The sequence below is a fragment of the Psychrobacter sp. CX16 genome, from assembly GCF_057396245.1.
In genome coordinates this window covers 115,344-166,918 of sequence record NZ_JBXYJF010000003.1, presented here as the reverse complement: position 1 = coordinate 166,918, position 51,575 = coordinate 115,344, and the positions used below count along the sequence as shown (strand labels likewise).

The following is a 51,575-nucleotide window of genomic DNA, read 5'->3' as shown; positions in this document are numbered from 1 at the left end:
TGCTAAAATCGCCCCAGACGTTGTTGCAAACCTAGTCAAGGTCTAGACATTAACTACGGTTTACGCCTAGTCTGAAACAATTTTAGCTATCAGCAGTGCTAATTTGCGAATGTTCCACACGCCCTAACCTTTAAATCATTAATAGTCATCAATAACTGAGATGCCATTAAGTTCGTCATCAAATTTAATACCGATTGGGCGATCTTGTTTTAACAAAATACTCACTGCCTTTTGCTGCCAATCTTCACCGTTATGGGCGAAGACCACATTAGGTATCACCCCAACGCCATCAATAGGCTCACCTTGAGCACTTCGATATTCGGCCACTGTCAGCTTTATTGCACCGCCTGATTTAAGCGGAATCACCTCTTGAACAGTGCCCTTACCAAAGCTTTTCTCACCGAGTACCTTCGCACGATTATTACTCTTGAGGCTTGTCGCAAGCACTTCTGCTGCTGATGCAGAATAGCGATTTTGCAATATCACTACCGGTAGATCTGATAAATAAGGGGTGCCATTAGGGTTAATCACTTGACTGCTATTGGTTCGGTTTCTAACCTGAATAAGTCCTTTATCGGCAATAAACAAACTGGCGATATCAATGGCTGAAGACAGCACACCACCAGGATTGTTTCTAACATCAAGAACAACACCGGTAATCGGTTCACCAGTTTCTTTCAGCGCCTTAATTAGCTGATCTTTTGAGCCATTTTGGAACACTGGTAGCCGTACAATAGCGATGCTGTTTTGTACCTGAACATCCAGCTTATTATTAGTCGATAGATTTCGCTGCAACATCACATTACGCTTAAGACCACGTCGAGTTGCGACGGTTACTTGCACTTGTGAACCTGCAATGCCCGATAACAGTTGCTCGATATCTTGAGGCTGCATATCAGGAGTCAGCTCAGCACGCTTAATACGTAGCAGACGTTCACCGACTTTAATACCCGCCTTATTAGCAGAAGATTGGGGTGCCACGCTATCCACTACCCACTCATCTATCGAATTATCAAAGTCAACCGTGATGCCAACTTGACCAATCTCCCCATCCGTAAAACTACGTAAGTTTTCATAGTTCTCTGGCGTGAGGTATTCTGCATGACTGTCTAGCTTTTCGAGCATGCCGGTGATAGCGTTCTGAAATAAAGCCTCATCATTGACAGGTCGCACAAAGTCGTGACGAACCACATCAATGACTTCGACAAAAGTCTCAATCGTTTCAGGAGAAATAGCGTTTAAAGGAACATGTCTGATATCCAGATTGCCTGAGCTGTTATCAAGGTCGCTGTCATCTATTTCATTATCAATGTTATCAATATTGGTATCGCTACTCTCAAGGATGGCACCCTCGTCAATCTCTTCAATAGCATCTTCATTAGCGACGGCATCGATATCATCACAATCATCAACACATTCTGGCACATGACTATCAAAACTACCTGCTATCAGTCCCGAACGAGGATTGGAGGATGAAAGATTGCTATTCGCCATTGTTTGTTTGATATTCATTGACACCGGCAAGGCGGCTTGCGAAATGCTAGACAATCCCACTAGGCATACTAAGCCTAATGCTTTATTAAAACGAGCCAGACCGGTAATAGACGTTGGCTGACTTGTAGCCATGTAAGAGATCAACGCCTTATTTTCAGACGCAGTAGAGCCCTTGTTTCCAGACACCAGACTATGAAGAGAATGATAACGACTCATGATGGACTCTACCTAGATTGAAATAATTTAAGATTAAAGCGATAGTTACTGAGCTTGCAGCAAGTCAACACCCGTCATCTCTTTAGGTACAGGAAGACCCATTAAGCTAAGAATGGTCGGTGCAACATCACTTAACTTACCGCCCTCACGTACCGATACTTTCTTATCGCCAACATAGATAAGCGGCACCTGCTCAGTGGTATGCTGAGTATGTACTTGGCCGCTATCATAGTCTTGCATCTGCTCACAGTTACCATGATCCGCTGTAATCAGCATATGACCACCTGCTTTAATAACCGCGTCAGCGACTTCACCAACCGCGGTATCTAATACCTCAACCGCTTTAACTGCCGCATCAAAATTACCGGTGTGACCGACCATATCACCGTTAGCATAGTTTACGATTAGCACATCATACTTGCCAGAACCAATCGCCTCGACCAAGTTTTTGGTCACTTCAGGTGCGCTCATCTCCGGCTTTAAATCATAGGTGTCAACATCAGGAGATGGAATCAAGATACGAGATTCACCTTTGTATTCATCTTCCCGACCACCGCTAAAGAAGAAGGTCACATGTGCAAACTTCTCTGTCTCTGCAATTCTAAGCTGAGTTTTATCATTGTTTTGCAGATACTCGCCCAACGTATTTTGCAAAGCAGTCGGCGCATAGGCCACAAATGTTTTAGGGTTAGCCGCTAACTCATCAGAATAATGAGTCATCATTACAAAGGCCGATAATAATGGCTGCTTTTTGCGAGCAAAGCCTGAGAACTCATGATCTGGCAGAATAAACGCTTGGCTAAGCTCACGCGCTCTGTCTGCACGGAAATTCATAAAGATAACGGCATCATTGTCATCAATGGTAATAGGCGTCTCACCATGTTCAATGACCGTGGTTGGGTTCACAAACTCATCGGTCTCACGAGATTTATAAGCAGCTTGTACTGCACCATCTGCACGGGTTGCCATACGCTCTGCTTTACCTAAGGTCATTAGGTCATAAGCTTTTTGAACACGGTCCCAACGATTGTCTCTATCCATCGCATAGTAGCGACCAATGATGCTAACAATCTGTACTTTGGTTTCGTAGTGAGCGTTTAAGTTATTTAGATAATCACGCAGACGTTTGATATATTTATCTGCAGATTTGGGCGGTGTATCACGGCCATCTAAGAAGCAATGCACATAGACGTTTTTCGCACCGTGAACCACTGCGGCATGACACATGGCTTCGATATGGTCTTGATGCGCATGTACGCCGCCGTCAGACAATAAGCCCATAATATGCACATTACCGCCCGCCTCTTTCGCTGCATTTAAGGCATCAACGATGGCAAGGTTCTTATAAAAATCACGGTTTTTGATATCACGTGAAATACGTGTTGAATCTTGAAAAAGCACACGGCCAGCGCCAAGGTTCATGTGACCCACTTCTGAGTTACCGAACTGACCATCTGGTAAACCCACGTCTTCACCTGAACCAGACACTAGACCATGTGGATACATTTTATTAATACGGTCTAAATTTGGCGTATTGGCAGCAGCGACTGCGTTATCGCGTTCATCCTCACGATACCCAAAACCATCTAGAATCATTAGCACGTGTGGAATCTTTTTGTTCGTATCTACTGCTACCATTTATTCTCTCTCCAGTTATTTTGCTAAATTGCTTAATACTCTTCGTAAATAACGATGCTTAAACTGGGCATCGCTCACTTAAAATTTATTTGCCTAATTGTACCACACAAGCCCATTTATCTTTAATTTAAGATTTGTTTGAGTATAAAACCTATCTATTGAGCACACTTCGACAGATGATTTAATAAAGGTCTGTTGAACATTCAAATGTGGAACTGGCGGAGGCTGTTTTTTAGGCAACATGTAGGAGAATTTTTGACGAAGAGTCTTCTAAGTTAGACCAGCTTTTAAAATATTGGGCAATATATTGACAATTTTATTGCTTCAAATTTGTATTAACAGCTCACCGATATTTACTTAGCATTACAAAGTCGCCACTATTAGGTTTGCATCTGTCTTTTATTTTATATAGAATATTTAGACTCTGAAGTGTTCGCCAGTAGATGTTATTCCCTGAGCCGATAATGCACTAAATGGATGTGCTATCTACTGTTTTATTGTGTATGCCTGCACTGCTTGCAGTGACTCAGGAAACCTTAAGAGACAGTGACGCATCCGCCCTGAACTTCACGGTTCATGGGTCCCCATCTTACAGCGGCACTTCGGTTCTTATTTTAGTAATCTATAATCGTAAATCATACTGGCCTGATGGCATAAAACGATATCGTTGTAAAACTAGGCAGTTTTTATGTGATTACTTACCCCCCAATAAAAAGCTCTTTTACTAATGTAGTAAAAGAGCTTTTTTGTGCCAATTGTTTGACTTGTATCTTATTCGTCATTGGCCGGCTTTTTAAGCTTCTTAACGTCTTTTATTACAGGCTTAGCTGACCCATCAACCGTGGTGTTTTGTTTAAACACATTACCAAATGGATTACCGCTGTCTGAACCTGGTTTGCCGCCAAATGGACTTCGAGAGCCGAACGGATTGTTACCACCAAACGGGTTTTGCCCGCCAGCGCCGCCCATACCCCCAAATGGACTTTGACCGCCCATTTGTTTAGACATCATCTCCATCATTTTCTGCTGATTATTCATCACATAGTCATTGGCTAGAGATTTTAGCTTCTTTTGTACCGGAGGTAATATGACCAACAAAGCTAATAAATCAGACAGCAGACCAGGAATTAATAGCAATAAGCCACCCACTGCCATACCAATCGTTTTAATAATTTGATTCTCAGGTGGACGCATCGCTGGATTCATCATCCCACCGGCTTTCATCTGTTGAGCCATAGGATTAAGCGTTGTCATACCACGGCGTATCAAGGTGAGACCGATGACAGCAGCGGCGATAAACCAGAAAAATACCCACCAACCGCTGATAAACTGGGCAACTAAATACCACAGCAACATCTCAATAATAAACCATACGATGGCAATGCCAACTATTTGACCCATAATGTGTCATCCTATTTTGATTTGATAATAAATTTAATAATAAAGTGTTAAATTCGATTTGTATTATGTATATGGGGATGGCTTGCTATACTATCAAATCTTAAACCAACTTTGTAATTGATTCAGACCCGCAGCCAAATTTAGCGCTATTATAAGCGAAACCACAGATTCTACCTACCGTAAATATATAGACTTTTTAAAGAGGCTCAAAGCGGTATAGACAGACAGATTGATTGACTGACTACTAGAAATTTATAAATAAGGCAACACAGAGCACTATGGCAATAATTATTGGTATCGATCCCGGCTCAAGAATGACAGGTTATGGCATTATTCATCAAAAAGGTGACACCTTACGCTATCTCGATGCAGGCACCATACGTACAGAAACCAAAGAGATGCCGGAACGTTTAAAGCGCATCTTTAATGGCATCACTCGTATTACGCAGTATCATCTAAAATATGCAGAAGAACCCATTTACGCCGGTGTTGAACAGGTATTTATGGCAGAAAATCCCGATTCTGCATTAAAGCTCGGTCAAGCGCGAGGCGCCGCCATTGCCGCTTTAGTTGCTCTAGATTTGGAAGTATCAGAATATACAGCTAGGCAAATCAAACAGGCCGTTTGTGGCTATGGTGCCGCGGATAAAAACCAGGTTCAAGAAATGGTTTGCCGAATTCTAAAACTCGATGTGATGCCACAACAAGATGCTGCGGATGGTCTAGCCTGTGCTATCTGTCATGCGCATTCTAGTCATTCTATGAACAAACTGGTGATGAATAGTGCCTTACGTGGCCGCGGCACATCAAAGAAAAAAGGACGTTGGCGTCTTAGCGAAGAGGACTTAAACAATTTAAAATAGTTTCGATTCACAATTAGCGTAGCGTTAAACAGAAATTTTAAAAAAAGGCAGGTGCCTATCTACGCGCTCTGCCTTTTTAAGCTCTACCTTTTTAAATAGTTAAGAGAGTCTCATTGGACTTCAATAGACTTAACCTTCGAGATTACTTATCTTCAACCACACCGCTTTCTACTGCCATATCAAATACATATACGAACTGCTTACCTTTGACATCAGCAGGGTCAACAACAAAGCGTTTAAGGCGTACTATCTGCTCTAAGCGACTGTCATGAGTATATCCTTCAATCTCACCAACGAATAACTCCCAATCACCGAAACCCTTTTTAATGCCTTTGCCATCATAATAAACAGGGCGTACTCTTAGGCAAGTTTGAGCGCTGCCGTCTGGGCACATCTGCTGTTCATTATCAATCTCCCAATAAACGGTATCGCCTCTTTGCCCATATCGTGCTTCAGGCGTTTGTACACCCTGCCATACCAAGGTATTGCCGTTTTCATTAACTTGTTTAAGAATCGGCTTATCACCAACTGTGTGGCTAAGGGTACTAATACCGCTCATAGAATTCACTAACTGATTTTCTGCATCACTTAACTCTTCATCTAGGCATAGCATTGCGGTACTCATGATTTGCCCCACTTTCATCACATTTGAATCCAGTGTGTATCCTGCACCCATTGAGTTACAACCCGCACTAAAGCTAATTGCATTCCCCTCTTTTTGCGTGCTAAATTTGATGTAAACATCATCTTTAAAGCTATTTAATGATTTAATAGGTTTATTCTGTTTATCTGTCGCTTGCATCAATTGCCAATTATAATCAGATAGCTGAGATTGTTTAATATTTATCACCGTTTTTGCACCACGCTGCACAGAAGGTTGTGTTGACTTGGCTTCGGTATGAGTTTGCGTACTTTGACAGCCTGTCATCACAAGAGTCGTTGCAAGGGCTGCTAAAGACAAAGGTTTAAACATATTTCCTCCTAAAATGACCGTTAGTGGGCCTAAAGACTAACTTACCCGCTAACAGTGATTATTATAAATAACATCAAATTATTGATAATAATTTTATTTTCTAGCGTCTTTGCTGTTTATTTCTTTTTGAAACCAAATTGCTCGTCCATCTGTTTATAGAAGCGTGCAATACCCTTACCATGCGAGGTCGGATCAAATTTTAATAAACGACCAAAATCTAGTCCAATATATAGCACAATATCAGCATAGGTCAGCTGATCGCCTAACAAGTATTCTTTTTGCTGCAAAATATTGTCGAAATACGGCAACGCTTTAATCGCACGCTGTACAGACTTTGCTCCCATTTCCGGCACTTGGTCAATGCGGTGCGCTTTGGACGGATGAGTGTGCTGAAAGGCCAACATAAAGTTATATAACACTTCAAATTCAGCTGTACGGCGCAAAGATGCAACTTGCGCACGCTGCACCACATCATTGCCCATAATTGAGCGCTCTCCATAGACGCGGTCCAGATACTCACAAATAGCCTGTGAATCATTTAATACAGTGCCATCATCTAATACCAAAACAGGCAGCAACTGTAATGGGTTTATCTTGGTAAACGCTTCGGTTAGATGCTCACCTTTTGCCATATCAATATCAATGACATCAATATCATCGATGTCGTCAATATTAATGCCTTTCACCTGCATCAATAGCACTACTTTACGAGGGTTTGGCGCCTTTCGTGTTAGGTATAATTTTTTCATTACAAGCTCCTTTTGATCTATTTACCGCTTTCCACTTTGTTATTACCTATAATTATCGCTTATTTTAGTTAACCACTACTGCTAATTTTTATAACACTATATTGCTATATTACCACTTGTTAGAACGCGCACAAAAAAGCCTCACAGTAATCATACAGTGAGACTTTTTGCATCAAACCAATCAATTAGCATGCGGCGTCAATTCTAAATTAGACACAGCGCTGAGGCATTATTTGTTTGGTGCAGGCGTGGTGCGTAAGTAAGGTTTAATTTCAGTAAAGCCTTTTGGATAATCTTTTTCTGAGATATCTTCTGTCTTAATACTTGGTGGAATGATAACATCATCGCCCTCTTTCCAGTCAACAGGCGTTGCAACGTTATACTCATCTGTTAACTGTAGAGCATCAATTGCACGAAGGATTTCATCAAAGTTACGACCCACGCTTGCAGGATACGTTAGAATCAAACGAACTTTCTTTTTTGGATCGATAATAAATACGCTACGTACTGTGTGCGTTGTTGCCGCATTTGGGTGAATCATATCGTAGAGTTCAGCGACTTTTTTGTTTTCATCACCAATAATTGGAAAGTTCATTGGCGTGCCTTGCGTCTCACCGATGTCGTTTGACCATGCTTTGTGATCTTCGACATTATCAACAGAGATACAAATTGGCTTCACACCGCGCTTTTGAAACTCACCGTTTAATGCGGCTGCACGGCCAAGCTCAGTGGTACATACTGGTGTAAAGTCAGCTGGATGTGAAAAGAAAACAACCCAATTGTCGCCTGCCCAATCGTAAAAATTAATATCACCTTCTGTGGTTGGTGCATCAAAGTTCGGTGCATCATCACCTAGACGTAAATGTGCCATCTGTTCATCCTTATTTTTGTTTATTTATTAATATCAATCATACCACACGCAATCTTAAATGATGCGCTTGTCATAATAGTAACAAAACAAATGGGGTAAAACTAGAGCACCACCAAACTCACACAAAAAACGTCCTTATACCCAATTATCGAGTATAAGAACGCTTTTCTTTTACGACTTATGATTGACTGTCTCTTTAGCTTACATATCTAAATTCAATGCTTTTGAATAACCAATCCTAAGAAATAAGCTTTTAGAAAACATCTCCTTAGAAAACACCTTCGATTGGGTTACCAAAGTCATTCAAGGTTGTGGCTCTAGAGTCAACATATAAGTCATTATAGTAGCTCTCATCCCCAGCCACACGGCCAACCTGAGAGACTTTGATGTAGTTCTCAATTCTACCAAGTTTGGTTAAGCCATCATTAAAGCTAAAAGCAGCGACAGTAACATCATCACCAACGTTAATTGGGTTTGATAAAGTTACCAAGAACGAGCGGGTTGAGCTTTCTTTGTCAAAACCTAAATCTTGTACATAAGCACCCTTAAACCATGACGGGGTGATAACGCGGTCTACCCCTTCAGGACCACTGGCGGTTTTAACCTCAACTAAGAAGCTAACCACAGGGAATTCACCATAATAATCTTTTAAACCCACGTTTTTGACATGTAGCGCAGTAGAACCTGCAAAACCTTTTGCTTTCATGCCAGATACAGTCATATAAGGCTGTAAGTCTAGCTCCTGTGCCAATAATGGTGCGTTCATATCCACATTTTCGGCAGGCTTAGGCGTGGGTGCCACAAAGCTCCAATCTGGCGCGGAGGTGTCCACTGAGTCAGCTGGGTTGCTATACATGCTGACACGCACTTCATTTTTGATAGGTACAAAGGCGCGCCATGCAGTTGGCGTCGACCAAGTGCCGTTTAACAGACAATGCTGCTGTGTACCTGTCATATTCACTGCACGGAAACCGTAACTCGCTTCACCGGTATAACCGGCTGGCACGTTATAAGGACCGATATTTTGACCCACATTCCAAGACAGGGAATAAGAAGCTTGCCCGCCTATTTGACGCGCCAACGAATACGCAATCCCCGTGCTACCAGTACCGGTCGTACCATTCGAACCACCAGAAATATTACCACCTAAATTAATACTGGTTGTTTCTGTTTGGCTGCCATTAACAGAGATATTAATCGTCTGTGTTTTTGCTGTGGTCTGTGTGAGCGGAATGTCGCCGTTGGTTTGATTGTAAGTAGACACGGTGCCCACAGGTAGCCAGTTATCAGTCACTCGGTAAACCACCGTACGGCGATCTTCTAACGCATTACACACAGGGTTTGGATTAAGCACATTGGCTTTAAGATGGTCTGAGCCGTGCGTCACTTTAATAATAGGCAGCTTAGGATTTAGCTTTGGTGTTTGTGGATAAGTCTCGATTTTGGTGCCCGAGTTTGGCATTACAGCATAAGCCGCTACCGGCCCGACGGTGTTGTTATTTTTTGTCAGTAAAATGGAATTATTTGCAGGGTTGTTAAAGTCTGTTTCTAAAATCTTAGAAGGCGTTACCATACCTTCTAAATAATTGCCATGGGTGAGACGCTCAAGTTTATTAGCCTCTGTAGATGTCGCAGCAAGCGCTGATACCGAAAGGCTCAGGCTTAAAATACCTAAGCTAACCGTAACTTGCCGAGCGCTCTTAATACTCTGCTTAACCAACGTCCCTTGCCCTTGCGTCTCTTTTGTTGCTACTTTTTGAATCGTATTCATAATAAGCTCACCCCTTAAGTTATAAACGTGGTCTATAAATATGAAGGCTATAGCGTAATGATGATTCAATAATAGAGATGTTATGCTATATGGCTCACGGCTTGCTATTTACTTTCATGGCTTGCTATTTACTTAAAGTCCACCGTTATGAATATCATTACCCTAGAACTTTGCCCTTATTCACCTTGGTTACATAGTGAAAGATTCTAAAAACCCATGTAACCATTTGATTAGGTTAGATAATTTTTATTACAAACTGGTTAAAATTAACAATATAGTTACAAAAAATAGCGTAAGACAAACAAATTCTGAAAATAAAAAAAGCCCCTATTAACCTCTTCTAACTTAAGGCTAATAGGGGCTTTTGTTGTCTAAACTTAGTACTTAAAACTAGTTTAGCTAAGCACTATTCGACAATAGTAATTTATTGGTCAACCCACTGACGAATCTTTTCACGCTCTTGAGGTGATGCTTGTAACCAAAGCTGCATAAAATTGTCTAACGTATTGGCGTTGGCTGGCGCATTATTGCTATTGCTACGGGCGGGGTTAGATACGGCAGCAACAGGTGCTGAAACAGTGCGGTTATTACTGACAGTCGTAGTTGATGGCTGTGAGTTAATCGCTGCAATCGCTCTTTGATTATCAGCCTGAGCATCACCTCCACCGAAGATTGAGGTAATACCTGAGAATAAACCACCACTGCTATCTGAACCCTGAGCTTCAGCGATAACATTCGAGCCTTTTACAACCGCTAATGTTGGTGCTTTAGCATACTCCTTAGCCTCTTCATACTTCTCAGGTTGCCCTGGCATGGTCAAACGATAGGTTTGATTGTCCTGCATGTCTGCTGTTACAGTGACATTCGCTGAGTGAAGATAGTCATGCTCATCATGGCGCAGATCATATAACCGATCATATTTAGCCGTTATGACATGTTTACCAGGCTGCAATGTAAAGTCCTTTTTAAAGGCTTGAAACGGGCTTGAATTAAAAGTTTGGCCATTTATAGCGGTAACTTTAATATTTTCGTCCACTTTCAAACTAACTTCAGCATGCGCTACAGCGGCCGTTAGCAAGCTAATACTACAAAATACTGTTAATTGTCTAAATATACTTTTGTTTGAGTGGTTTATCATAATCAAAGACCTTAGGTTCCAATAATATTTGAGTAATTCGTTTATATGGCGTGGTTAAATAACTTACTTATTAATAAATTTTGGATTAAATTTAAATTATATAGATAAATCAAAAGTTAGTCTAAAATGAATAAGGTATGCATTGAAGAACAATATTAAAAGTTAAAACTCATATTATCGCGATACGTCCCATTCTCCTCGGACTTCGATAAATAATCTTTCTGCGCTTCTTGATGAATGTCTTCAAGCTCCGCCATTAATGTGTGTTCATCAATCATAGCAATGGCTTCACTAATAATCGCTTTTGACACATGAGCGCGATTAAGATTAGAGAATAGCGGCTGAATTGCCTGTAGCACATCTAACATACCGCCAATACGGTGCGGCCCTTCATTAAGTAAATGCTCAGTAATTCGAGAGTCAAACTGCCACCCTCTACGGCGCATCACCGATTCAAGCATGGCCTTTCTATCGGCAATATCATGACCTTCTGGTACTCGAAATGCAGGCGACTGAATCAAGCGAGTTAATAAATCTGGCAGCTCAAAAGGCAGATTTGCCGCCGGTGTTTTGGCGGCAAAAATAAGCTGCCCCTGTCCTTCACGGCTACGATTAATTAGATGGAAAATAGCTTCTTGCCAGTCGCGTCTATTACGAATAGCTTCCAAATCATCAATGGCTACCAAATCAAAGCTTTCTAATGAGGCAAGCACCCCGACATCAGTGCTAATCAGTTCTTTTAAAGACAAACAAATGGCCGTTTTACCCATCTCCATATACGATTCGCATATGGCAGATAAAAGATGGGTTTTTCCAGTTGCTGCACTACCGTAGATATACATTTGACCAATTAAGCCAATATGTAGTTGACGTACAGCATCGATTAAAGTCGACCAGCCTGGCCCCGAAAAATCGCTCAGGCTAGCATCTCTCTTAACTTCCAGATTTAAACTTAATTGATTTGTCATCAGGCTAGTATCTCGGCTCGATATATCTCTTCATAACGCATATTTATACCACAATTTTGATAACAATAATATGTCATTAGTGGGCAATGCTTTATTAAGTCAAGCATGTTATCAATAAAATAACGCATTAAACGCTGTCGTTAGTTTGGCTATTGCCCAGTCTTAAATGTCATTTTAATGAATGGCTACCCTCGTGGTAGCCATAGTGGTTATTGCGATACGCTGTCATAAACCTTTTATTAAAAAGATGCTTATCTAAATAAACGGTACTGTTTTCTGCCTTTATAAAACTCTGTCTTTTTATAGGCTTCAAAAGCGTGGTGGAACAGCACATTCAAAATAGCGGATACCGGCAGAGCAATTAACATACCCACAAAGCCCATTAAGGCGGCACCTGCCAACACAGAGAAGATAACCCACAATGGGGATAAACCAATCTTATCGCCAAGCAATAATGGCTGAAGAACATATCCTTCAACAGCCTGACCAACCAAAAAGGCACCGACGATTAAGCCTAACTGTAGCCAATCAAGGCCAAATTGGAATAGACCCGCAATAATGGCAGCAATAAAGCCAATACCGAAGCCTAGATAAGGTACAAAGCTTGCAACACCTGCGACCATACCGATAATCAAGCCAAGCTCTAAGCCAATAAGCTGTAGCTGTACCGCATACACCACACCAAGCAAGATCATCACAAGTAGCTGTCCTTTGATAAACGCCATAAGCGCTTCATCACAGTCATGAGCAATCTCAACAATCTTATCTGCACTGGCTGCAGGTAGTGCTTGACGCCACGTTCTTAAGCGCTCATCCCAATTGAATAAGAAGTAGAAGGTCAAAATAGGCACCAATACCACAAGCCCTGCATTATTAATAACTGTCATGCCTGAGCTTAGCACCTGAACGGCTAGAGATTGTGCATCCTCGACATTGTAGTTCTCATTTAAGTACTCAATGAATGTATTAGAGACGATTTGGCTATCAAGTGGTGGTAAATTAAAGCGGCTAAACTGATTGATCCAAGTACGTACTTCCTCATTGTACCACTGCACCATTCTAGGCGCATACTCCCAGCCTGCTTGCAGCTGAAGCCAAAGCATTGGAATAAGCCACCATAATAAGACACCCAATCCCACACAAATCACAGCGTAAACAACAATAATCGACAGCCAGCGCGGAACATATCGCGACATTCTAGTGACAAGTGGATTGAATAAATATGCCAAAATAAAAGCACAAACAAACGGGATAATGACGGGAATTAATAAATAAATTAAATATAAAAACACCACCATGGCTACCACGATAGCCAGTCGTTTGAAGAAAGGATCTATATTTGCAACCTGCATATTTATTCTCTTTATTGAAGTCACAACGAAACACTTTTCGTTATGCAATGAATCATTAACAAACGCCCTCTACACTCTAGATACATTATCGCTAAATATATAGCTTGATATTGATATTGATATAGATAAGATGGGCCACCGAGCTAATAGTAAACTGTTTAATAGATCTAGTGACTTGTTCGTTATCCAGTTTAATAACGGTTCAAGTCAACGGTCGTTTAAATCAGACTCAAATTAACGATTAATTAAACTCTAATCATTAATGACTGTTGAATTTAATAGTTACTTAAATTTATCTCATAGTTGTAACTATGATACGGTTTATTAGAGTAAAGCTTAACTAAATTTTAGTCATTTTTTGTTTTTAAGCATAATAAATCCACGTTTCATTTTGCGCACTATGTGTTTTTGCGTATAATGCCAACACACAATTTTTGTTCGCTAAGATGCTATAATTACCCGCCATACTTAGCAACATTTTTTGGCAGCTTTATTTTAGTAATCATGTAGAGGCTAAAATCCTTTAACTCGCTGGTTATTAATCTTAAGTTTGCCGCTATCGTTATTTAAATACTCCAATGTGTCATACCCCACACATTTGCTTATAAGGTCTGCTGCTACCATGAGCCATCCAAATTCTAATGCTTCTACTAATTCAACCACCAAAGCCAATACCACGTCTTTGAGCTACAAAGATGCGGGCGTCGATATCGATGCAGGTGATGCCCTAGTACAGCGCATTAAATCCGTTGCCAAAGCCACTACCCGCTCTGAAGTTGTTGGCGGTCTTGGCGGCTTCGGTGCCCTATGCCGTATCCCGAAAGGCTATGAGTCACCACTATTGGTATCAGGTACTGACGGCGTAGGTACTAAGCTGAAGCTTGCCCTACAATTAAATCGTCATGACACCATTGGTATCGACTTAGTCGCTATGTGTGTGAACGATCTGCTTGTGTGCGGTGCAGAGCCTTTATTCTTCCTAGATTACTATGCCACAGGTAAGCTTGATGTCGATACCGCAGCAGATGTGGTCACTGGTATTGGTGAAGGTTGCAAACAATCAAACTGTGCGCTAATCGGCGGTGAGACTGCTGAGATGCCTGGTATGTATCAAGATGACGACTATGATTTAGCGGGCTTCTGCGTGGGCGTGGTTGAAGAAGCAGAAGTTATCACGGGTGAAAACGTTGCTGAGGGTGATGTACTGATAGGTATTACTTCAAGTGGCGCGCACTCAAATGGCTACTCACTTATTCGTAAAGTTATCGAAGTCAGCGGCGTTGATATTGCTAACTCTGATGAAACCTTAGATGGCAAGCCTATTGCTGATGCGCTAATGGCACCGACTAAGATTTATGTAAAAGCCATTCAAGCGCTACAAAAACAGATTGGTAATGGCAAACTACACGCCATGTCACATATCACTGGCGGCGGCTTCACTGAAAACTTACCACGCGTATTACCAGAAACACTTGCAGCAAAAATTGACACTAATAGCTGGGAGATGCCAGAGCTATTTAACTGGTTACAAAAGCACGGTAATATCGAGCAATCAGAGATGTACCGTACCTTTAACTGCGGTGTTGGCTTTGTGGTCGTTGTACCAGCAGACGTAGCGGAACAAGCTGTGGATATCTTAAATGATGCGGGTGAAACAGCCTTTAAACTAGGCAAAATCATCACTCGTGCTGATACTGCTGTGGTGTACGCTTAATATGTTATTAGACTCATCTACCAAAGCTTTGAAAGTCGCGGTCTTGGTCTCTGGCAGTGGCAGCAATCTGCAAGTCTTGATTGATGCCATGCAGGCTGGTAGCTTGCCAATTGAGATTGTGGGCATTATTAGCAATGTCAAAGAAGCCTATGCGGTAACGCGTGCACAGCAAGCGGATATTAATACAGCAGTGTTCTCTCACATTACTGAGGGCGAGAATGCTGGCAAGCGTATGGGGATAAAGACGTTTGAACGTCATGCCAGCGCTCAGCTAAATGAATGGCAGCCTGATTTAATCGTACTTGCCGGCTTTATGCGTGTGCTTAGTGCTGATTTTATCAATGCTGCTCCTGCACCTATGATTAATTTGCATCCATCTTTGTTGCCTAAGTACAAAGGCCTCGATACACATCAGCGTGTATTAGAGTCAGATGACTGTCATCATGGCTGTAGTGTGCATGTGGTAACCGCAGAGCTTGATGCCGGTCAAGTATTGACACAGGCTATGCTAAGTGTTGATAAAAACGAATCTGCGACCGACCTGCAAAAGCGCGTACAAAAGCTTGAGCATCAAATCTTGCCTTGGACTATCTTGTTAATTGCCAAAGGGGTGTTAGTTATCGAAGCCATTAATACGCAAGTAGAACCTGTCCCCTACTTGCCGACGTTGCCTTTGAAGCTTTGGCTAGACAGCTAATTTGTTCTCTCTGTCTGTCTTATTACAAACAAGAAAGCCCAAGTCTAAGACTTGGGCTTTCTTGTTTATATTAGCCAATTTAAGGCTTGGCTGTCATTAATTTAAAGCCCAAGCCAATAAACACTATACCGCTGATTTTGTTAAGCAACGTTTCGATGGCTGGATTGGCTCTAAGCTTACTGCTAAAGACAGAGGCCATTAGTAAGACACTGAGACACCAAATCAAACTAGTGGCCGCAAATGTCAGTCCCAACATCAAAAACGATACCATACCATTCGCGTAAGTTGAATCAATAAACTGCGGAAAAAAGGCAAGAAAAAACAGAGCGACTTTTGGGTTAAACACATTGGTCAACACCCCTTGCTTATAAATTTGCACAGAGCTTAACGCTTTATTACGCGCTGTAGGGCTAATATTAGCATCCAAACTCTCTGCCACAAGTGCGGTTTGCTTGGTTATTAGCATTTTAATACCCAGATAACATAAATACAGTGCACCGATGTATTTTACAGTCATAAACGCCAGAGGATAATTGGATAACAGCACAGATAATCCTAAAGCAGCCAGCACCGTATGTACCAAAATCCCTGAAATAATCCCTAAAGCAGAAAGTAGTCCTGCTTCCCTACCTTGCGCAATACTGCGCATAATAATGTATAACGTGTCTGTACCAGGTTTTAGATTTAACAGCACGCAGGCAGCAATAAATCCCCAGTAGTTTTCAACCCCAAACATGACTGCTTCCTTAGAATGAGTTATACATAAGTCGCTTAGGCCTGAATCGCTACCAATATCTGCTTCTTTAACGCCAAATACTCTTGGCTGTCCAAAAAGCCCTCTGTTTTGGGAATCGCAAACTTCTCAGTAAATTGAGCGGGTGCACCTTTTAAGACATATAGATAATCAGATAAATAGATTGCCTCGTCAATATCATGAGTAATAATCAGACAAGTCAGCTCTAAGCGTTTTTGCAGTTTACTAAACCAATGATACATCTCGTCTTTGGTCACAAAATCTAACGCAGAAAATGGCTCATCCAACAGCATAATCGGGTTGTCACTTAGATAAGTACGCAACAAGGCTGCTCTTTGACGCTGCCCGCCTGATAAGGTTTGCGGGTATTGATGTTCTAGTCCTTCTAAACCAAAGTACACCAGTTGCGGATTGACAATATTTGCAATCTTCGCTTTACTGTATCCCTTTAGAGTCAAGGGCAATGCAATGTTATCAAAAACGGTTTTAAACGGCAGCAGTAAGTCTTTTTGTAGCATATAGCCAACCGTGCCTGCCTGCCCCGTGGTCTCTTTGCCGTTGATAAATACTTTGCCGCTACTGGGCACAAGCAGACCGGCAGCGATATTAAACAAGGTGGTCTTACCCACTCCGCTCGCACCCACGATACTAACGACGTCATTTTTGGCGACGGTCATTTTCAAGTCTTCAAATATCGGCTTTTGTTCAAAGGCATGGGTAATGCCTTCTAATACCAATACATTTTCCATAATCAACGCAGCTCTTTAATAGGGCGAATAAGCTTTATATGAGTGTACTTATAGATAGTCATTACTCACACCTGCCTGCGGTTCTAGCGGCTTATCAATCAGCCCATTTTGATATACCCAATCAAAGAATCTGTCCCAGCGGTCATAATCAAATTTACCCCACTCTCCATCATCATCTAAGTAGTACGAAGAAACATATTTTTGGCTGGCTATTGCAAGCTCTTTATTGGTCTCAGGGGCATATTTAACTAAGATTTCTGCACTTTCTTCTGGGTGCTTAGCGGCATAGGTATAGCCTTGTTTGATAGCAGCCAATGCCTTTTTGGCCAACTCTGGTTTATTGGCTAACAGATCATTATTGGCAATAATCACTGGCGAATAGTAATCAAAAGCGGGCTCGTAATCTTTCAGATAGAAAAAATCGGTGTCCACCCCTTGAAGGTCAGCATGTATGCCATCCCAACCATAAAAGGCCAAAATGTAATCAAACTGATTCATACGTAGTGCTACGCTCGCATCGGTGGCTTCGCCTGGGATTTTCACCAAGTCATTACCCACAATATGCGCTACTGTCGCATCATCGATTGGGTCTTCCCATGTTGAATAACGCTTACCATTTAAGTCCTTAGGTGACTGCGCCCCTAACGATTTTAATGCTAACAATCCTGATGTATTGTGTTGAAGAATTGCGGCCACTGCAGTTATAGGAACATCCTTTTCGAGACGCTTCACCATATTTGGCTGAAAATATATCCCGAAATCAGCACGCTTATTAGCCACTAACGTTGATGCACTGTCTTCGCTTGGCTGGACAATTTTCACATCCAGACCCTGTTCTGTAAAATAACCTTTATCTTGTGCCACATACAGACCGGTGTGATTGGTATTGGGCACCCAATCTAGTGAAATAACAAACTCCGTAAGCGGCTCGCCATTTTTTGCGGTTTTAGTGTCTGATTTGGGCTGACAGGCACTAAGGGCAAGCAGTGCAATAACAGCCAGTAACACAGCCATACCTATATAAGTACGACTTTGCTTTTGCCGATTAAAAGAATTAAAAGAGATAAATGACACAGTAAACCACCTTAATAAATGAAGAAAAAACAGAAAAATCTATAAAAAGTTATGCTTAAGTACCCGTTTCTCAAGCCATTTTACTAGGCCAATGAGAAGCACAGTCAAAAAGCTAATCAGAAAAATGACCGCAAACATACTGTCCAAATCATAGGACTTACGAACTCGAGTCATATAGACCCCTAGCCCATGATAGCCGCCTAACCATTCTGCAATCACGGCGGAAATAAGCGCATAAGACAATGCTACTTTCAGTCCGGTAAAAAAAGAGCCCATCGCAGAGGGAATCTTAAGATGGCGATACAACTGATACTTAGAAGCTTGCATCGATTTGAACAGATTAAGATGTTCACGACTGACCGATTGATAACCATCAATCAAGGCAATAGTAATCGGAAAGAAGACCGCTAATATCACCAGCACAACTTTGGGCGTTATACCGTAGCCAAGCCAAATAATAAGCAGCGGTGCAATCGCAATGGTTGGAATGGTTTGATTAAGCAGAATAACCGGATAAACCAGCTCTTTTACCGTTTTAAATAAATCCATACAAATCGACAAAACAAAGCTAATAATTAGACCGATTGTGGTGCCGATAAAGGCCGTTGCCAATGTATATTTGGCATGCTCCATCAACAATGGAAAGTCTTCTACAAACGCCCATGCAATCTGCAAGGGCGAAGGTAATAGATAGTCTGGAATGAGCTCAAACTGCACACAAAGCTGCCATCCTAACAATATTAGAATCACTAAAATATAATTTCGCAGGGTACTGAGTAAATTACGACTCACATAAGCTGTTTTTTTGATTAGATTACTCATTACCGCTATTCTCAGTTTGGCTAATAATCATTCTTTATAATGCGTTAAATGATGGTTGTTAAGATTCTAGCAAAATTAGGGCTAGGAGTTGAACTTAATTCGCTGATGCCAACTCTAAGGAAGGGGAAATCATTCCTACTTACACTGAGCGATAGACAAGAGATAAGGGCCTGTATAGAATTCATTTATTAGGACTGCCGATAGCTACCAATTTATCAAAGCAGCTTTCTAGATTAGGCGTCAATCGACGATAATGTCTAGACCTTAGCTAGATTTACAACGACATCTAGGGCGATTTTAGCATCAGCCTTGCAGGACAGGACTATTTTCTGCCCTCTCTTAGCCTAAAATAGACGCTTAGAACAACTGAGCTTACTATTTTATGCGTCGAGATGACTAAAAAGTAGTCTATGTCAGTTCCGTAAATGAATTCTATACAGGCCCTAATATATCGCATAAAAAAGCCCCCGATAACGTGTATCGAGGGCTTTACCGTCAAGAATATAAATCTATTAAAAATCTATAAAGCTAGACCGAATGATTAAACAGGTGCTTTGTTAATCACAAACAATGTTTTCTCATTCACAAACTCTTTCATACCAGAGCCGCCATGCTCACGACCATAACCAGAGTTTTTAACGCCTCCAAATGGCAACAGTGGATTTACTAGACCGTAACCATTAATATTCACCATACCGGTATCAAAGTACTTCGTAGCCAATTCGATAGCTTTGTCTTCATCTTTAGTGAAGATACCGCCACCAAGACCATAACGGCTATCGTTTGCAATACGCATAGCATCGTCTGTATCTTTTGCACGAATTAGCGCAACTGCTGGGCCAAATAGCTCGTCATCATAGGCAGGCTGACCTGGCTCTACATTCTCTAGAATAGTTGGTGGGAAAAAGTTACCTGTTGAACCTTCAGGAACTTGACCACAAACAGTTTTCTTAGCACCTTTGTCGACACTTTCTTTCACTTGTTTCTCGATTGTCTCGACTTGCTGCTTCATTGATAAGGGACCAAGATCAGTTGAGTTATCCATTGGATCGCCTATTTTGTATGATTCAAACTCTTTAATCAGCTTCTCACGGAACTCATCATAAACGCTGTCGACAACCACAAAGCGTTTAGCGGCCACACAGGTCTCACCATTGTTATATAAACGTGCATAAGCACACGTCTTAACAGTAAGATCTAAATCAGCATCATCTAATACGATGAACGCGTCATTTGAACCAAGCTCCATCACTGTCTTCTTCAGTACTTTAGCTGCTTGCTGAGCAACAATTTTACCTGCACCATCACTACCCGTTAAAGTAACGCCGCGTACTTTGTCATTATTGATGATTTTCTCTGACTGATCATGGTTAATGATTAGTGCGCGGAATAGTGCGTTAGGTAAGTCAGAGTCATGCAAGATTTTTTCAATAACTTGACCTGATTCTGTCACGTTTGACGCATGCTTTAACAAAATAGCATTACCTGCCATTAAGTTGGCAATGGTGTAGCGGAATACTTGGTATGCAGGATAGTTCCAAGGCTGAATACCATAAATGATACCGATAGGCTGATAAGTAACGATACCCTTATCCATACCTTCTACTTCACGGATATCATCCGCTAAGTGATCAGGACCTGTTTGAGCCGTAAAGTCACAAATACCTTTACAAATATCTACTTCTTGCAAGCTTTGTTGATAAGTTTTACCACGTTCTCTGGTCATCACTTCAGCAAGCTCTTCTTTGTGCTTCATTAGTGACTCACCAATAGAATTAATCACTTTTGCACGCTCATCTAATGATTTCAACCGCCAATCTAAAAACGCTTCATGACATTCATTAATAATCTGATCAACTTCGTCCTGAGGCATATAATCATAAGATTTGATGTCTTCATTGGTATATGGGTTTACTGTTGTAATATCTGCCATGATTATTATCCTTATTTTTAACGTATTTAATTGAGAAGGTAGCTACAGACAAGGTAGCCATAAACTGATGACGCTATTTTTATTGGCATCAATAGAAGGTAAATATAACGTCCCTCTAAATTACCATCGTGACTCTTGTTATTCTTATTATGATAATTCGACTATATATTTTTATGTGCAAACCTTGTTATTGATAACTATTTACTTACCTGTTACATTTATAAGAATAACAGCTAGGCTGATAATGTCATTTAATGAGCTGTAATCAACTGTAGGTAATGTATTAATTTCCCTAATTTATTTCGGGCTCTGTAAAGAGCTTAATCACAGCTAATATAATATAAGTATACAGAGCACGTTTTCAGTGCCTATTGGTGTCTATTAAGGCATATAATCTATTAGTGCCTATTAGGGCATATAATAAGTCACTAAAATAAATGGCTTATCATCGGAATCTCGTCTTCATTGATTTCTTCATCAGCGACCACCTGGCGCGCTACATGCATGATTAATTGACGTAGCCATCTGTGTGCTGGATGATGCTGTAACAATGGCGACCATGCCATCGTTAGCTCAAACTCTGGTATAAAGAACGGTGGCTCTTTTAAGACAATGCTGTCATTGGTCGCTTGCATACGTGCTACTCGAGTCGGCAAAGTGGCAATTAAATCCTTGTTCGCAGCGAGCATTGCTGGCATCTGATAATGACGGGTAAAGACACTAATTTGACGCTTTTGACCCAAACGTTGTAATGCTTGGTCAATAGACCCTAGACCGCCTGATTTATCCGGATTAACCCCAAAGCCTACACCCATACCGGTTTTGGATACCCAAACATGTTGTGCTTTTAGATAGTTCTTGAGGTTAAAACGGTGCGCATACGGGCTGTCTGCTGACAACAGACAGCTAAACGTATCACGCCATACCAATACTTGGTGAAAGCTTTGCGGAATCTCATTAAAGCGGTTGATTGCTAAGTCAACTCGCCCCTGCTCCATGTCACGGTAGGACACATCTGACGGGGTTAAGAAATCCAAAATAACGTTCGGGGCTTCAGAGCGCAGCGCTTTTACTAAGCGCGGAACCAAGGTTGCCTCAGCGTAATCTGAGGTCATAATACGGAACACTCGTGACGTGCTATAAGGACGAAACTCCGTACGTGGCTCAAGCAGCTGAGTAAGCTCCGCTAGGATTTCCCGTACTCTTGGTTGTAATTCTAATGCCCGCTCTGTTGGCGTCATACCCTCTGATGAGCGAACCAATAAAGGGTCATTAAACAGCTTACGCAATCGGCGTAAAATATTACTCATGGCTGGCTGGGTAATACCCAATTGCTCAGCGGCACGCGTGACATTCTTTTCACGCAATAAAACATCTAGATTAACCAGTAAGTTTAAATCGACCCGTTGTAAATTCATAAAGCTCTCTAATAATCTATATTTGTTTAATCCAATGAATAAGAATTAAGTGATTCGATAAAAGGTTTGACCAAGGGATTACTAGCAACCAGATAAATTTGATTGACATTCATTAAAGGTGTAAAGTCAAATCATAATTTATAATTTACGTCTTATTTAAGTGTCTATTTCTATGCCCTAAATGACCCTCTATCCGTTATTACCATTGTACTATAATTTAAATAAATACCCAAGATAACCGTCATAAACTAGATAAATTCTAGTAATGTAGTTATAGTGTTTACCAAGTTCTAAGGGCATAGTGATTTAATACTATTATTTAAATAATCTATATTTCCGTTAAACTTCGATATAAAGATTTACTTTAGAAACAAACATTTACAAGTTTTACAATCATATTCCGAGATTTGCTGATAATTTATTAGTATCAATCTCGTATTTGAAAGTGAGTTAAATAAAACGGTCTTATTTACTAGTTAAAATATAGCTAGTAGTAAGCAGTATTTATTTCACCTAATCCATCCCCAATCAGGAGACAATTGATGTCAACTTATAAATCAGCTATTGACCATATCCGTGAAATCAAAGCAAAGCATGGCAACTGGCAGAACATCAGCGAATCTGATGCTGCACGTATGATGGTTCAAAACCGTTTCAAAACTGGTCTTGATATCGCTAAATACACTGCTGCTATCATGCGTAAAGATATGGAAGAGTATGATGCAGACACCTCTAAGTACACTCAGTCTCTAGGTGCATGGCATGGTTTTGTTGCTCAACAAACAATGTATGCTAAGAAAAAATACTTTGGTACTACTTCAAAAACTTACATCTACCTATCAGGTTGGATGGTAGCGGCACTACGCTCTGAGCTAGGTCCTTTACCTGACCAATCAATGCACGAAAAAACAACTGTACCTGCTCTTATCGAAGAAATCTACACTTTCTTACGTCAAGCAGATGCTAAAGTATTAAATGACTACTTCCGCGAGCTTAACGCTGCTAAAGAAGCAGGTCAAGATACTTCAGAAATCGAAGCTAAAATCGAAAACTTTGATTCACATGTTGTGCCAATCATCGCTGACATCGACGCAGGTTTCGGTAACGAAGAAGCAACTTACTTGCTAACTAAAGCAATGATCGAGGCTGGTGCTTGTGCTATCCAAATCGAAAACCAAGTATCTGATGCAAAACAGTGTGGTCACCAAGCGGGTAAAGTAACGGTTCCTCATGAAGACTTCATCTCTAAGCTTAACGCTATCCGTTATGCATTCTTAGAGCTAGGCGTTGACGATGGTGTTATCGTTGCACGTACTGACTCTGAAGGCGCATCATTAACTCAGAAGATCCCAGTATCTGAAGAGCCAGGCGATCTTGCTTCTCAGTACATCGACTTCATTGACGTTGAAGAAATCGACATCGCTGATGCAAAAGAGAACGATGTATTATTGAAGCGTGACGGTAAATTAGTTCGCCCAGTTCGTCTAGCAAACGGTCTATATCAGTTCCGTGAAGGTACTAACATTGACCGTGTTGTACTTGACTGTGTTACAGCTCTTCAAAATGGTGCAGACTTACTATGGATTGAAACACCAACGCCAGACGTTGAACATATCAAAATGATGGTTGACCGTATTAAAGAGCAAGAGCCTAAAGCGAAGCTTGTATACAACAACAGCCCATCGTTCAACTGGACGCTTAACTTCCGTAAGCAAGTTATCGCTAAATGGGAAGAAGAAGGCAAAGACATCTCAGCATACGATAAGAACAACTTGATGAGTGCTGATTATGACGGTACTGAACTTGATGCTGCTGCTGACCAAGCTGCGAAGGACTTCCAGAAAGATGCGTCTCGTGAAGCCGGTGTATTCCATCACTTAATCACGCTACCTACTTACCACACAACTGCTCTTAGCGTTCATGAACTTGCTAAAGGCTACTTCGGTGAAGACGGTATGCTTGCTTATGCAGCTGGCGTACAACGTAAAGAGATCCGTGAAGGTATCGCTTGCGTTAAGCACCAAGCAATGGCTGGTTCAGACTTAGGTGATGATCACAAAGAGATTTTCTCTGGTGATAATGCACTTAAAGCTGGCGGCGAGAAAAACACAATGAACCAGTTCTAAGAACTCTTTATAAAAGACTCTTAGTTCTTCATTGAACAAAAAGTCGCTCTAACTTCGGTTAGAGCGACTTTTTTATGTTTAATATTATTAACTTTTAATGACTCTATATTCTAAAGTTAGAGAAGTCTAAAATGTTTATAAGACATCGAGTGTAAGTACGACAAGTGTAGGTTTAGCAAGGTTAACGTCGCAATCGTTTAGTAGTTGGCTGACTATAAATAAGCTTAGCCCTCTATTGAAGATTTATAAGACTATAAGAGAAAACTTAGGACAAATGGTCAGTTCTAAAGATTAGAGCTATTGTGATGTATGATCATCAGAACCCTTATCATCCTTGTAAAACTTAATCATAGCCCTTCTAAACACGCGGTATAGGCCATAAGCAACTAATAATATCAGCCATAGCCACCACAGCATTATAATACCCAGCACCACCGATTTGATAATCTCCCAACCTGCCACGAACGACTGTTTAGCTTGTTGTGCAAAGGTCGGCTGATCAGCCTGAATGAGACTTTCAAGATTAGGGGTAATCTGTTTATAGACGCTGTTAGGCTGCGAGAAATTTAACTCCAAAACACTATATTTGACTTTATCAGCAATTGCCATGCGCTCAAGCTGTGCATATTGTTCACGCTGACGTGCAGAATAAGTGGCCGAAATAGCATCTACATTACCCGCCTGCTCTTTCTCATTATCGCTATTGAGTCGCTCTTTATTGAGCTCACTTGCCATCTCACCATTTAGCTCTGCCGATAGCTTCTCGCGATACAAGTCTAGCGTGACATCTTGAGCACTAAATTGCTGCTGATTTAAAAACTTCACCTGTTTTTGTACTTGACGTAAAAAGTCGCTGACCTTCGAGCTTGGCACACGCACAATCATATTGGCATGGAGCGCATAGGTAATCAGTGTAATGTCTTTATCACCTTGCACAAAAGTCTGTCTGTCTATTTGATTATTGGCAATGCTACTTTGAGCAACGTATCCGCCTTGTTGCATAGTCAAGGTTTCAATGGTATTCCTAGTTTTGACCACATCATCGACTTCAAAATCTGCAGAGGCTGAAATCATCAGCTGCTTGCCAGCAATTCGGATATCTGCCGCTTCACTGCCTAATTGTGCCTCAGTATCACTCCCTAAATTTTCTACCGATAGATTCTTTTCGTTTAATTGAGCAGCATCTAAAGAATCCCCACTAGAGCCTGCTTCCTGAGTGACTTCATAACTATCCTCTGATGCGTAATCCTCTTTTTCTGCTTGACTACACCCACTCAACAGGACAATGCTGGCAAGAACAACCGAGGTTAGTGCTGCTTTAGTGGCTTGCTTATAAAGAGACGGTGCAAAATACAGATTATTATGTTGATTACTATCAATAAGAGCATCTGAAGCTAAAGATTTATTATGAGTCATGGCAGAAATTTACAACCTATAAAGAGCAAAGAAGAGAGATTAATTATGATTTTCACACAATCAGCCTTTAATGATGTTTAAGCCTATCTTAAGATAGTATTAGCTTAGCGTATTGTCATTCCATTGGTAAGGCATTTTTTCATATTTAAGTTAATTACTCATTGAAATTAACTTAATAACAGTGCACTGTCATCAATATGTCATGTTAATTCGCTTGTTATTGTTAATCACTTATCCTAGGATATTGACTAATTGTATAGACCATTCATTTTACGGTCTATTTTAGTGTTTATAACGACAATAATCCCTTACGCCCCACTCTTTATTAAAGACTCAAGGATACGCCATGCAAGAGATAGAACTGAAATTTTTAGTGCCTGACTACAAAGTTGATGCCCTAATGCGTCAGGCAAAAATTAAATCATCGATTACCTCACAGCTAGCCGCTCATTACTTCGATACGCCAACCAATGCTCTTGCCAATTCAGGTATGGCATTACGTATCCGTAAAGAAGGCGATATTTGGGTGCAAACTTTAAAGTCGAATGGCGATGGTATGGCCTCTCGTGGCGAGCAAAATAACAAATTAGACGATGATCAAATTGCGACCGCCTTAGAGCAAGACAACCTATATCCTGATTTATCACTCTATGAGGATACGAAGACAGCCAAAGCCATTAATAAGCTGACTGCTAATAAAGAAGATGAAGAAGGTAATGCCTTAACCCGCCAATATGTGACTGATATTGAGCGCACCACCCGTCTTATCAAAAAAGACAGTAACGTCATTGAAGTAGCGTACGATGAAGGTAAAGTGGTCCATGGTGAAGATAGCCAAATCACTCAGCCGATTCATGAAATTGAGTTTGAATTGGTAGAGGGCGAGGTCAGCTATCTATTTGAAATCGCTAAGACTTGGTGTAAACGCTATCAGCTTTGCATATCGACTGTGACCAAAGCAGAGCGCGGCGGCTTATTACTAGAAGACAAAGAGTTTGCCGATGCCACCAAAGCAGACCTAAAACAATTATCTGTCAATGACAAGATGAGCCAGCCTCAATTTATTCGTGCTGTGGTACATAACTGCATGATTCAAATTCTACCTAATGCCAGCGCCATCGCTGCCGGTAGTCAAGATGGAACTCATGTGCATCAGTTACGTGTTGGCATTCGCCGCTTACGTACCGCATTGAAGTTCTTCGGCGATTTCTCATCAGAGATTAACCCAGAATGGATGCCTATCTTAAAGCAAACTTTTAGCTTATTAGGTGAGTTCCGAGATAGAGAACTGCTACAAACGAAGACTCAACCTATGCTCGAAGCGGTTGGGGCTCCCTTTGTGGATTGGTCAAGCGAACGTGAAAATTTAGCGGTGATGCCAATTGATGCCGTACGCGCCAATGATTTCCAGCTAACTTTGTTAGAGCTTATTGAATATACGATGAGCCGTGCAAAAGACGACAAAGTTAGCAATAAAACCTCTGCTAAAGAAGCCACTACGGTTATCTTGAAAAAACTATATAAGAAGATTAGTAAAGCTAGCAATCACTTTGCTGAATTAACCATAGATGAGCAGCATGATGTACGTAAACGTTTAAAGAGCTTACGTTATGTGTCTGAGTTTGTGCGCCCTATGTATAAAAAGAAGCAGACCAAATCCTTCTTAAAATACTTAGAGCCTGCCCAAGAAGTGTTGGGTGAATACAATGATAATATCGTTGGGCATATCTTCTATGCAGAAAAAGCGCAAAAAGACCCTAATGCTTGGTTTGCGGTTGGCTACTTTACCGCACAAGAGGCACATGCCAGTCAGGAATGTGCAGAATGCCTGAAAGAAGTCAGCGCTGCGCCTGTATTTTGGTAGTCAGTTAGCTCTAATCTAAAAAGCCACTTATTGTCCTTATAACAGAAGTTATTTCAACAAAAATGATAAGTGGCTTATAGACTATTCGGCAATAATATGAACAGGCGTGCCCTCTGCCACCTGTTCATATAACCAAATGATATCGCTGTTACGCATACGCACGCAGCCATGAGAGTACGGCGTACCCATTGGTTCTGTATCTGGCGTACCATGGATGTAAATATAACGCCGATAAGTATCACAACACCCCTGCTCGTTTGAGCCCAGATTAATGCCCGGCTCGCACCCTTTTAACCAAAGTATACGGCTTAATATCCAATCTCTGTCTGGGTTATCCTCTGCAAGCTTTTGACTATAGACCTCCCCTGTTGGCATTCGCCCAACAAATACACTGCCCTCAACCTCATTACCACCTATTTTATCTGCGATAATATGATGACCTAATGGTGTGCACCCTGTACCCTCCAAGCTACCAATGCCATTTTTGGCAGTAGACACACTAAAAGTGCGAATAAGATTATCCTGATTAAGACTAGATAACTCTAACCTAGAGCCGGTTAGCTCACGACTGGCTACTTGCTTATCCACTGCTTGTGATTGACAATTTAGTAACATAGATTGGGCTGAATCAATGACATAGAGAGATAACGTCTGATCAGCAATATTGACCACAATAAACTTATTCACTCGACTATCTAAAGATTGAGAGGATTGTTGCAACATGGACATAAATGAATCACCTTAGTTAACTATGGAATATATAAATCCTACTTATTACCAATAATATAGATGCATTAGGGTTGTATATAGAGTTAATCGCCCTTATGATATCTTCAAATCCTGCAAACTAGTAGACTTTATGACAGCTCTTTTACCAACTCGCGTGTCAATTTATGACTTTCTTTTTGAGGATACTCAGCCTATCGATGCTGTGGTAGCGGACTTTGGTAATATCTCCCTGCCACAAGCTAGAATCCTAATTGAAAATGGCATTCAAGCCATAACCAGTGCGCTCCTTGCTTATAATCAAGTAGAGGGACCTAATGCCGTAATCAAAAAATTACTGTGCCGCAGCCAGATAAAAGAGTTGCGCAAACATAATGCGTTCAACTCACAAACCATGAAGACGGCCATGCAGCACGGCCAAAGCATGTCTGAAACCTTATTTGTCACCACTGACATTCAAAAAGCTGTGTGTCAGCGTCTCGCTCAGTTGGCAAGCTTGCCGACCAATAAGGTTCGTCCTTTGCTTGGTGCACTGACCTTATTGTGCTTACGTGAATTGGCTATTTTAGTTGATTTTGCTCATTTAGATGCCAATGAGATAGACCAGTGGCTGCATCAGCAATCTCAGTTTTTAAGACTATCACGTGACCCTCAAAGCCGTGTTAATGACAATGAGTCCTGTAATAGTAGTATATACAAGGCACCTGACTTTGATATGCGGTGGCACGACTTAACACGCTGCAAGTTACCTGCAGTGAAAGTCCCTAGCGAGTCTGTACAAATGCCGCACTACGCCAAAGTTATCGGACGTGTGCCTAATAGTGATGTGATTGAGCCTAGCATGGTGGACAGCGATCAGCTAATTGTCGATAAGGCCAATAATAGTGACGTTCTTACTTTTTGTTCTATTGACGATGTGACCTTGCCTTATCAGCGCTGGTTACTACAGTTAGCCAAGATTTCAGATATTTATCTAAGCCGCAACCGTCTAAAAATTGCGCCTGAACCTGTTCAGCCGCCATCAAGACCATTGGTAAGCTTTGGGTTTATGGACAATAATCCTGAGACAAAAATAGCGCCTAAGTCTAAGACAAGTTCGACAACTATGAAACCAACAACCCAGCCTTTCTGGAAAAACCCAGTGCTTATCTTATTGGTTGTGGTCATCGGTACGCTGTCGTTAATGGCTGTGGGTAAATACCATTATAAGAAAGCTCAAAGTATTGAATCTCCTACACAATCGACCCAGATGGTAGCGACTTCTAATGCGACAGAGGCTAATGTGCATTAGGATAATTCTAACTACCCTTACTGTCAGGTAGTCTAGATGAATTAGACTATGATTTAGTATGGATTAGCCAATTAACATAGATTAAACAACTCAATATAAAAAAGCGCAAATCCTAGGATTTGCGCTTTTTTATACTTAAAGAGTTATATAGGCCGCACTTATAACTGATCGATGGCTATTTGAGTTAAGACTCGACCACGTGCTGTACGTAGCACGTAACCTTGTTGAATAAGATAAGGTTCAATCACATCCTCTAATGTCCCTCTATCCTCTGCCATAGCAGCAGCAATAGCCTCAACGCCTGCAGGTCCACCATCAAAACGGGCATGTAGCATCTCAAGATAACGACGGTCTAAATGATCAAGTCCTCGTCTATCGACTGCCAGCATATCTAGCGCACTGTCAGCAATATCACCAGTGACCTCACCATTTGACTTCACCTCAGCATAATCGCGCACTCGGCGAAGTAAACGGTTGGCAATACGCGGCGTACCACGTGAGCGTCTGGCAACCTCTACCGCGCCCTCGGGCGTCATAACCACATTCATCAATCGCGCTGAACGGGTAACAATGGTTGTCAAATCCTCAATATTATAAAACTCTAAGCGCTGAACGATACCAAAGCGGTCCCTCAAAGGAGAGGTTAATAGACCTGCTCGAGTAGTTGCAGCTACCAAAGTGAAGTTGGGCAAGTCAAGCTTAATAGAACGTGCTGCCGGACCTTCACCAATCATAATATCAAGCTGGAAATCTTCCATTGCTGGATAAAGTATCTCTTCAATCACTGGGCTTAGGCGATGTATCTCGTCAATAAAGAGCACATCCCCTTCTTCAAGATTAGTCAGCATGGCTGCCAAATCCCCAGCTCGCTCAAGTACAGGCCCCGAGGTTGAGCGAAGGTTACCACCCATCTCGCGTGCAATAATATTTGCGAGTGTGGTTTTACCCAAACCTGGTGGCCCAAAGATTAACGTATGGTCTAACGACTCATTACGTCGGCGTGCCGCTTCGATAAAAACTTCCATCTGTTCACGCACCACAGGCTGACCAATATACTCAGCCAAGGTGGATGGACGGATATTAGAATCTACCGTATCATCGACACGCTCTAACGGGTTGATCAGTCTATTTTCCATAATCTATATCAGTTAATCTCTGCTGAGCGTCATCAAAATAAAAGCCATATACAAATAAAATTTACGCTTAAGACCATTCTAATATCTCACAAAATGTGCGTCATCAGATTGATCTATAGCGTAAATCTTATCACTTAAGAGTATTGAAAGAGTCTTTAATTACTAAATTAACCTATCGAAAAATAAGTTCAGTTAACAGTTAAGCCAATAACCTCTCTAAACTAAGCAGCTGCATGGAAGTATTTTTTAAGAACTTCTAGACAACGTGTAATCTTCGCAGGTTGCTGCTCACGGTCTAATGTCACTGCATAAAGAATAAAGTGTGGTAATGAATATTCTGGAATAACCTCCACTAATTCACCTGCTTCTAATTCTTTTTGTACATCGAGCGACATCACACGAACCAAGCCATGACCTTCTTTAGCTAATCTAGTTGCTAAGAATACGTTGTTGGTCTGGATACGCGATGAAATCTTAACACGGTTTTTCTTACCGGTTTCAACATGAGAGAACTCTAGAGAATTAGGGTCCTTCATCAAATCGATACCGATTAACTGATGCTTCGCTAAGTCTCTAGGTTTGGTGATTTTTTCATACTGTCTTAGATAATGTGGAGACGCCACTAGCATCTGCTTCACTTCAGCAAGCGGATAAGTCGCTACTGAACTGTCTTTGATATTTGGGCTCATACGGATAGCAATATCCGCGCGCTCATCAATCATATCGATGTAATGGTTGTCTGCTAAGAAATAGATGCCTAAATCATCATGAGCTGCCATCCACGTCGATAGAGCTGGAAGAATATGATTAACACCTAGCTCAGGCGTAGTTGCGATACGCAAACTACCCGCAAGCTCGTCACGTAATTGGTTTACTTTAATACGGCCTTGGTCTGCTGCAGTTACAACATCTTTTGCCGCTTCGTAAAAGCTTGCCCCAGCTTCTGTTAAGCTTAACTTACGAGTCGATCTGTGCAATAGCACAACACCTAAATCTTTTTCAAGCGATCGAATCTGTTGACTCACCGCACTTGTAGTAATACCTAGTTGTCTGGCTGCGCCACTGAAAGAACCATGGCCCACAACACTGGCAAAGACTGCCATTCCTCTTAAATTGTCTAACATTATTCAACTACCTGACTGTTTATATAAGGTGCGTAGTATACCTCATTTAAACTGACAATTGTTGAGAAAGTGCAAACTTTTGTGCACTTTTGTTGTACTCTGAGTGTAAATATTAATCACACATATCTAAACAATACCACATTCTTATGTCAAGATTTCCTAAACTAAAAAAATATTGTTGTGTGGATACATCTATTTTGTATCTAATAGCTTAAGATTGGTAATCTGACCCTTAAATTGTTGCACTAATTTTTGCATTACTGGACTTTGTAAAATCAGCTTTTCTGCCGTAGTTTTGGCTTTTATTTCCCGAGATTTTTGCCGATTCTGTGGTAATAAGTCAGAACTTTCGGTATTGAGTGACTTATCAATGGCAATAGATACCTCAGCACCGAACTGCTCAGCCAGATAACTGGCCAAATGTCTAAAGATACCTTGCATGTTTTTGGTGTCGAAAGCGACTTTAAATTCGCTGCGTCCATTAATCTCACCGGTCATCAACCCTTGTCGGGCCATAGCAAGCTGGTCCTGCCCAAGCCACCCTGACGCACGTGCCGTCTGCAACCAGTAATCCCATTTATCTGGTGTCCACTCCCCTGTCAGCTCAACAGGCTGACATTTTAATAAGACTCTAGGATCATTGACTTCCAGATGAAGCGCTTGTTGACTGTCTTCTTCAGCCGCTACTTCTGCAATCGATGCAGTCTTCGTCTCTAGCTGTAAATCAAATGTGTCAGATGCACCTTGCTCATGCTCGGCAATAACAGAGGCTTCTTCAATTGAGGATTGCAGCCTAGAATCATTATCCGTCTGCTGCGGTGACTGTGGCGAATCTTCTGTCGTTTGCGCAGTAGCAGATTCTGGTGGCATTACCTGTGCTGGTGGCTGCAATAATTCAGACTCAGGCATCGGTACTGATTCAACTAAAGCCTGTGTTTGCTGATTATTATGATTAACAACAGCTTCAGAACCTTGCTTTTGATGTGATGCCTCTAAATTACTTGATAGCTCAAGATTTTGCTCAGGGGCTGGTTCATTTTCAAATGCTTTATTATCATTAATATCCACCGTGTTTATATTTTGTGGATTTATGCTATCAGCATCTAGATTCTCATTATTAATAGAAGGCTCAACTGCTGTATTTGAATCGGAATTATCGAGTGTTTCAGTATCTTGAGGTGCACTATCATATGTAGCCGGTGCATAATGAACCTGAGTAGGCTGTTGAGCTACTTGGCTTTGTGCCACAGGTACTTCATTCGTCGCTAATGGTCTGAACGCTAGTAGTCTTAACAGGCACATCTCTAAAGCTTGCAGCGGTGTGTTCGCCAGTTTAATCTGCTCACGGCCTTGTATCACAATCTGATAATACAGCTGCAATACATCTGGCGTGATAATACGCGCAAGCTCCCCTATTTGCTGCGCCTGTTTGTCATTTACATTTAGTGATACATTTGGTAGCAGCTGCTGCATGGCAATTTGATGTAGTAGTTCAGCCAGACCATCAAACATACTGCCAGCATCTACCAATTGCGAACGCATTTGTTCAATATGTGCAGAGACCGACTCGGTATTGCCTTGATAAATATCTAATAATAAACTGACCAAATCAGCACTATCGATAAGACCCAGCATATCATTAACGGTCTCATCGGTTAATCCACCTTGACCAAAAGCAATCGCTTGATCGGTCAACGACAAAGCATCACGCACTGATCCTTTAGCTGCATTAGCTAGTTGCCATAATGCCGGCTGCGTATAGTCCACACCTTCTTGAGTTAACAAATTCGCCAAATGCTCTGTGATGGCTTGCTGCGGCAAGGGGCGTAATACAAACTGCAAGCAGCGACTAATAATAGTAATCGGCAGCTTTTGAGGATCGGTCGTGGCTAATAAGAATTTAACGTGTTCTGGTGGCTCTTCTAACGTCTTTAGTAAGGCGTTAAAGCTGTGCGTCGATAACATGTGCACTTCATCAATTAGATAGACTTTGTATCGACCCTGCGTCGGCGCATAAGGCACATTATCAATCAGCTCTCGCGTGTCCTCTACTTTGGTTCGAGAAGCCGCATCAATTTCAATTAAATCAATAAAGCGGCCTTGATCAATGGCCACACAGCTATTACATACCCCGCACGGTGTGCTGGTAATCCCAGTTTCGCAGTTTAAGCACTTAGATAAAATACGCGCAATTGTGGTTTTACCGACACCACGGGTTCCGGTAAATAAATAAGCATGGTGCAATCGGTTATGGTCGATAGCATTAATGAGCGCCTTAGACACATGCGTTTGTCCAACTAGCTCATGAAAGTTTTTGGGGCGGTACTTTCGTGCTAAAACTTGATACTGCTGAGACATAATGGACAACCAAACCTATATAATTAACATGCAAATTTTAAATACGCGCAATTGCTTTGCGCTAATAATGACCGGCTATTAAGCGTTACCGGCCAGTGTTTGCGCCTGTTGATAATAGTGTCTTTCTACATCTGACATCTCTGAACCTGACTGATGGAAAATATCCATCTGTACCGTCACATTACCCTTGCCATCATGTTGCGACATATCAAAGCCTAAAATAAAGTACTCTGACATAGCAGGATCTTGTAACTGTGCATTGATGTCCATTAACATACTGCTGTAGTTTTGCTCAATGGCACTACGTGAATACTCTGCATCAGCATCAAGCCCGTACACAACGATCACATAGTGAATACCAAAGTCGTTATAAGAATGCTGATGACTTAAATAACCCTGACGGCACTCTTCATTTGAGCGTTTCTCATAAGCCACCATCTCCTCCATAATACTCATGCGCGTATACATGGATTCATTGACCAATAGCTTAACTTGATTAACCGGAATGGTATCTTCCGCTTGATGACGACGCTTGGTTGCGCCATTTAAAAGCTTCTGGAACATAGACGCATAACGCTGTAAATCTTGTACTATCTTGGCTTTACTTGCTAACGCTGCCTCACCTTGTGACTCAGGGTGAGTCAGATTTATCAAACGAGTTTCTACTTTGGCCAATAAGCCAATCTCCACGAGCTTCTCTTGAACCGCTACTGCCCGTGCAAAGAACTCAGGACTACCCAAGAACTCATTTGCCAGTTCAAGCTCGCTATTGAAATCTTGGTAATCTACCAACTTAGGCAAGTGATAATCGAAGAAACTGAGGATATCGCTTGGGGTTTGCATCAGATTAACAATCTGATAGAAGCTATTTAAGCTAAATAGCTGTAACACCTTGCTTTGATCATCCAAATCAAGCACACAATCTTCTTGGAAGAATACGCTGCCATATTCGTGCTCAATCTGAAAACTTTGATCACCGGTGTGTACATGTAGTGAGGTCAGACCTAAATAATGCACTTTATCTAATTCATCCTCGGCTTCTACATCTAACAGCGCTAAGCGGTCGCGAATTTGTTGGAAACGCTTGGTAATATGAGTCGCTGCTTTTTGCTTAAGCTTAGCAAGCTCTTTTTTAGGTAGCTCTTTGCTATCCACAAATAAGTCTTCTTGTTGCACCAAGACATACAAACGTTGAGCTCCAATATTAAAGGCATAATCAAACAGACCGGCACCAACAAAGTCATCTTGCATCTGCATATAGACTGAGAAAAAGGTGCGGTGAAACATACCCGTCCAATCAAATTCCACTGACTTTTTTGGTGCCACTTTAGGCTGAGGTTTCGCCTCAGGCTTTGGCTTACTACCGCCTTCAGACAGTGGGCTAATCAATGGTCGTGTACTTGAGGGTTTGGCACTAGAGGCTGCTGTGCTATCAGAGTTGTTTGTGCTTTTTTGGGTCTTCACTGTGACCGTCTCTTGAGTATCTGCTGCTTGTACCTGGACTTGGTCATTTGCTTCAGCAGGCGCATCTGTTTCTGAGGCAGCATAATGCTTAGTGCCTTTATTTAGAGAAACACTTTTTATCTTTTGGGCAGAGTAATTTGCCATAACATCCCTTTACTTAATTATGAACATGAGATAGATAGTTAACGATTATTACTATACCGTTTTTTTGGTAGCGTTGCACTGATGTCAATGCGTTTATTGCATTCTTTAATTAAGCCTGTTATCAAAATAATGCGAATTGACTTAACCAATCAGCGATTGGTAACTTTTATCTGAACTAAAAAATATAGGACTGCATACGAGAAGCAGTCCTATACTGTTAATTAACCAAAACCACCATTAGAATTTTAATAATAAATCATTAAAACTCAAAGCAGATTATGCAGGTATTACTGGTTTTTCATACGCATGTGCGGGAATAAAATCACATCGCGAATGCTGGCAGCATCAGTAAACAGCATCACTAAACGGTCGATACCAATACCCTCACCCGCTGTTGGCGGTAGGCCATACGATAAGGCTTCGATATAGTCTGCATCAAAATGCATTGCTTCATCATCACCAGCGTCTTTTTCAGCCACTTGGTTCTGGAAACGCTCTGCTTGGTCCGCTGGGTCATTAAGCTCACTAAAACCGTTAGCAATTTCACGGCCACCGATGAATAGTTCAAAGCGATCAGTAATTTCTGGATTCTCATCGTTACGGCGAGCCAGTGGTGAGGTTTCCGCTGGGTACTCGGTAATAAAGGTTGGCTGACGCAGTTTATGCTCAGCGGTTTCTTCGAAGATAATGGTTTGCAGTTTACCGATACCAAAGCCTTCTTTAACCTGCTGCTTTAAGACGTTTTGCGCATAATTAGCTAAGTAGTCTCTGTCGTCTACTTTGCTAATATCAAAGTCATCAGCATATTTTGCAATCGCATCTTTCATGCTTAAACGCTCAAACGGTGCTTTTAAGCTGATACTCTCACCTTGATAGGTCAGCTCAGTGCTGCCTAGAATCTCATTTGCTAACTCATTGAATAGAAGCTCAGTCAAATCCATCAAGTCCTTATAATCAGCATAGGCTTGATAGAACTCAATCATGGTAAATTCAGGGTTGTGACGGGTTGAAACGCCTTCGTTACGGAAGCTGCGGTTAATTTCAAACACACGCTCAAAGCCGCCTACTACCAAGCGTTTTAGATAAAGCTCTGGGGCAATACGTAAATAAAGCGGCATATCTAATGCGTTATGGTGCGTGATAAACGGACGTGCCACTGCACCACCTGGAATTGGATGCATCATTGGCGTCTCTACTTCCATAAAGCGCTCGTTTAGCATGAATTTACGGATACCACTAACCACTTGACTGCGAATCATAAAGGTATCGCGGCTTGATTCATTGGTCATTAAATCTAGATGGCGATTACGATAACGCGCTTCGGTATCTGCTAGGCCATGGAATTTGTTAGGCATTGGGCGCAGTGATTTGGTCAGTAAAGTAATTTCTTCGATATGAACGTACAAATCACCTTTACCTGAGCGGCCAATGAAACCTGAAACACCGACGATGTCACCTAAATCCAGTGACTTAATCAGTGCTTTTGTATCGTCCGTTAACTCTTTACGGGCAACATATAACTGAATACGGCCCGTCATATCTTGGATAACCATAAATGAGCCACGGTTCAACATTACACGGCCCGCAACATTGACTTGAGTTTTATCACCGTTGGCTGCTTTTTCTTCAATCTCTTGCTTACTAATGCCTTCAAATTGCTTCTGCAAATCATCTGCATAATCGGTACGTTTAAACTTATTAGGATAAGCTACCTTGCCAGAAGCTGTGATTTCATCAAGCTTAGACTGACGCTGAGCGATAAGTTCATTGGCATCTTGGTTGTGATCTTGCTCATTATTTGCAGATTGCTTAGACATTATGTATTCCAAATTTATCTAAAGAGTGAGTTTCAGTCATTCAAAAATGACAGGTTATTATTTATAAAGTCATTTGAAAAGGGTATCAAGCTATGGGGGTTAAATAGTAGAAACTATTAACTGTCACCGCCGCCCACACTCGCCATTAAGTCAGCTTGGTGCTCACGGGTTAGCGCATCTAATAGCTCATCTAAATCACCTTCCATAATGGCATCTAACTTATATAAGGTTAAGTTAATACGATGATCAGTCATGCGCCCTTGCGGGAAGTTATAAGTACGAATACGCTCACTGCGGTCACCACTACCTACCAAGTCACGACGTAATGCATCCGCAGTGTCTACTTGCTCTTGCACCTTGGCTTGCTGGATACGTGCAATTAGCATTTGCATCGCTTTGGCACGGTTTTTGTGTTGGCTTCGCTCTTGCTGACATTCAGCGACTACGCCCGTTGGGATGTGGGTCAAACGTACTGCAGAGTCGGTGGTGTTAACATGCTGACCACCGGCGCCACTTGAGCGGAAAGTATCCATACGGATATCAGCTGGGTTTAAATCAACGGTATCATCAATTTTAACTTCTGGCATGACAGCAACCGTACAGGCTGAGGTATGCACGCGGCCTTGGCTTTCGGTATCTGGTACACGCTGTACACGGTGTGCGCCTGACTCAAACTTTAAGCGGCCGTAAACATCATTACCAGAGACACGGCTAATGATTTCTTTATAACCGCCATGCTCGCCCTCGTTAGCTGACAAAACTTCAATCGTCCAGCCTTGCGCTGATGCATAACGCTCATACATACGGAATAAATCGCCTGAGAAAATCGCCGCTTCATCACCGCCAGTACCGGCACGAATCTCTAAGAAGGCAGGTACTTTGTCATTCGGATCTTTTGGCAACATCATGACGTTCAGCTCTTCTTCCATCGCTTCGATGTCTGTTGTCGCTGTGTCAATCTCGTCCTGCATCATGGCCTTCATATCAGGATCCGATGCCTCTTTTAGCATCTCTTCAGCATCTTTTTTATCTTTTTCTGCCTGACTGTAGCGCTGCCACAAGGCTGTGATTTCAGATAAATCGCTGTGCTCCATTGAGAGCTCACGGAATTTGTTATTGTCACTGATAACATCAGGGTCAGATAATAAGGCAGTCACTTCTTCGAAGCGATCTACCATTTGATCTAGGCGTTCTCTTAACGAGTCTTTCATAAGTCATCTTTTATTTAGTGATGTGTTGTTTGGGGACACGTCATTCACGTATTGGGGTTAACTTTATCAACCCAATTTTATTCATATTGCCCTTTAATGAGGGCGATAGCATTATTCTACAAGCGTCAATCACACCGTCTAATTGAGCACTGGTCAATAATTAGCAGCCAAAGACACTGAAATTATCAAAGCTTTATGATGCGCAAGCCAGCATTAGCGTCTGTTATTTAATACAATAATAATGTGTGTGAAAACAAAGTCGGTAATTATACCAAATTTTGCATAAAATACCGACATTCCTGTTAACTGGCACTAAATTATATGCAAACGGTTATCTAAGTCGGCATATTCTGTCATAGTGACAAAGCCATCAGAGAACCGCCTGTATTAATATCGTCTACTATACTTTTCGAAGCAGCACAGAACCAATTGAATAACCGGCACCAAACGAGCACATCACACCTAAATCGCCTGATTGTAATTGGTCTTTATAACGGTGGAAGACAATCACTGGGCTTGCTGAACTGGTATTACCAAATTCATCGATAACCGTTGGTGTGATTGAAGAGTCGGCCTGCTTGCCAACCACACTACGCAAAATAAGGTTAATCATATTAATGTTAGCTTGATGCAGCCACATCATTTTGACCTCATCTGAGCCAAGATTGTTTTCTTCTAGATGCTCACTGATAATCTCAGAGACTTTCGGGCACACTTCACGGAATACCTTACGTCCATTTTGCAAAAACAGCTTATCGGTAACCGGTTCTTTTAGGTCATAATACAGCTCTGCTTCTGCTGCTAAATATTCGCTCTTATCTAAAAATCCGTATTCGTTTTTGATATTGGTTGAGAATTGAGTAAATAGCTTACTGTCAATAATCTCATAGCCTTTAGGTGTCTCAGAGGCTTCAATAATAGATGCTGTCGCTACATCACCAAAGATAAAGTGGCTATCACGATTGCGCCAGTTAAGATGCGCGGTGGTAATCTCTACGTTGACTACCGCAATTTTGCTACCAAGGCCTGCTTTGATAGAGCCGACCGCTTGTGCGATACCAAAGGTTGCCGCACTACAGGCCACATTCATGTCATAGGCAAAGCCGCCGACCATACCAATAGCGTCTTGAATCTCAATTGATAACGCAGGATACGCACGTGGCAAGTTAGAACACGCCACAATCACCCCATCCAAATCTGCACCGCTTAATCCGGCTTCATCAAGTGCTTGTTGCAGGGCATCAACACCCATCTCAGCCATCACAGATAGCTCTTCGCCCAAAACGCGAGCAGGTATCACGGGTGCCATGATTTCTGGGTCTAAAATACCTTTTTTGTCCATTACATAGCGTGATTTAATGCCAGAAACCTTTTCGATAAACTCGCTTGATGATTTCTCTAAGGCAATACGCTCACCACTGGCAATCTCATCAGCATACTTACTATTATAATTATCTACGTACTGGTTAAACGACTCAACAAGCTCATCATTACTGATGCTGTATGGCGGAATATATAATCCTGTCCCTGTAATATAAGTTTTCATACTGCTTCCTATTTTCTTAGCGCGTTAATGTTTAGCGTATTGAATAGACATGGCGGATATCTCAGCATAATCGATTAGGAACACCCTAAACTCAGTACATAAATATGCTACATTGCCTATTTGTTTGTCTATGAACTCAAGCATAATATTATGCCTGTTTTGCAGCTGTATTCCTAATCCTGTGTGTTTTAAATTCTTAATGACGCCTTACGCATTTTATCAAAGGACATCCTCTTACTACCTATGACCGATTCTAACACGCCTCAAAACAGCCTAATTGACCCCAAGATATTGGCGAATCAAAGTCTTAAGCAGTTAACCTTACCTTCGGTATTTAAGGTGCTTATTTTGGGTGCTGAGAGTACAGGTAAGACTACTTTATGCAAAGATTTGGCCGCGCATTTTGATACCACTTGGGCAGGTGAATATATGCGCCCCTATTTGCAGCAAAAATGGGATGACACTCAGACTTCTTGTGAATGGCAGGACTTAATGCCGATAGCATATGGCCAAGTGGCTCATGAAAACACTCAAACCGAGCGCGCCAATCGCTACCTGTTTTGCGACACGTCATTGTTTGAAATCATGGTGTATTCGTATTGGTATTACAATACCTGCCCTGAGCCGCTTGAGACAGCGGCGCTCACCCATCATTATGATTTAATTTTGCTCACTGAGGTTGATGTGCCCTGGGAGCCTGATGATTTGCGTGATGCACCGCACCAGCGTCATGAAATTAGCCAAACGTTTGCTGATATACTCATCAAATACAATAAACCGTTTAGGCGTATCGGTGGTAATCGTCAACAGCGGGTACAACAAGTGGCTCAGTGGCTTCACGAGCTCAACCCTTAAAACCACTACGAGCCTTTGAAGACATTGTTAATCGTTCTATAAAACATAAACCAGTTCTCATATCGATTACTTGCTTACCTCTTTACGGACTATAAAACTAAACTATGATATTTAACGAGTCATAGCTATCCACATCAATTTGCTCTAAAACATAATCGATGTCTTTATCACCGCGACCTGACAGATTCACTAAAATGCTCTGGTCCGGAGTCATAGTCTTAGCCGCTTTCATTGCATAAGCCACTGCATGTGACGACTCTAGTGCAGGAATAATCCCTTCTAGGCGAGACAGCGCCATAAATGCATCCAAACATTCCTTGTCGGTAACCGCTTCATAAGTCGCTAGATTTGCATCTTTTAAAAATGAATGCTGCGGACCAACGCCAGGATAATCTAGTCCTGATGCAATCGAATTCACGGGAGCCGGCTCACCATTTTCATCAAGTAGTACGTAGCATTTGAAGCCTTGTATCTCGCCTTTAACCCCTTTACTCATCGTAGCCGCATGATTTGGGGTATCTAGTCCCTCACCGGCTGGCTCGACACCTACTTTCTCGACCCCGTCATCATCCATAAAGCCGCTAAACATGCCCATCGCATTTGAGCCACCGCCCACGCAAGCCACCACTTTGTTAGGTAAATAACCAGTAGCACTTAAAAACTGCTCGCGCGCTTCGTGACCAATCACCGATTGAAAGTAGCTGACCATTTCAGGATAGGGCGCCGGACCCACAACAGAACCAATCGCAAACATACTGTTTTCGATATCCGCTAAATAGGCTTCAAAGGCACTATCGACTGCTTCTTTTAGCGTGCCGGCTCCACGTGATACCGGTACCAATTTTGCGCCTAAGATTTTCATACGGCTGACATTGGGATGCTCTTTTTTGATATCGACCACCCCCATATGAATTTCACACTCTACGCCCATTAGCGCTGCGGCGGTTGCCAATGCAACGCCATGTTGACCCGCTCCCGTTTCAGCGATGACTTTGGTTTTGCCCAGTTTTTTGGCCAGTAATACTTCACCTAAGCAGTGATTAATTTTATGGGCGCCGGTATGATTTAAATCTTCACGCTTTAGATATATCTGCGCGCCGCCACAATGCTCTGACAAACGCTTGGCGTGATAGACAGGGCTTGGACGTCCAACATACGTCTCGCGTAAACGCTTCATTTCGGTAATAAAGTCATCGTTTTTAATGATTTCGCGAAAGCCCACCTCTAACTCATCGAGGGCTTTGGCTAATTCTGGATGACCTATTTTGCCGCCGAACTCACCATATAAGCCCTGCTCGTTTGGCATGGTTGATTGATGCAGACCGTAGCCTGACCCTGCTATTTCATCTTGATGTCTTGCTGTCGTCATAATTCCACCCTTTTATTCATTTGGCCTTACGTCACTTTGTGTAAGAGTGCTGCTCATTTGGATGCTATTTTAACTATACGTTGTTTTAAAAATAAGTTGTTTTTATGTTCTAGTACAATGATACATATCTTAGAATAAGTCATTTGGTAGGTCAAGCGTTTTAATTTTCCAACGCATCGATTAACCTTAATTACTTTAGCTACCTTTATTAATTTAGCTAATGGGTACATTTACTGAACTAATATAAATTTGATACTCTAAAAGGGTATCGCTACGCATAAAACGTCTGCCCTATTAATACAACAAAACAACATTTAGCCACATTAGCTTCGCCATACTATTGACTTAAGTTTTTTAAACTGAAGGCTAATTCGGTAAATTATTCACCTTGAATATGACTTAAAATCCATATCGAATCGTTCAATAAAATAAGAACACGTTAAGTAAAAAAGGATATTAACTATTATGACAAACTCTATAAAAAGCTATGTTGATGACTATCAAATCAATGAGCTATCTGATGTGACTAACCTATTTGATTTTGATGTGTTGGCAAAAAAGCACATGTCAGATAATGCCTTTGCTTATGTCTCAACAGGCGCAGGCGAAGAGTTAACTTTCCATGGCAATCATAATGCGTTTGAGCGTATCAAGCTTAACCCAAAGGTCTTAAATGATGCGCATGAACTGGATACCAGTGTGACCTTATTTGGGGACAAAATGGATTACCCTATTATGGTCGACCCTTTTGCCTTTCAAAAACTAATGCATCCAGAAGGTGAGATTGCAACGGTAAGAGGCGCTGGCAAAGCCAATACAGCCTGTGCGATTAGCTCCTTTACCACCACATCGCTTGAAGAGATTCAAAAAGCAGCTACCACGCCTATTTGGTTTCAGTTGTATATTCAAGACGACTTAGACTTTGCCAAAAAGGTGCTTAAACAGGCCGAAGACTATGGCTGCCGTGCAGTTTGTATTACCCTAGACTCGGTCGCTGATGCCGTACGTAATAATGAGAAAAAGGCAGGTGGGTTCTCGTTACCAAAAGATTTAACTACTCCATATAAGATTGGCAGACCTGTGCCAGTGACTTGGAAAGTAGTAGCCGATATGATCGAATTTACTAAACTACCAGTTTTAATCAAAGGCGTGGTCAGTGCTGAGGATGCGCAGCGTGCAATAGATATCGGTGCAAAAGGCATTATCGTCTCTAACCATGGCGGCCGTAAGTTAGATGGTGCACCGCCTACGATTGAAGCTCTACCACGTGTGGTCAAACAAGTTGATGGTCGTATACCTGTGCTTATAGACGGCGGAATCAGACGCGGTACCGATGTGTTAAAAGCCATTGCTTTAGGCGCTGATGCGGTACTACTTGGTAAACCAATCGCTCAGGCATTGGGCGCCGCCGGTGCTGAAGGTGTCACCAAAGCCTTAAACATACTACAAACAGAGTTTGAATCTGCTATGAAACTGACCGGTCGCGATACCCTTGCCAGCATCGATCCTTCTGTTCTTTGGAAAGAGCCAACAGACAGTGACTTTCATACACTGTAGGTTTTTATACAAAATAGCCTTGTTTATATAAAACCCCTAATATGAACGGAACCCCCTACGTTATGTCAAACTTGCGGAGTTCAGTTCATAATAGGGGCTTTTTTATGTATTATCGAAAATCAACTACTTAATCGGTATTTCAGCATTCATGTGAAATATAGCGATTGGGCGACTTTTGCCAATGACAAATCGCCGCTTCCACCTGCTGATACCCCACATCCAGATAATCTGCTAATCCAATAGCATGATTGTCTAACTGGATATTATTTAGCATACCGAACAATAATTTAGCACCCCGTTTTGGTCCACTGGCTTCAGCGATATAACAGCTATCAGGTTCAACATCTGCCAATCCCAATTTGCCAAGTAAACATAGATACTCAAAGGTTGATAATCGTCCGAAGCGATAGATATTTTGGCGGATAATTGAATACAAGGTTTGAAAGTAAGCTTGCTTATCCATATCATTTTTACTTGGATTAAATAAAGCCCTATGCCCGCCCTGCTCATTTATAAAACTAATATAGCTACTAAATACCGCTGGTAACTGAGCTAACGACTCGTAAGCCCTATGATGACCAAATTTTGGTTTTGGGTGGTGCATGGCTAGTGCCTCCGAAACGGCTTGCAAGCACTCACCTACTAATGACACCTGCTCAGTTATAAATTGCCATGTCAGCTTTGATGCAGTTAGCCCGATACCACCATAAAGTAAGCGCATAAACGCCCAATTGGTTTCTGCACTGTCATTGGTATAAATTAGTAAGAAACTTAGCCAACAGGCCTCGTCATAGTCGCTATCTTTTAACAAGATAATCGCTTTAATAGGGTTAAAGTCGATTGATTGTGGGTCACAACAGGTTTGCGGCAGTTGCTGATTAAATAAAGCCTCAATCTGCTGTTCTTGTTTAATGCTGTCTAATAGCTGTAAGGCCAGTATTTCATAACTAATAGCTGGCAGTGTGTCCGCCAAATGGTGCGTACGCAAATACTGGCGGATATCATCAGCAAGCTGAATTGAAAGGTCAGGTGGGTGCATAGGCTTAATTTAAATTTAATCCGTATTGACGTGTCATTAATACGTTCTTCCAATGGTTTTCACGCTGTATTATTTCATCTTGGCTAGCATGAGTGTCTGCAATCTCTAAAATAGCATAGCTCAAACTATCTTGCCCTTGCAGTGACACCAGCTTTTTAAGTTCAACATTACCCCCATGACCATTTGCTACGTAATCAACCCAACGTTGCCAAATCCCCCCTTCACCAGTTGCACTGCCAACATATAACTTGCCAGTATTACTATCTGCTATTAAATATACACCTGCAACACTTGATAATGCTGACTTCTATGAAGGTAGTGCAAGATTAACTATCATCTTTAACTCGTTAAAACTTAGATGGACAGCTTTGAACCCTGGAAACTCGCCAATTGTCCGCCTCTCTTTAGTGATGTGATCTACAACTAAACTTTTAGCCCAATTTTCACTATTCAAGTAAGACTGCCGGCCAGGCCTGACAAAAGACACAACCAGCCGACCATTGAGCTCATGACATCTCATATTTTCAGTTAAGATGTATTTATAAAGAGGTGGGTCTAACTCATCATGATATTCTGGATTGCCTGATGATACATATACACCTGCAAACAGCCATGTATTGACATTATTAAGGTTTATCAGAGAGACAACATATTTTCTAGGAAAATTTTTTCTTGTCTGCCAGCATTGCCACTCTTCAAACTGACCTTGTTAATAAACTTCTAATGGATCTTCTTCACCATTCCAACCTGCCAAATGGAGTTTGGCGTTTCCTGGTGTAATATCTGGATTTAGGATGTTTAAAATATCGAAAAGCTTCATTGTTGTCCTTGTAGCAGAGTATAGTCAAAGAAGTTGGTGATGCGAGTATGTTAACCACATAAAATGTACCCTGCCCCTATTAGCCCCTAATAGGATACGAGACCCCACATTCTATAAGCAACATATATGGACATCGCTGGGTGTCGTTACCTCCACCTCAGCCTACAAACCATATCCTGCAAGGGTTTACGTTCTTTTATGTTTGCACGATTTGTAGGTTGGTGTCGAGGTGCGAGATTCAACATTTGACGGAAGAAACGTGTTTTACTTATGCATTGAATGTGGCCGTGGAATGCGGTTTAGCCTCGATTGAAGCGGATATACTGGCTGGCAGGACGCGATGCAGACGGTTGCGCTGCGCTGGCTCACGAAGTAAGAGACAGCACAGCGCTTAGCGACTGCTGCGTCATGACGGACAGATAGTAGCGAAAAGCGAGATCAGCTCCAAAGAAATCAGCTTGTAATGTGTTTGTTGAATCATCGGCTAGAACGATTACTTACGCGCATTCACCTTCGCCCACATCCGCTCAAGACGCTTCTGTGATACCGCTTGACGGGTCTTCATCGGCTGCGCAAACAGCTGAATACGAAACTCTTCAACCAGCCAACGATACTCACTGATGCTTTCGTCATCTGCTCGACCACCGAGACGCTCCATGTGCACATCTAACTCATACACTGCATCCAAATCACCTTCTAGGTTATGTTCAAGGCGCTCAATGCGAATCTCTAATGCCTCTAAATAACGCGGATATTGCTGCCAATGCTCATAATCCATGCGGTACACAAAGTCAGACAAATGTAAGTCATCAAGCTGATCTTCTATATCATCAATCGACTCGCCAAAGATTTCACGGTCCAGCATTAACAAGCTACGGCGAATACGCTGCCAACGTGCATACACATCTCGTAGCAGTTTAAGCACCGTTTGCCCTTCTAATAAAAACTGTGCCAATACCGCTTTAGATGTCTTCTCAAAGTCTGTTTCATCCAGTGGTAATTGCGCGGCAAGCTTTTGTGCAACCTCATCAGCATTATCTGGTAGCAGCTCGTCATGATCTTTAAATCGTGGCGCGTGTGCTTCCATTGCGGAATCTAACGTGGCATCGATAACAATGGTTTTTAACTTCTCCATATCGCCTAAAGGTGCGAAGGCAAGCTTAAAGGTTTTATCAATCTGACTGGTCAGCTGTTTTTGTTTTGCGCCTAATTGCAATCTGATGAGCGTTAATACCCCTTTGCGATGCGCTTTTAGTGCAGCGGTCACATCAGTAAACTGATGCGTGGTCACCGCTTCGCCGGCTTCGTCCGCGACTAGGGCAGAAAACTCTTTCATCACCACGCCAGCGCTATGACGATTTTTGCTGAATTTAAAATGCTCAGGAAAATCAGTATGCACGCCTTGACTGTCCGCACTAGAGCTGACTGATTGGCTAGTCTCACTAGCATGACGCTGTTGTAAGGCCTTTAAATCACGTCCCTTTTCAATGACTCGTTTTTTGTCATCAACCACGCAAATTTGTGGCTGCAAATAGCGGTCAATAGAAGACGGATTAAAATCATTTGGCGTCACCCCAAGCACACCGCGACGTTGCAGCGCTTGGCATAACTGATTGAGCAGACCCACTTGATGGTTTTTTTCTAACTCATCATAAAGACTCTCAGCCGTATCTGGAATCGGTACAATTTTGCGGCGAATGTCTTTTGGCAAAGACTTTAACAATTGCAGTACCAACTCATAGCGCCAACCAGGCACCCCCCACAGTAGCTCAACAGCATCAAGCTGAGGGAGTGCGGCTAGTGGCACACGAATGGTGACCCCGTCATCTTCAGACGCCGGATCAAAGACATATTTTAAAGGCAGTTTTAAGTCGCCTAGTTGCCAAATTTCAGGAAATTCACCCGTAGTTGGCGCTGTTTCTTTGAGCACATCTTCATCGGTAAAGAACAAGAATCTAGGATCTTCTTTTTCGATCTCAGCACGCCAATCTTCAAACGCTTTGCGACTGGCAATATGCTCAGGCACTTTACGCTCATAAAACTGATATAAATCTTCTTCATCAACCAGCAAATCACGGCGGCGCAGCTTGTCTTCGATACGCTCAACATCCGCGATTTTATCCAAGTTATGCTGCAAAAATGGCGCTTGACGACCTAGATTACCAGTCACTAAACCATCACGGATAAAAATTTCACGGGATTCTTCTAGGTTTATCTGCTCATAGTTAGTCAGCTGCTTGGCGACCACAATAAGCCCAAACAAGCTAATCTGTGCATAGGCCCTTACTCGGCCAGTCTTTTTCGACCAATGCGGCTCGAAGTAATGATATTTAAGCAAATTGCCTGCTGCAGAGATAATCCACTCGGGCTCAATTTTAGCCACAGTACGCATAAACACTTGCGAGGTTTCGACAATCTCAAATGCCATCACCCAAGGTGGCACTTGCTTAAATACAGTACTTGCTGGGAAAATTTTGGCTTTTTGTTGTTGCGCCGCTAGATACTCACCTCGCTGATCGGTTTTGTGTGCAATGACAGACAGCAAGCCAGTTAATAACGCTCGATGTAAATTAGCGTATTTTACTGCACGCACTTCCTCATCAATCTCATCATTTTCGCCAGAGACTAGATTGTCGGCAATATTTTTGGCAACTTTAATATTTTGCTTAAGCGCAGGCGTATTTTTCGAGCCTTTTTTACCAGCTTTAGTATTAGAGTGTTTGGCATTCGCCTGTTCGATTGCTAGTGGTTTGTTTTGCTTTTGAGTGCCAGAATCACTGAGCAGTTTTAAATCCACGACCATCTGTTCAAGCTGACGATAGGTCTTCTCCCACTCACGCAGACGCGGAAAGCTCAAATAATGCTTTTTGGCGAATGCTTTACGTTGACTGTTGGTTAGCTTGTTACTACCGCCCTCATACAGTGCTTTCCATAGGCTTAAATAGAAAAGAAAGTCTGAGTCTTCTTGACGGAATATGGCATGTTTTTGATCGGCTTGAGCACGTTTTTCAGCAGGACGCTCACGCGGATCTTGCACCGCAAGCGCTGCTACAATAATCAACATCTCAAGCATGCAATCAAAGTCACTACCGGCCACCAACATACGCGCCAGTCTTGGGTCAATTGGCATACGTGCCATATTTTGACCAACACGAGTCAGCTTCACATCATTAAGCGTTTGCTTGGCAATTGGCTTTTTGCTGTCTGGCTGTTTTGGCGCAAGCGCACCCAATTCATCAAGCAGCTTACGGCCATCTTTGACTAGACGGCTATCAGGTGGCTCAATAAAATCAAAATTCTCAACCGTACCCAAACGCAGGCTTGCCATTTGCAAAATAACTGAGGCTAAATTGGTACGTAGGATTTCAGGTTCGGTATATTCTGGGCGACTGGCAAAGTCTTCTTCCGAATACAGACGAATACAAACACCGGGGGCTACACGGCCACAGCGACCTTTACGCTGATTGGCAGCCGCTTGTGAGATGGCTTCAATCGGTAAACGCTGCACGCGTGAGCGATATGAATATCGTGAAATACGGGCAAAGCCCAAATCAATCACATAGCGGATACCCGGTACCGTTAATGCGGTCTCTGCCACGTTGGTGGCAATCACGATACGTCGGCCTCGACCGGATGGCTTAAAAATACGCTGCTGCTCAGCATAAGATTGCCTTGCAAATAGTGGCAGCACCTCAGTATGACGCGGCCCGTGTGCAATCAGCACTTCTTGCATTTCCCGGATTTCAGCTTCAGTTGCGGCAAATATCAGAATATCGGCATGTTCAGGATGCCCTTTTGCTACAGCATCATCGAAGCACTCTTCTACTGCAGCGACCACAGCGCGTGGCAAGTTATCCTCAAAATCATCATAGCTGTCGTCGTCTGAGCTACTCACCGGTGTATCGGTTAACGGACGATAACGCACTTCTACTGGATAACCACGGCCTTCCACATCAATAACCGGTGCTGGCACCATTTTCTTTTTGGCTTTGTCGTATTGAGCAAAGTACTCACTAAAGCGGCCGGTATCTAACGTCGCTGAAGTAATAATCACTTTTAAATCTGGACGCTTAGGCAATAGCTGCTTTAAATAGCCCATAATAAAGTCGATATTCAGGCTACGCTCATGCGCCTCATCAATAATAATCGTATCGTAACGGGTTAAGAATCGGTCATGACCAAGCTCGGCAAGCAAGATACCATCGGTCATTAGTTTCACCACGGACTTTGCGGTACCTTGCTCGTTAAAACGAATCTTAAAGCTGACGGTATCACCAAGCTGCTCTTCAAGCTCTTCAGCAATACGGTTTGCCACACTACGCGCTGCGAGTCGTCTTGGCTGCGTATGTCCAATTTGACCAGTAATACCGCGTCCTGCCATCATCGCAAGCTTAGGCAGCTGCGTGGTTTTACCCGAACCGGTCTCACCTGCGACGATAACCACTTGATGGTCAATAATGGCCTGAACGATATCTTCAGCTCGTTTACTAACCGGCAAATCATGATTAAGTCGTGCCGGCATATTAGATGGAATACTATCCATACGCTCTTTGACCACTTGCTGCGAGCGCTGCTTTACTTTATCGAATTTGGCTTTCTTTTCTGCCAATACTTTTTCAGGGGTGTTTTTATTAGGTCGCTTCAGCTCTCTTTCTAAACGACTTAGAAAGTGGCGGTCTTTGGCAAGTACAGGTAGCTCATGCTGTCGGTCGTCTTGTTGCTTATTGGGTTGCATACTAGACGCAGAAGTTTCAGATGTCATAAAAGCGTTATCATTGGTATGGTTTGAGGGTTTTGTATTTGAATGAGGATTACTTGAAGATAGGCTTGATGAATTATTTTCTGGCATTGGCTTAGGCTATTTATTATAAAGGAGGTTTTGTTTATTGATGAGGGTGATAAGGCGATAAATCAAGGATTATGACGGGTATAGTCATCGAGCCGACGTAGAAGTTATACCTTTCTCTATAAAACAACCTATCCATTTAAGACTCGGTCAAGCTCACTAACCCTACTACTTGTCGCGTTTAATTTATTGCGTGAGAACTTGCCTTTCAAGTTTGGTTCATTTTCTATATTTGATATCAAATGTATGGAGACTGGATATCATGTAAGAG

Annotated in this window: 37 protein-coding genes and 1 other RNA gene; 9 read left to right on the top strand and 29 right to left on the bottom strand. The window is 42.0% G+C overall.

Translation table 11 applies throughout. The features are described from left to right. Positions 1 to 138: 138 nt before the first annotated feature. Positions 139 to 1,626: a S41 family peptidase gene (locus AC2SLM_RS02250; protein ID WP_486541367.1), complete on the bottom strand. Its 1,488-nt coding sequence runs from the start codon at positions 1,624 to 1,626 to the stop codon at positions 139 to 141. A gap of 129 nt (positions 1,627 to 1,755) precedes the next feature. Further along, positions 1,756 to 3,348 (bottom strand): 2,3-bisphosphoglycerate-independent phosphoglycerate mutase, encoded by a 1,593-nt coding sequence (gpmI, locus tag AC2SLM_RS02245; RefSeq protein WP_486551718.1) that lies wholly within the window; start codon positions 3,346 to 3,348, stop codon positions 1,756 to 1,758. 418 nt (positions 3,349 to 3,766) lie between these two features. Here gpmI and ssrS point away from each other — a divergent pair. Then, positions 3,767 to 3,961, top strand: a non-coding RNA gene (ssrS, locus tag AC2SLM_RS02240) — 6S RNA. Between the two features lie 158 nt (positions 3,962 to 4,119). Here the strand turns inward: ssrS and AC2SLM_RS02235 are convergent. Further along, positions 4,120 to 4,749 (bottom strand): FxsA family protein, encoded by a 630-nt coding sequence (locus AC2SLM_RS02235; RefSeq protein WP_486551716.1) that lies wholly within the window; start codon positions 4,747 to 4,749, stop codon positions 4,120 to 4,122. Positions 4,750 to 5,027: 278 nt separating this feature from the next. Between AC2SLM_RS02235 and ruvC the strand changes: the two genes are divergently transcribed. After that, a complete protein-coding gene (ruvC, locus tag AC2SLM_RS02230; RefSeq protein WP_486541373.1) occupies positions 5,028 to 5,612 on the top strand; it encodes a crossover junction endodeoxyribonuclease RuvC in 585 nt (194 codons plus the stop codon). A gap of 142 nt (positions 5,613 to 5,754) precedes the next feature. Here the strand turns inward: ruvC and AC2SLM_RS02225 are convergent, their stop codons facing one another. The 7 genes from AC2SLM_RS02225 to AC2SLM_RS02195 all read right to left on the bottom strand — a co-directional run bounded on the left by AC2SLM_RS02225 (position 5,755) and on the right by AC2SLM_RS02195 (position 13,434). Beyond that, a complete protein-coding gene (locus AC2SLM_RS02225) occupies positions 5,755 to 6,585 on the bottom strand; it encodes an META domain-containing protein (RefSeq protein WP_486551715.1) in 831 nt (276 codons plus the stop codon). Between the two features lie 116 nt (positions 6,586 to 6,701). After that, the gene (locus AC2SLM_RS02220; protein ID WP_486551714.1) at positions 6,702 to 7,334 is read right to left on the bottom strand and encodes a glutathione S-transferase family protein; all 633 of its coding nucleotides are present in this window, start codon (positions 7,332 to 7,334) and stop codon (positions 6,702 to 6,704) included. 229 nt (positions 7,335 to 7,563) lie between these two features. Then, a complete protein-coding gene (locus AC2SLM_RS02215; RefSeq protein WP_486541379.1) occupies positions 7,564 to 8,205 on the bottom strand; it encodes a peroxiredoxin in 642 nt (213 codons plus the stop codon). Positions 8,206 to 8,473: 268 nt separating this feature from the next. Continuing rightward, entirely contained in the window at positions 8,474 to 9,976 is a 1,503-nt protein-coding gene (locus AC2SLM_RS02210) for a hypothetical protein (RefSeq protein ID WP_486551713.1), read from the bottom strand. A 424-nt stretch (positions 9,977 to 10,400) separates the two neighbouring features. Continuing rightward, positions 10,401 to 11,114, bottom strand: a complete 714-nt coding sequence (locus tag AC2SLM_RS02205) for a DUF2057 family protein (RefSeq protein ID WP_486551712.1) — start codon at positions 11,112 to 11,114, stop codon at positions 10,401 to 10,403. A 155-nt stretch (positions 11,115 to 11,269) separates the two neighbouring features. Further along, positions 11,270 to 12,082, bottom strand: a complete 813-nt coding sequence (gene hda, locus AC2SLM_RS02200; protein WP_486541385.1) for a DnaA regulatory inactivator Hda — start codon at positions 12,080 to 12,082, stop codon at positions 11,270 to 11,272. A gap of 251 nt (positions 12,083 to 12,333) precedes the next feature. Continuing rightward, on the bottom strand, positions 12,334 to 13,434 hold the full coding sequence (locus AC2SLM_RS02195) for an AI-2E family transporter (RefSeq protein ID WP_486551710.1): 1,101 nt from the start codon (positions 13,432 to 13,434) through the stop codon (positions 12,334 to 12,336). 622 nt (positions 13,435 to 14,056) lie between these two features. On the opposite strand from AC2SLM_RS02195, the gene purM reads away from it, so the two are divergent. Further along, the gene (gene purM, locus AC2SLM_RS02190) at positions 14,057 to 15,148 is read left to right on the top strand and encodes a phosphoribosylformylglycinamidine cyclo-ligase (protein ID WP_486541389.1); all 1,092 of its coding nucleotides are present in this window, start codon (positions 14,057 to 14,059) and stop codon (positions 15,146 to 15,148) included. Position 15,149: 1 nt separating this feature from the next. Beyond that, complete coding sequence (gene purN, locus AC2SLM_RS02185) at positions 15,150 to 15,845, top strand: phosphoribosylglycinamide formyltransferase (protein WP_486551709.1); 696 nt, start codon at positions 15,150 to 15,152, stop codon at positions 15,843 to 15,845. Between the two features lie 79 nt (positions 15,846 to 15,924). Here the strand turns inward: purN and AC2SLM_RS02180 are convergent, their stop codons facing one another. The 6 genes from AC2SLM_RS02180 to AC2SLM_RS02155 all read right to left on the bottom strand — a co-directional run bounded on the left by AC2SLM_RS02180 (position 15,925) and on the right by AC2SLM_RS02155 (position 22,595). Beyond that, complete coding sequence (locus tag AC2SLM_RS02180) at positions 15,925 to 16,581, bottom strand: LysE family translocator (protein ID WP_486551707.1); 657 nt, start codon at positions 16,579 to 16,581, stop codon at positions 15,925 to 15,927. A 35-nt stretch (positions 16,582 to 16,616) separates the two neighbouring features. After that, complete coding sequence (locus AC2SLM_RS02175; RefSeq protein WP_486551705.1) at positions 16,617 to 17,348, bottom strand: ABC transporter ATP-binding protein; 732 nt, start codon at positions 17,346 to 17,348, stop codon at positions 16,617 to 16,619. 48 nt (positions 17,349 to 17,396) lie between these two features. Beyond that, on the bottom strand, positions 17,397 to 18,362 hold the full coding sequence (locus tag AC2SLM_RS02170; RefSeq protein WP_486551733.1) for an ABC transporter substrate-binding protein: 966 nt from the start codon (positions 18,360 to 18,362) through the stop codon (positions 17,397 to 17,399). A 99-nt stretch (positions 18,363 to 18,461) separates the two neighbouring features. Then, on the bottom strand, positions 18,462 to 19,139 hold the full coding sequence (locus AC2SLM_RS02165) for an ABC transporter permease (protein ID WP_486551703.1): 678 nt from the start codon (positions 19,137 to 19,139) through the stop codon (positions 18,462 to 18,464). Positions 19,140 to 19,785: 646 nt separating this feature from the next. Then, a complete protein-coding gene (locus AC2SLM_RS02160; RefSeq protein ID WP_486551701.1) occupies positions 19,786 to 21,177 on the bottom strand; it encodes an NAD-dependent succinate-semialdehyde dehydrogenase in 1,392 nt (463 codons plus the stop codon). Between the two features lie 428 nt (positions 21,178 to 21,605). After that, positions 21,606 to 22,595 (bottom strand): LysR family transcriptional regulator, encoded by a 990-nt coding sequence (locus AC2SLM_RS02155; RefSeq protein WP_486541401.1) that lies wholly within the window; start codon positions 22,593 to 22,595, stop codon positions 21,606 to 21,608. A gap of 542 nt (positions 22,596 to 23,137) precedes the next feature. On the opposite strand from AC2SLM_RS02155, the gene AC2SLM_RS02150 reads away from it, so the two are divergent. Beyond that, complete coding sequence (locus tag AC2SLM_RS02150; protein WP_486541403.1) at positions 23,138 to 24,721, top strand: isocitrate lyase; 1,584 nt, start codon at positions 23,138 to 23,140, stop codon at positions 24,719 to 24,721. A 297-nt stretch (positions 24,722 to 25,018) separates the two neighbouring features. Here the strand turns inward: AC2SLM_RS02150 and AC2SLM_RS02145 are convergent, their stop codons facing one another. Continuing rightward, positions 25,019 to 26,137, bottom strand: coding sequence for a DUF4349 domain-containing protein (locus tag AC2SLM_RS02145; protein ID WP_486551700.1), 1,119 nt, complete (start codon positions 26,135 to 26,137; stop codon positions 25,019 to 25,021). A gap of 346 nt (positions 26,138 to 26,483) precedes the next feature. Here AC2SLM_RS02145 and AC2SLM_RS02140 point away from each other — a divergent pair, with 346 nt between their 5' ends. Further along, a complete protein-coding gene (locus tag AC2SLM_RS02140) occupies positions 26,484 to 28,001 on the top strand; it encodes a CYTH and CHAD domain-containing protein (protein WP_486551698.1) in 1,518 nt (505 codons plus the stop codon). Positions 28,002 to 28,082: 81 nt separating this feature from the next. On the opposite strand, the gene AC2SLM_RS02135 is transcribed toward AC2SLM_RS02140, so the two are convergent. Further along, positions 28,083 to 28,724, bottom strand: a complete 642-nt coding sequence (locus tag AC2SLM_RS02135; RefSeq protein WP_486551732.1) for a L,D-transpeptidase family protein — start codon at positions 28,722 to 28,724, stop codon at positions 28,083 to 28,085. 136 nt (positions 28,725 to 28,860) lie between these two features. Here AC2SLM_RS02135 and AC2SLM_RS02130 point away from each other — a divergent pair, with 136 nt between their 5' ends. Continuing rightward, complete coding sequence (locus tag AC2SLM_RS02130) at positions 28,861 to 30,018, top strand: hypothetical protein (RefSeq protein ID WP_486551697.1); 1,158 nt, start codon at positions 28,861 to 28,863, stop codon at positions 30,016 to 30,018. A 158-nt stretch (positions 30,019 to 30,176) separates the two neighbouring features. Here the strand turns inward: AC2SLM_RS02130 and ruvB are convergent, their stop codons facing one another. The 7 genes from ruvB to AC2SLM_RS02095 all read right to left on the bottom strand — a co-directional run bounded on the left by ruvB (position 30,177) and on the right by AC2SLM_RS02095 (position 40,818). Continuing rightward, positions 30,177 to 31,154 (bottom strand): Holliday junction branch migration DNA helicase RuvB, encoded by a 978-nt coding sequence (gene ruvB, locus AC2SLM_RS02125; RefSeq protein WP_486543638.1) that lies wholly within the window; start codon positions 31,152 to 31,154, stop codon positions 30,177 to 30,179. Between the two features lie 221 nt (positions 31,155 to 31,375). Beyond that, a complete protein-coding gene (locus tag AC2SLM_RS02120; protein ID WP_486551695.1) occupies positions 31,376 to 32,278 on the bottom strand; it encodes a LysR family transcriptional regulator in 903 nt (300 codons plus the stop codon). Between the two features lie 192 nt (positions 32,279 to 32,470). Then, positions 32,471 to 34,636, bottom strand: a complete 2,166-nt coding sequence (gene dnaX / locus AC2SLM_RS02115) for a DNA polymerase III subunit gamma/tau (protein ID WP_486551694.1) — start codon at positions 34,634 to 34,636, stop codon at positions 32,471 to 32,473. A 78-nt stretch (positions 34,637 to 34,714) separates the two neighbouring features. After that, entirely contained in the window at positions 34,715 to 36,244 is a 1,530-nt protein-coding gene (locus AC2SLM_RS02110) for a hypothetical protein (RefSeq protein WP_486551692.1), read from the bottom strand. Between the two features lie 287 nt (positions 36,245 to 36,531). Continuing rightward, positions 36,532 to 38,061 carry a lysine--tRNA ligase gene (gene lysS, locus AC2SLM_RS02105; RefSeq protein WP_486551690.1) on the bottom strand — a complete coding sequence of 510 codons (1,530 nt, stop codon included), beginning with the start codon at positions 38,059 to 38,061 and terminating at the stop codon, positions 36,532 to 36,534. A gap of 116 nt (positions 38,062 to 38,177) precedes the next feature. Next, complete coding sequence (prfA, locus tag AC2SLM_RS02100) at positions 38,178 to 39,272, bottom strand: peptide chain release factor 1 (protein WP_486551688.1); 1,095 nt, start codon at positions 39,270 to 39,272, stop codon at positions 38,178 to 38,180. Positions 39,273 to 39,672: 400 nt separating this feature from the next. Continuing rightward, complete coding sequence (locus tag AC2SLM_RS02095; RefSeq protein WP_486551687.1) at positions 39,673 to 40,818, bottom strand: beta-ketoacyl-ACP synthase III; 1,146 nt, start codon at positions 40,816 to 40,818, stop codon at positions 39,673 to 39,675. A gap of 243 nt (positions 40,819 to 41,061) precedes the next feature. Here AC2SLM_RS02095 and AC2SLM_RS02090 point away from each other — a divergent pair, with 243 nt between their 5' ends. Next, positions 41,062 to 41,673, top strand: coding sequence for an AAA family ATPase (locus AC2SLM_RS02090; RefSeq protein WP_486551685.1), 612 nt, complete (start codon positions 41,062 to 41,064; stop codon positions 41,671 to 41,673). Positions 41,674 to 41,770: 97 nt separating this feature from the next. Here AC2SLM_RS02090 and trpB read toward each other — a convergent pair whose 3' ends face one another. Next, complete coding sequence (gene trpB / locus AC2SLM_RS02085) at positions 41,771 to 42,979, bottom strand: tryptophan synthase subunit beta (protein ID WP_486551731.1); 1,209 nt, start codon at positions 42,977 to 42,979, stop codon at positions 41,771 to 41,773. Positions 42,980 to 43,507: 528 nt separating this feature from the next. On the opposite strand from trpB, the gene AC2SLM_RS02080 reads away from it, so the two are divergent. Next, positions 43,508 to 44,599 (top strand): alpha-hydroxy acid oxidase, encoded by a 1,092-nt coding sequence (locus tag AC2SLM_RS02080; RefSeq protein ID WP_486551683.1) that lies wholly within the window; start codon positions 43,508 to 43,510, stop codon positions 44,597 to 44,599. Between the two features lie 139 nt (positions 44,600 to 44,738). Here the strand turns inward: AC2SLM_RS02080 and AC2SLM_RS02075 are convergent, their stop codons facing one another. From AC2SLM_RS02075 to hrpA, 3 genes are all read right to left on the bottom strand, one after another. Beyond that, positions 44,739 to 45,638, bottom strand: a complete 900-nt coding sequence (locus AC2SLM_RS02075) for an alpha-glutamyl/putrescinyl thymine pyrophosphorylase clade 3 protein (RefSeq protein WP_486551681.1) — start codon at positions 45,636 to 45,638, stop codon at positions 44,739 to 44,741. A gap of 4 nt (positions 45,639 to 45,642) precedes the next feature. Then, positions 45,643 to 45,909 carry a GIY-YIG nuclease family protein gene (locus AC2SLM_RS02070; protein ID WP_486551729.1) on the bottom strand — a complete coding sequence of 89 codons (267 nt, stop codon included), beginning with the start codon at positions 45,907 to 45,909 and terminating at the stop codon, positions 45,643 to 45,645. A 1,042-nt stretch (positions 45,910 to 46,951) separates the two neighbouring features. After that, a complete protein-coding gene (gene hrpA / locus AC2SLM_RS02065) occupies positions 46,952 to 51,193 on the bottom strand; it encodes an ATP-dependent RNA helicase HrpA (RefSeq protein WP_486551727.1) in 4,242 nt (1,413 codons plus the stop codon). Between the last annotated feature and the right edge of the window lie 382 nt (positions 51,194 to 51,575).

Bases quoted from the DNA above. Each gene is read 5' to 3' on its own strand.
- AC2SLM_RS02155 (WP_486541401.1), bottom strand. From the start codon at position 22,595: ATGAATTTACAACGGGTCGATTTAAACTTACTGGTTAATCTAGATGTT.
- AC2SLM_RS02180 (WP_486551707.1), bottom strand. From the start codon at position 16,581: ATGTTTGGGGTTGAAAACTACTGGGGATTTATTGCTGCCTGCGTGCTG.
- AC2SLM_RS02205 (WP_486551712.1), bottom strand. From the start codon at position 11,114: ATGATAAACCACTCAAACAAAAGTATATTTAGACAATTAACAGTATTT.
- gpmI (WP_486551718.1), bottom strand. From the start codon at position 3,348: ATGGTAGCAGTAGATACGAACAAAAAGATTCCACACGTGCTAATGATT.
- AC2SLM_RS02170 (WP_486551733.1), bottom strand. From the start codon at position 18,362: ATGGCTGTGTTACTGGCTGTTATTGCACTGCTTGCCCTTAGTGCCTGT.
- ruvC (WP_486541373.1), top strand. From the start codon at position 5,028: ATGGCAATAATTATTGGTATCGATCCCGGCTCAAGAATGACAGGTTAT.
- purM (WP_486541389.1), top strand. From the start codon at position 14,057: ATGAGCCATCCAAATTCTAATGCTTCTACTAATTCAACCACCAAAGCC.
- trpB (WP_486551731.1), bottom strand. From the start codon at position 42,979: ATGCCAAACGAGCAGGGCTTATATGGTGAGTTCGGCGGCAAAATAGGT.
- purN (WP_486551709.1), top strand. From the start codon at position 15,150: ATGTTATTAGACTCATCTACCAAAGCTTTGAAAGTCGCGGTCTTGGTC.
- AC2SLM_RS02195 (WP_486551710.1), bottom strand. From the start codon at position 13,434: ATGCAGGTTGCAAATATAGATCCTTTCTTCAAACGACTGGCTATCGTG.
- AC2SLM_RS02075 (WP_486551681.1), bottom strand. From the start codon at position 45,638: ATGCACCCACCTGACCTTTCAATTCAGCTTGCTGATGATATCCGCCAG.
- AC2SLM_RS02080 (WP_486551683.1), top strand. From the start codon at position 43,508: ATGACAAACTCTATAAAAAGCTATGTTGATGACTATCAAATCAATGAG.
- AC2SLM_RS02215 (WP_486541379.1), bottom strand. From the start codon at position 8,205: ATGGCACATTTACGTCTAGGTGATGATGCACCGAACTTTGATGCACCA.
- AC2SLM_RS02220 (WP_486551714.1), bottom strand. From the start codon at position 7,334: ATGAAAAAATTATACCTAACACGAAAGGCGCCAAACCCTCGTAAAGTA.
- AC2SLM_RS02145 (WP_486551700.1), bottom strand. From the start codon at position 26,137: ATGACTCATAATAAATCTTTAGCTTCAGATGCTCTTATTGATAGTAAT.
- AC2SLM_RS02210 (WP_486551713.1), bottom strand. From the start codon at position 9,976: ATGAATACGATTCAAAAAGTAGCAACAAAAGAGACGCAAGGGCAAGGG.
- lysS (WP_486551690.1), bottom strand. From the start codon at position 38,061: ATGTCTAAGCAATCTGCAAATAATGAGCAAGATCACAACCAAGATGCC.
- hrpA (WP_486551727.1), bottom strand. From the start codon at position 51,193: ATGCAACCCAATAAGCAACAAGACGACCGACAGCATGAGCTACCTGTA.
- AC2SLM_RS02160 (WP_486551701.1), bottom strand. From the start codon at position 21,177: ATGGCAGATATTACAACAGTAAACCCATATACCAATGAAGACATCAAA.
- AC2SLM_RS02110 (WP_486551692.1), bottom strand. From the start codon at position 36,244: ATGGCAAATTACTCTGCCCAAAAGATAAAAAGTGTTTCTCTAAATAAA.
- hda (WP_486541385.1), bottom strand. From the start codon at position 12,082: ATGACAAATCAATTAAGTTTAAATCTGGAAGTTAAGAGAGATGCTAGC.
- AC2SLM_RS02235 (WP_486551716.1), bottom strand. From the start codon at position 4,749: ATGGGTCAAATAGTTGGCATTGCCATCGTATGGTTTATTATTGAGATG.
- dnaX (WP_486551694.1), bottom strand. From the start codon at position 34,636: ATGTCTCAGCAGTATCAAGTTTTAGCACGAAAGTACCGCCCCAAAAAC.
- ruvB (WP_486543638.1), bottom strand. From the start codon at position 31,154: ATGGAAAATAGACTGATCAACCCGTTAGAGCGTGTCGATGATACGGTA.
- AC2SLM_RS02135 (WP_486551732.1), bottom strand. From the start codon at position 28,724: ATGTTGCAACAATCCTCTCAATCTTTAGATAGTCGAGTGAATAAGTTT.
- AC2SLM_RS02120 (WP_486551695.1), bottom strand. From the start codon at position 32,278: ATGTTAGACAATTTAAGAGGAATGGCAGTCTTTGCCAGTGTTGTGGGC.
- AC2SLM_RS02090 (WP_486551685.1), top strand. From the start codon at position 41,062: ATGACCGATTCTAACACGCCTCAAAACAGCCTAATTGACCCCAAGATA.
- AC2SLM_RS02150 (WP_486541403.1), top strand. From the start codon at position 23,138: ATGTCAACTTATAAATCAGCTATTGACCATATCCGTGAAATCAAAGCA.
- AC2SLM_RS02095 (WP_486551687.1), bottom strand. From the start codon at position 40,818: ATGAAAACTTATATTACAGGGACAGGATTATATATTCCGCCATACAGC.
- AC2SLM_RS02140 (WP_486551698.1), top strand. From the start codon at position 26,484: ATGCAAGAGATAGAACTGAAATTTTTAGTGCCTGACTACAAAGTTGAT.
- AC2SLM_RS02175 (WP_486551705.1), bottom strand. From the start codon at position 17,348: ATGGAAAATGTATTGGTATTAGAAGGCATTACCCATGCCTTTGAACAA.
- prfA (WP_486551688.1), bottom strand. From the start codon at position 39,272: ATGAAAGACTCGTTAAGAGAACGCCTAGATCAAATGGTAGATCGCTTC.
- AC2SLM_RS02130 (WP_486551697.1), top strand. From the start codon at position 28,861: ATGACAGCTCTTTTACCAACTCGCGTGTCAATTTATGACTTTCTTTTT.
- AC2SLM_RS02250 (WP_486541367.1), bottom strand. From the start codon at position 1,626: ATGGCTACAAGTCAGCCAACGTCTATTACCGGTCTGGCTCGTTTTAAT.
- AC2SLM_RS02225 (WP_486551715.1), bottom strand. From the start codon at position 6,585: ATGTTTAAACCTTTGTCTTTAGCAGCCCTTGCAACGACTCTTGTGATG.